Source organism: Microbacterium sp. MPR-TSA4 (assembly GCF_058792815.1).
This window is the reverse complement of record NZ_JBXAFF010000025.1, coordinates 1-45682: the sequence shown is the minus strand read 5'-3', so window position 1 is coordinate 45682 and position 45682 is coordinate 1. Positions and strand designations below refer to the sequence as shown.

General features: G+C 73.0%; 38 protein-coding genes. 15 read left to right on the top strand and 23 right to left on the bottom strand.

The features are described 5' to 3' along the window. Positions 1–96: 96 nt before the first annotated feature. Positions 97–738, bottom strand: a complete 642-nt coding sequence (locus tag AC1Q49_RS11210; RefSeq protein ID WP_061781893.1) for a 2-phosphosulfolactate phosphatase — start codon at positions 736–738, stop codon at positions 97–99. 39 nt (positions 739–777) lie between these two features. On the opposite strand from AC1Q49_RS11210, the gene AC1Q49_RS11205 reads away from it, so the two are divergent. Next, positions 778–1311 (top strand): hypothetical protein, encoded by a 534-nt coding sequence (locus tag AC1Q49_RS11205; protein WP_101306905.1) that lies wholly within the window; start codon positions 778–780, stop codon positions 1309–1311. Positions 1312–1352: 41 nt separating this feature from the next. On the opposite strand, the gene AC1Q49_RS11200 is transcribed toward AC1Q49_RS11205, so the two are convergent. The 5 genes from AC1Q49_RS11200 to AC1Q49_RS11180 all read right to left on the bottom strand — a co-directional run bounded on the left by AC1Q49_RS11200 (position 1353) and on the right by AC1Q49_RS11180 (position 6194). Further along, the gene (locus AC1Q49_RS11200) at positions 1353–2822 is read right to left on the bottom strand and encodes an ABC transporter permease (RefSeq protein ID WP_374198333.1); all 1470 of its coding nucleotides are present in this window, start codon (positions 2820–2822) and stop codon (positions 1353–1355) included. Beyond that, positions 2819–3580, bottom strand: coding sequence for an ABC transporter ATP-binding protein (locus AC1Q49_RS11195; protein ID WP_101306906.1), 762 nt, complete (start codon positions 3578–3580; stop codon positions 2819–2821). Before AC1Q49_RS11195 ends, AC1Q49_RS11200 begins: the two co-directional genes overlap by 4 nt. Before the next feature lie 128 nt (positions 3581–3708). Further along, positions 3709–4365 (bottom strand): response regulator, encoded by a 657-nt coding sequence (locus AC1Q49_RS11190; protein ID WP_060958385.1) that lies wholly within the window; start codon positions 4363–4365, stop codon positions 3709–3711. Next, a complete protein-coding gene (locus AC1Q49_RS11185) occupies positions 4362–5597 on the bottom strand; it encodes a sensor histidine kinase (protein ID WP_205283490.1) in 1236 nt (411 codons plus the stop codon). The genes AC1Q49_RS11190 and AC1Q49_RS11185 overlap by 4 nt, the downstream gene beginning before the upstream one ends. Before the next feature lie 144 nt (positions 5598–5741). Then, the gene (locus tag AC1Q49_RS11180; protein WP_101306908.1) at positions 5742–6194 is read right to left on the bottom strand and encodes an Lrp/AsnC family transcriptional regulator; all 453 of its coding nucleotides are present in this window, start codon (positions 6192–6194) and stop codon (positions 5742–5744) included. Positions 6195–6266: 72 nt separating this feature from the next. On the opposite strand from AC1Q49_RS11180, the gene AC1Q49_RS11175 reads away from it, so the two are divergent. The 3 genes from AC1Q49_RS11175 to AC1Q49_RS11165 all read left to right on the top strand — a co-directional run bounded on the left by AC1Q49_RS11175 (position 6267) and on the right by AC1Q49_RS11165 (position 9680). Then, entirely contained in the window at positions 6267–7751 is a 1485-nt protein-coding gene (locus tag AC1Q49_RS11175) for a DUF6421 family protein (protein ID WP_492492202.1), read from the top strand. Next, positions 7744–8415 carry an SDR family oxidoreductase gene (locus AC1Q49_RS11170; RefSeq protein WP_101306909.1) on the top strand — a complete coding sequence of 224 codons (672 nt, stop codon included), beginning with the start codon at positions 7744–7746 and terminating at the stop codon, positions 8413–8415. Before AC1Q49_RS11175 ends, AC1Q49_RS11170 begins: the two co-directional genes overlap by 8 nt. Positions 8416–8558: 143 nt before the next feature. Next, positions 8559–9680, top strand: a complete 1122-nt coding sequence (locus AC1Q49_RS11165) for a threonine aldolase family protein (RefSeq protein WP_101306910.1) — start codon at positions 8559–8561, stop codon at positions 9678–9680. A 42-nt stretch (positions 9681–9722) separates the two neighbouring features. Here AC1Q49_RS11165 and AC1Q49_RS11160 read toward each other — a convergent pair whose 3' ends face one another. The 3 genes from AC1Q49_RS11160 to AC1Q49_RS11150 form a co-directional block, all read right to left on the bottom strand. After that, a complete protein-coding gene (locus AC1Q49_RS11160; protein ID WP_492492199.1) occupies positions 9723–11660 on the bottom strand; it encodes a M3 family metallopeptidase in 1938 nt (645 codons plus the stop codon). A 62-nt stretch (positions 11661–11722) separates the two neighbouring features. Continuing rightward, positions 11723–12535, bottom strand: coding sequence for an AlbA family DNA-binding domain-containing protein (locus AC1Q49_RS11155; RefSeq protein WP_232783938.1), 813 nt, complete (start codon positions 12533–12535; stop codon positions 11723–11725). A 55-nt stretch (positions 12536–12590) separates the two neighbouring features. Then, positions 12591–13253 (bottom strand): NUDIX hydrolase family protein, encoded by a 663-nt coding sequence (locus tag AC1Q49_RS11150; RefSeq protein WP_492492196.1) that lies wholly within the window; start codon positions 13251–13253, stop codon positions 12591–12593. Between the two features lie 117 nt (positions 13254–13370). Here AC1Q49_RS11150 and AC1Q49_RS11145 point away from each other — a divergent pair, with 117 nt between their 5' ends. The 4 genes from AC1Q49_RS11145 (at position 13371) to AC1Q49_RS11130 (ending at position 21710) form a co-directional block, all read left to right on the top strand. Further along, positions 13371–14051: an alpha/beta hydrolase gene (locus AC1Q49_RS11145; protein ID WP_492492194.1), complete on the top strand. Its 681-nt coding sequence runs from the start codon at positions 13371–13373 to the stop codon at positions 14049–14051. A 231-nt stretch (positions 14052–14282) separates the two neighbouring features. Continuing rightward, positions 14283–15878 (top strand): ABC-F family ATP-binding cassette domain-containing protein, encoded by a 1596-nt coding sequence (locus tag AC1Q49_RS11140; RefSeq protein WP_101306913.1) that lies wholly within the window; start codon positions 14283–14285, stop codon positions 15876–15878. Between the two features lie 207 nt (positions 15879–16085). Beyond that, positions 16086–20888, top strand: a complete 4803-nt coding sequence (locus AC1Q49_RS11135; RefSeq protein ID WP_492492192.1) for an ATP-dependent helicase — start codon at positions 16086–16088, stop codon at positions 20886–20888. 48 nt (positions 20889–20936) lie between these two features. After that, positions 20937–21710 carry a DNA-formamidopyrimidine glycosylase family protein gene (locus AC1Q49_RS11130; RefSeq protein WP_492492190.1) on the top strand — a complete coding sequence of 258 codons (774 nt, stop codon included), beginning with the start codon at positions 20937–20939 and terminating at the stop codon, positions 21708–21710. A gap of 465 nt (positions 21711–22175) precedes the next feature. Here AC1Q49_RS11130 and AC1Q49_RS11125 read toward each other — a convergent pair whose 3' ends face one another. Beyond that, entirely contained in the window at positions 22176–22838 is a 663-nt protein-coding gene (locus AC1Q49_RS11125) for a YitT family protein (RefSeq protein ID WP_060958371.1), read from the bottom strand. A gap of 89 nt (positions 22839–22927) precedes the next feature. Between AC1Q49_RS11125 and AC1Q49_RS11120 the strand changes: the two genes are divergently transcribed. The 5 genes from AC1Q49_RS11120 to AC1Q49_RS11100 are packed head-to-tail and all read left to right on the top strand — an operon-like array spanning position 22928 to position 27069. Beyond that, positions 22928–23893 (top strand): phosphodiester glycosidase family protein, encoded by a 966-nt coding sequence (locus tag AC1Q49_RS11120; protein WP_060958370.1) that lies wholly within the window; start codon positions 22928–22930, stop codon positions 23891–23893. Positions 23894–23898: 5 nt separating this feature from the next. After that, positions 23899–25053 carry a glycosyltransferase gene (locus AC1Q49_RS11115; protein ID WP_492492187.1) on the top strand — a complete coding sequence of 385 codons (1155 nt, stop codon included), beginning with the start codon at positions 23899–23901 and terminating at the stop codon, positions 25051–25053. Between the two features lie 39 nt (positions 25054–25092). Next, positions 25093–25500, top strand: a complete 408-nt coding sequence (locus tag AC1Q49_RS11110) for a transferase (protein ID WP_061782438.1) — start codon at positions 25093–25095, stop codon at positions 25498–25500. A gap of 51 nt (positions 25501–25551) precedes the next feature. After that, complete coding sequence (locus AC1Q49_RS11105; protein ID WP_492492185.1) at positions 25552–26298, top strand: LysR substrate-binding domain-containing protein; 747 nt, start codon at positions 25552–25554, stop codon at positions 26296–26298. A 45-nt stretch (positions 26299–26343) separates the two neighbouring features. Beyond that, a complete protein-coding gene (locus AC1Q49_RS11100; RefSeq protein WP_060958367.1) occupies positions 26344–27069 on the top strand; it encodes a glutamine amidotransferase-related protein in 726 nt (241 codons plus the stop codon). 28 nt (positions 27070–27097) lie between these two features. On the opposite strand, the gene AC1Q49_RS11095 is transcribed toward AC1Q49_RS11100, so the two are convergent. Further along, positions 27098–27925, bottom strand: coding sequence for a TspO/MBR family protein (locus tag AC1Q49_RS11095; protein WP_492492183.1), 828 nt, complete (start codon positions 27923–27925; stop codon positions 27098–27100). Positions 27926–28039: 114 nt separating this feature from the next. Beyond that, positions 28040–29773 (bottom strand): malto-oligosyltrehalose trehalohydrolase, encoded by a 1734-nt coding sequence (treZ, locus tag AC1Q49_RS11090; RefSeq protein ID WP_492492181.1) that lies wholly within the window; start codon positions 29771–29773, stop codon positions 28040–28042. A gap of 82 nt (positions 29774–29855) precedes the next feature. Between treZ and AC1Q49_RS11085 the strand changes: the two genes are divergently transcribed. Further along, positions 29856–30683, top strand: coding sequence for a DUF4344 domain-containing metallopeptidase (locus tag AC1Q49_RS11085; RefSeq protein ID WP_492492179.1), 828 nt, complete (start codon positions 29856–29858; stop codon positions 30681–30683). Between the two features lie 70 nt (positions 30684–30753). On the opposite strand, the gene AC1Q49_RS11080 is transcribed toward AC1Q49_RS11085, so the two are convergent. From AC1Q49_RS11080 to AC1Q49_RS11040, 9 genes are read right to left on the bottom strand one after another with little or no spacing between them, the layout of a single operon-like run. Beyond that, positions 30754–31971, bottom strand: a complete 1218-nt coding sequence (locus AC1Q49_RS11080; protein WP_492492177.1) for an amidohydrolase — start codon at positions 31969–31971, stop codon at positions 30754–30756. Then, positions 31968–32615, bottom strand: coding sequence for a VOC family protein (locus tag AC1Q49_RS11075; protein WP_060958363.1), 648 nt, complete (start codon positions 32613–32615; stop codon positions 31968–31970). Before AC1Q49_RS11075 ends, AC1Q49_RS11080 begins: the two co-directional genes overlap by 4 nt. Positions 32616–32643: 28 nt before the next feature. Continuing rightward, positions 32644–33267, bottom strand: coding sequence for an alkylhydroperoxidase domain protein (locus AC1Q49_RS11070; RefSeq protein WP_061782443.1), 624 nt, complete (start codon positions 33265–33267; stop codon positions 32644–32646). 1 nt (position 33268) lies between these two features. After that, a complete protein-coding gene (locus AC1Q49_RS11065) occupies positions 33269–33898 on the bottom strand; it encodes a CMD domain protein (RefSeq protein ID WP_492492174.1) in 630 nt (209 codons plus the stop codon). Continuing rightward, the gene (locus tag AC1Q49_RS11060; protein WP_492492172.1) at positions 33895–34971 is read right to left on the bottom strand and encodes a putative FMN-dependent luciferase-like monooxygenase; all 1077 of its coding nucleotides are present in this window, start codon (positions 34969–34971) and stop codon (positions 33895–33897) included. Before AC1Q49_RS11060 ends, AC1Q49_RS11065 begins: the two co-directional genes overlap by 4 nt. Next, the gene (locus AC1Q49_RS11055) at positions 34968–36650 is read right to left on the bottom strand and encodes a dipeptide ABC transporter ATP-binding protein (RefSeq protein ID WP_492492170.1); all 1683 of its coding nucleotides are present in this window, start codon (positions 36648–36650) and stop codon (positions 34968–34970) included. Before AC1Q49_RS11055 ends, AC1Q49_RS11060 begins: the two co-directional genes overlap by 4 nt. Further along, positions 36647–37543: an ABC transporter permease gene (locus AC1Q49_RS11050; protein WP_061782447.1), complete on the bottom strand. Its 897-nt coding sequence runs from the start codon at positions 37541–37543 to the stop codon at positions 36647–36649. Before AC1Q49_RS11050 ends, AC1Q49_RS11055 begins: the two co-directional genes overlap by 4 nt. Further along, positions 37540–38589 carry an ABC transporter permease gene (locus AC1Q49_RS11045; protein ID WP_060958357.1) on the bottom strand — a complete coding sequence of 350 codons (1050 nt, stop codon included), beginning with the start codon at positions 38587–38589 and terminating at the stop codon, positions 37540–37542. The genes AC1Q49_RS11050 and AC1Q49_RS11045 overlap by 4 nt, the downstream gene beginning before the upstream one ends. Before the next feature lie 34 nt (positions 38590–38623). Next, positions 38624–40279, bottom strand: coding sequence for a TIGR04028 family ABC transporter substrate-binding protein (locus tag AC1Q49_RS11040; protein WP_060958402.1), 1656 nt, complete (start codon positions 40277–40279; stop codon positions 38624–38626). On the opposite strand from AC1Q49_RS11040, the gene AC1Q49_RS11035 reads away from it, so the two are divergent. Beyond that, a complete protein-coding gene (locus AC1Q49_RS11035) occupies positions 40278–40670 on the top strand; it encodes a hypothetical protein (protein WP_492492167.1) in 393 nt (130 codons plus the stop codon). The genes AC1Q49_RS11040 and AC1Q49_RS11035 overlap by 2 nt on opposite strands. Before the next feature lie 53 nt (positions 40671–40723). Here AC1Q49_RS11035 and treY read toward each other — a convergent pair whose 3' ends face one another. Then, positions 40724–43225: a malto-oligosyltrehalose synthase gene (treY, locus tag AC1Q49_RS11030; RefSeq protein WP_492492165.1), complete on the bottom strand. Its 2502-nt coding sequence runs from the start codon at positions 43223–43225 to the stop codon at positions 40724–40726. A gap of 2 nt (positions 43226–43227) precedes the next feature. Next, positions 43228–45438 carry a glycogen debranching protein GlgX gene (gene glgX / locus AC1Q49_RS11025; protein ID WP_101306927.1) on the bottom strand — a complete coding sequence of 737 codons (2211 nt, stop codon included), beginning with the start codon at positions 45436–45438 and terminating at the stop codon, positions 43228–43230. Between the last annotated feature and the right edge of the window lie 244 nt (positions 45439–45682).

Genomic DNA, 45682 nt, shown 5'->3' with positions numbered 1-45682 from the left:
CTCAACGACCGGAGGGGGTGGCGGGGCCCCGGTCGTTGAGCGAGCGCAGCGAGTCGAAACGCCCCGAGCCGAGCGGAAGCACCCCGAAGCGCCGGGTCAGGCGTAGGCCACGAACACGCCCGCGCGCAGGACGGGCGCGGATGCCGCGGCATCCACCTCTGCGGCCGCGAGCACCTCGTCACGCGCGTCACGTCCGATGAGCTCCTGTCCCGAGCCGCTCGCCGTGAGGAGGTGGCGCACGGCGGGCCGCAGCCCGCGGAAGGCCTCGCCCGCGGCGGCGGCTTCGGGCGACGTGTGGTCGATGCCGCGCGCACCCAGGGCGTCGATGACGGCTCCCGCGCCGAGCAGGTCCTCGACGGCGAACCGCAGCCGCGCATCGGACTCGCGGCCGGAGAGCTCACCGGCGGCGAGCACGAGGATGCTCGTGCGCGCGCCGCGGCGGCGCTGCTCCGCGAGGATCGCGTCGGCCACGGCGGCCGCATTCACGAGCGCACCGAGCAGCACGACGGCGCCGGTCGCGCCCGCACGCGCCGCGATCGCGGCACCGTTCACCGACGCGGCGTGCGCGGCGTCGTCCAGCGCCACCGCGTCTCCGGTCGCGACGCGGCGGGCGACCGTGCTGGAGAACCGCAGGACGTCGACGACGACCACGACGTCGGACGCCGCGACGCGATCGAGGCCGTCGGCACCCCATTCGAGGCGCACCTGGTACCGGGACTGATCGAACGGGGAGGCCATGTCTCCAGGCTACGGGGGCACCGGTGCGAGACTGGCGGTATGCGGATCATGCTCAAGCTCGTCCTCGACTGCGATGCGGATGCCGCGTGGCGCGCCCTGCACTCACCGCGTGCGGTCGCCGACCTCTACGGTCCGTTCCTCGACCTCGCGCCCCTCGCCGCCGAAGGCCTGCCGACCAGACTCGTGCCGGGCGCCGACGTCCCGGTGGCGATGAGCGTCGCCGGCGTCATCCCGCTCGGATCGCAGCTGATCCACGTCAGCGAGCGGCACACGGTCGACGCCCACGGCCCCGTGCGGATCTTCCGCGACAGCGGCATCCCGCTGACGGGACCGCTGGCCGCCCTCGACGTGTGGGACCACCAGATGGCGGTGGCGCCGGCGCCGGGCGACCCGTCGAAGACGCTGTGGCGCGACCGGCTCGTGATCGGCGGGGCCGCCGCGCCCGCGCTCTGGCCGGTGCTCTGGGCGACGTGGCAGTGGCGCGGCGCCCGCCTCGCCGCGCTCGCGCCGACCTGGGCCTTCGACCCCGACGCCCACCGCGACGAATCGCCGGCTGTCGCGGTCGAAGCCTGACCGCGACAGCCGGCACCGGACACCCCCAGGCATCCGGGTCCTCACTCGGCGAGCGCCTCCACGGCCGTCACCCGCGTCGCCAACCGCGTCGGGACGACCGTCGCGACGACGGTGAGGAGCGCAGTGGCCAGCACCACGACGAGCACCGGCATCCATGGCACGGCCGGGACCACCAGCGTCGGCGCGGAGAGCGCGGGCGGCACGGCCACCGAGCCGAGCAGCGACTGCGCGGCCACCCACCCGTAGGCGACGCCCAGCACGAGCCCGAAGGTGAGCGCCGTGATGGTGACGTGCACGGCCTCGAGCAGCACGACCCGTCGCACCTGGCGGGAGGAGAGGCCGAGGGCCCGCAGCAGTCCGAGCTCGCGACGTCGCTGGACGACGCCGATCGTCAGCAGGTTGACGAGGCCGACGGCGGCGATCACGGCCGAGACGGCGACCAGCCCCATCATGATGGCGGCGAAGGTGTCGAGCACGCGATCGAGCTCCGCGGGCGGCGTTCCCCCCGACGACGACGCGATCACGGCTTTGACCGACGCGCCGGCGACCGCGAACATCACGACGAGCGTCACGCCCATGACCACCCCGATCGCCATGCGGCTCGCCCGCTCGGGGTAGCGCAGGGCGTTCTCGGCCGCGAGTCGCGCCGGCGCCGACCGACCGAACAGGCGTCCGGTGAGGCGCAGCAGCGGCGGCATGACGATGACGGCGCCGAGGGTCAGGCCGGTGAAGGACAGGATGCCGCCGAAGAAGGCGACGATGACGCCGAGCGGCGACACGAGCCCGACGACGACGCCTCCGGCCAACAGCGCCGCCCCGGCGAACGACAGGATCACGGCCGCGACATCGCGCGCCGGCGAGCGGGTCTGCTCGTGCGTGCGCGGGGCCGATCCGGCGAGCGCCTGCAGCGGGGTGACGGTCAGCACCCGCCGCGATCCGCTCCATGCACCCGCCCACGTGGTCAGCGCGACGACGGCGGCGGGCAGCAGCAGCACCGGCTGCGCGACGGCGTAGCCGGCCATGATGCCCAGCAGCGCGTCGGCGAGGCGCACCAGGACGGCGGCGGCCGCGGTGCCCACCGCCAGACCGACGGCGGCACCGATGATCCCGACGCCGAGACCCTGGCGGCCGACCTCCTGGCGCTGGGCACGAGCGGACGCGCCGATGAGGCGCATCATGGCGATGTGACGGGTGCGCCCGGCGACGATCGTCGCGAAGGTGTTCGCCGTCACGATCGCGGCGACGTACACGGCGACACCGACGAGCAGGACGCTGAGGATGCCGAGCACGATCGCGACCGTCTCGCTGTTGCCGAGATACGGGTCGGCGCGCGCCCATGCCGCGATGTAGCCCGTCGCGGTGAGCAGCAGCACCCCGAACGCCGCGGAGATGGCGGCGACGAGCACGGTCGCGCCCATCCCCCGCTCGCGCACCCACGCGAGCCGCGACGCGCGGGACGTGATCGCCGCCGGCGCGCCGAGCGAGACCGGATCGGCCACGGCGGCGCTCACACCGCCACCTCGGACGCGAGCATGAACGCCGAGACCTGCTCCGCGCTCTGCCGGGGCTTGTCGGCGACGACCCGCCCGTCCCCGAGGAAGAGGACGCGATCGGCGTGGGCGGCCGCGATCGGATCGTGGGTGACCATCGCGATCGACTGCCCGTGCTCGCGGCTCGCGGTCCGCAGCAGCGCGAGCACCTCACGGCTGGAGCGCGAGTCGAGGTTGCCCGTCGGCTCGTCGGCGAACACCAGGTCGGGTGCGGTGGCGAGGGCGCGCGCGATCGCCACGCGCTGCTGCTGCCCGCCCGACAGCTCGTGGGGGCGGTGCCGCAGTCGATCGCGCACGCCGAGGGAGTCGATGAGGCTCTCGATGCGGGCGCGCTCCAGCGCCGTGGGCCGGCGCCCGTCGAGGTCGAACGGCAGCAGGATGTTGCTCAGCGCGTCGAGGGTCGGCACGAGGTTGAAGGACTGGAAGACGAAGCCGATGCGCCGGCGCCGCAGCAGGGTGAGCTCGAGGTCGGACAGCCCCGTGATCTCGGTGTCGCCGATCCAGGCACGGCCCGTCGTGGCGGCATCCAGTCCGGCCATGATGTGCATGAGCGTGGACTTGCCCGACCCGGAGGGCCCCATGATCGCGGTGAACTCCCCGCGACGGATGCCGACGGTCACGCCGTCGAGTGCGCGCACCCCCGTCTCGCCGGCTCCGTAGGTCTTCGTGACGCTCTGCACCCGGGCGGCGAGGCCCAGCTCGGTGGTCGTGATCTCCATGCCCCTCACGCTACGGACGCGACCACGGGCACCGCGTCGGCCTGCGGTCGCGAACGCGTACATCGCGAGGATGACGCACCCGGACGGTCGGGGGCGTCCCCGCCGCCGACCGGCGGGTCATCCGCGGGTCAGGCCAGCCCGTGCTCGAAGGCGAACACGACGAGCTGCACCCGGTCGCGGAGGGAGAGCTTGCCGAGGATGCGGCTGATGTGCGTCTTCACGGTCGCCTCGGAGAGGAACTCCCGTTGCGCGATCTCGGCGTTGGACAGTCCTCGGGCGGCGAGGGCGAAGATCTCGCGCTCGCGATCCGTCAGCTCGGTGAAGGTCTCGGGGATGGTGCGCGACGGCTCGGAGAACTGCGCGAACAGCTCGCGGGTCGCCGAGGCGGCGATGACCGCCGATCCCGACTGCACCGTCCGGATCGCGGCGAGCAGGAACTCCGGGTCGGCGTCCTTGAGGAGGAAGCCGCTGGCCCCCTGCCGGATCGCCCGCGCGGCCGCCTCGTCGAGGTCGAACGTCGTGAGCATGACGATGCGGGGCGGGTCGGCGGCCAGCGTCGGATCGGCGAGGAGCTCGGCCGTCGCGGCGAGGCCGTCCATCACCGGCATCCGGATGTCCATCAGCACGACGTCGGGCCGGGTCTGGCGCACGACGCGCACGCCCTCGGCGCCGTCGCCCGCCTCGCCGACGACCGCGAGGTCGGACTGCGAGTCGATCACCATGCGGATCCCCGCACGGAAGAGGGCCTGGTCGTCGACGAGGACGACCCTGATCGGGGCGCTCATGCCTGTCCCCCGGCGGCGGACGGCGCGATCGGCAGCCGCGCCCGCACGACGAACAGGGCGCCCTGCCGGCTCGCGTCGAGCTGGCCTCCGACCAGCTGCGCACGCTCGCGCATGCCGATCAGGCCGTGCCCGCGGTACTCCTCGGCGGATCGGTCGCCGGCGACGGAGCCGCCCGCGGTCTCGACGGGGGCGACGGGATTGCGCACGGTCAGTTCCACTCCCCCAGCGTGCCACGCGAGATCGACGCCCACGGCCGCATCGGCGCCGTGGCGGAGCGCGTTCGTGAGCGCCTCCTGCAGAATGCGGAACACCGCGAGCTGCACGGCCGCGGGCACCTCCCCGACCGGCGCCGGATCCACGTCGACCCGGAGCGTCACACCCGCCGCACGCACCTGCGCGTAGAGCTGCTCGAGGTCGGCGAGGGTCGGCTGCGGGCCCTCGGCCTGCGTGTGGCGCAGCTGGGTCAGCAGCATCCGGACGTCGGAGAGCGCGGCGCGGGCCGTCGTGGAGATGGTGCCGAGCGTCACGGCGGCGACGGCGGGGTCGGATGCCGCGGCGTACCGCGCCCCGTCGGCCTGGGCGATGACGACGGCCAGCGAGTGGGCGACGACGTCGTGCATGTCTCGCGCGATGCGGGTGCGCTCCGCCTCGGCGACGGCGGTGGCCTCGGCGAGCTCCTGCGCGCGACGGTTCTCGCGGGCGCGCAGGCTCGTTCTGACCAGGGCGCCGGCGGTCCAGGCGAGCAGGAGGGCGAAGGCGGCGGAGGCGAAGGTCGCCGCGGTGGCGAAGACGTAGGTGCCGATGCCGCTGGTGGTCCACTGACCGAGCACGAGCGGCATGACGATGATGTAGATCGCGATGGCCACCGCCCCCAGCAGCGACGACGCGAACCCGAACCAGAAGGTGCGCCGCGCGCCGTAGGCCGCGGTCGTGTAGAGCACCCCGAAGATGGCGATGTTCGCCGGCAGCGGCGGCAGGCCGGTGGCCATCTGGAGGACCGCGGCGGCCCAGCAGACCGCGAGGGCGAGCTCGGGTGCCAGGCGGCGGACCGCGGCGGCCCCGGAGAAGACGAGGGTGAGCGCGAGCGCGACGATCAGCGCGACCCGCGAGGGGACCATCGCCGACCCGATCCCGTCGGACGGCACGAGCGTCGCGAACAGTGCGAACAGCGCGAACAGGCCGGCCGCGACGATGTCGACGGTCAGCTGCATGCGGGTCAGCGTCCGAAACACGCTACGACGCTACGCGACCGCCGCGCGCGGCGGCATCCATCGAGCGATGTATCGCCGTCGGCGCGCGCCGGGCCGGATCGGACCGCTTGGTCCGCGCGGTCTGCTTGGCCCGCGCGGCCCGCCTGGTTCGCGCGGTCCGCGCCGTCAGCCCGACTGCGGCACCAGCGGTCGGTGCTCGTAGAAGGTCTGCAGCACGACGGTCGTGCGGGTGCGGACCGCGGCGGCGAGCCGGATCTCACGCACGAGGTCTTCGAGGGCGCGCGGCGACGCGACACGGGCGAAGAGCATGTAGCTGGCGTCACCGGCGATGGAGTGGCAGGCCTCGATCGCGTCGAGGTGCTCGAGGAGCTCGGGGGCGTTGTCGGGCTGAGCCGGGTCGAGCGGCGTGATCTCGATGAAGGCGGCCAGCGGGCGCCCGACCGCCTCGGCGTCGACGAGCGCGCGGTAGCCGGTGACGACACCGCGCGACTCCAGCCGCTTGAGGCGGGCCTGGACGGCGGAGATCGAGAGCCCGACCGCGGCGGACAGGTCGGCGAGCGTCATCCGGCCGTCTCGCGAGACCTCGGCCACGATCCGACGGTCGACATCATCTTCCATGCATGGAAGAATATCCGATGCAAGGCAGTCTTGCCGTAAATATTCCTGTCTCGACGAGCGGAGGTGCCCACCATGTCCCTTTACACGCCCACGAAGTCCGTCATCGGAGAGCCCGAGGTCGTCGAAGACGACCGACCGATGGTGCCGCTCGTCGAAGACGACCGACCCATGGTGCCGCTCGTCGAAGACGACCGACCGCTCGAGCAGCAGCCCGCCTGGCAGGCGCTGAAGGATGCCGTCGGCCGGCTGCAACCGCTGCAGGCGCAGGACGGCTCGGTTCCCGGCGACGCCGACCGCGCCGTCGCCGCCGACCTCATCGACACCATCGCCGCCGGCATCCGCACCCTCGCACCGCTGTTCCCGCACGACGCCGACTACCTCTCGACCTGCGTCGTCGACCTCCGCCGGTGGGCGGACGCCGACTTCCCCGTGCCGGACTTCCTCGACTCGCTGGTCGCCTTCCAGCCCCAGCGCGCCCGTGTGGATGGCCTCCGCCACCTCGTCGTGTTCCCGATGTACACGCAGAACGGGTCGCGCGACCGGCACCTCGAGGCCGTGCTCTGCGAGGTGATCTGGCCGGAGTTCATCGGCGAGCTGGAGCAGACCTACACCAACGGCCTGTTCGTCTCGCTGCGGCTGATCGACTTCACCTCGGGCTACGACACCAACTCCGCCGTGCTCTTCCCCGAGACGGTGGCGATGCGCGAGATCCCCTCGTTCACGTGGGGGGCGATCTTCCAGGACCGCGAGGCCGCACGCTTCCGGCGGGTGGTGGCCGCGGCATCCGAGATCACCAAGCTCGACGTGCCGGACGGCGTCGCCCGGATGCTCGCCGATCAGGGCCTCACCGAGCGGACGTTCGTCATGTGGGACCTCATCCACGACCGCAGCCACATGCGCGGCGACCTGCCGTTCGACCCGTTCATGATCAAGCAGCGCATGCCCTACTTCCTCTACACGCTCGAGGAGCTGCGCTGCGACCTCACGGCGTACCGGGAATGCGTGGGCATCGCCGCGCGACTGTCGGCACGCGCGGCGGACGGTCACCCGCTGACGGATGCCGAGACGGCCATGCTCGACCACGCGCGCCTGGTGCAGTACGCCGTGATCTTCGATCGGATCTTCCGGTTCGCGATCACCGGCTCGCGCGTGCGCAACTACGACGGCCTCGGCGGCCAGCTGCTGTTCGCCTGGCTGCATCGGCGCGGGGTGCTGCACTGGACCGACACCGCGCTCGCCTTCGACTGGGACGGGGTGCCGGACGCCGTCATCGCCCTCAGCGACGCGATCGACCGCCTGTACTGGGAGTCGATCGACCGCCCCAAGGTCGCCCACTGGCTCGCGGCCTACGACCTGGTGCGCAGCGTCGTGACCCCGCATCCGGCCTCGGCCTGGGCGCACGGCCTGCCCGACGACGTGCTCGCCGGCGCGCCGAAGGGGTACACCGACGCGGTGCTCGACGACGAGTTCCCGCTCTCGATGTTCTTCGAGGCGCTCGACAAGAAGATGCAGGGCGTCATCGCTTCGACGGCGGGCATCACGGGTCGCGATGGGTGACGGGGTCCGCGGGCGCACGGTCGTGATCGCGGGTGCCACGAGCGCGAGCGGGCGCGCGGCGGTGCACGCGCTCCGGAGCGCAGGGGCGGTCGCGATCGCCGTGGGCCGCGACGACGCGAAGCTCGGCGGGCTGCGCGATCTCGGCGCGCGGACCGCGGTGTGCGATCTGACCGACGAGGCCGAGGTGGGCGCGTTCGCGGCGGCGCTCCGCGCCGACGGGACGCCGGTGGACGGCATCCTGCACCTCGTCGGCGGATGGCGCGGCGGCGGCGGGCTGCCGGGCCAGAGCGACGCCGACTACCGCGCGCTCGAGGCCGGACTGACCGCCCAGCGGCACGTCACCCGCGCTTTCTGGGGCGACCTGATCGCCTCGGATGCCGCGCGGGTCGCGATCGTCTCCTCGACCGCGGTCGCGCGCCCGCTGGCGGGGGGCGCCAACTACGCCGCCGTCAAGGCGGCGGAGGAGGCGTGGGCGCGGGCGATGGCCCAGGGGTTCGCTGCGGATGCCCGCGGCGCGCACCGCGCGCCGGCGGCGGCATCCACGATCTTCCGGGTGCGCGCGCTCGAGGGCCTGGAGGAGGAGCTCGCGGCGGCGTTCCTCGGCCTCTGGGACCGGGGAGCGGACGAGGTCAACGACGCCGTCATCACCCTCGGCCCGGGCTGAACTCCTCCATCGCACGCCCCTGGCCGCCGGACGCGGCCCTGTCGCCCCATACGCCCGCCTCGATGGAGGAGTTCGGGCCAGGGGGCGGCGAGCCGCGGTCTGCGACGTCGCGGACTCGCGCCCCCGAACTAGATTGGATACCCGTGACCACTCTGCATGACACGACCGCCCGCGGCTTCGCCAGCGACAACTACTCCGGCGTCCACCCCGAGATCCTCGAGGCGATCGCCGCGGCGAACCACGGCCACCAGATCGCCTACGGCGAAGACGCCTACACGATCCGTCTGCAGGAGGTCTTCCGCCGCCACTTCGGCGAATCCGCCGAGGCGTTCCCCGTCTTCAACGGCACCGGGGCCAACGTGGTGGGCCTGCAGTCGATGCTCCCCCGCTGGGGCGCCGTGATCGCGGCATCCACCGCCCACATCAACGTCGACGAAGGCGGCGCGCCCGAGCGGGTGGCCGGGATCAAGATCCTGAACGTCCCCACCCGCGACGGCAAGCTCACCCCCGAGCTCGTCGACCGCGAGGCCTGGGGGTGGGGCGACGAGCACCGCGCCCAGCCGCTGGTGGTCTCCATCACCCAGTCGACCGAGCTCGGCACGCTGTACACCCCCGACGAGATCCGCGCCCTCGCCGACCACGCCCACGCCCACGGCATGCGCCTGCACCTCGACGGCGCCCGGATCTCCAACGCCGCCGCCGCCCTCGACGTCCCGCTGCGCGCCTTCACGACCGACGCCGGCGTGGACGTGCTGAGCTTCGGCGGCACGAAGAACGGCGCGCTCGGCGGCGAGGCGGTCGTCGTCCTGAACCCGGATGCCGCGGAGGGCCTGCTCTTCCTGCGCAAGCTCAACATGCAGCTCGCCTCGAAGATGCGCTTCATCTCCGCTCAGCTGGTCGCGCTGCTGGAGGGCGACCTGTACCTGCGCAACGCCCGGCACGCCAACGCGATGGCCCAGCGCCTGCGCGCCGGCGTCGAGGCGGGCATCGCGGACGGGTCGATCACCGGGGTGGGCTTCAGCCAGCCGACGCAGGCCAACGGGGTCTTCGCGACCCTGCCCGACGGCATCGCCGACGCGCTGCGCGAGAGCTTCCGCTTCTACGACTGGGGCCCCGCCGGCGGAGGCTCGACGGAGCGCGACGGCGATCCGTCGAGTGCCGGTGGGGAGGACGCGGCGAAGAACGAGGTCCGCTGGATGTGCTCGTTCGACACGTCGGAGGACGACGTCGACGCGTTCGTCGCGGAGCTCGCGCGCCTCACCTGATCCCGGCGCGGCCGGGCTCTCACCGCCGCATCCGCGGAGCGGTCACGCCCCGGCGAGCCACTCCCGGTACGCATCGAACGCGTACGGGCGCCCGAGGAAGGCCTCGACGAGCGCGGTCGCGTCGCGGCGTCCCCCGGGCTCGAGGATCTCGCGCCGATAGCGGGTCGCGGCCTCGGCATCCATCAGATCGCCCCCGAACCCCGAGAGCAGGTCGCGGGCGATCACGAGGCTCCACTGGTACGTGTAGTAGCAGGCGCCGTATCCCGTCAGATGGCCGAAGCCGGCGTACGGATGCCGGCCCCGCAGCGGCTGGACGGGACTCGTCGAGGCGTACCAGTGCTCCGTCGCGGCCTGCAGATCGGCCGGTCGATCGACGTGCAGGTGGTACGACACGTTGGCGTGACCGAGCTGGCACCGCACCTCCAGCGCACGGCCGAAGCCGTCGGCGACGCGCATCTTGGCGACCAGATCGGCCGGAATGGGCTGCCCGTGGGCGTCGGCGGTGAAAGAGGCGAGGACCTCGGCATCCCAGGCCCACTCCTCGAGGAGCTGGCTGGGTGCCTCGACGAAGTCCCACTCGGTCGCGACGCCGGAGAAGCGGACGAAACGCTGATCGCCGCCGAGGATGTCGTGCACGAGGTGGCCGAACTCGTGGAAGAAGGTGACGACCTCGTCGTGCGTCATCAGCCCGCGCGAGAAGTTGCACAGCAGCACGGCCTCGGGGAGCACCCGTCCGGTGACCCCCGGGGCGAGCGGGAAGCACGCGGCGTGGTTGTACTTGCCGTCGCGCGGATGCAGGTCGAGGTGGATGCGGCCGAGCCGCGCCCCGGCACGCACGACGTCGTAGGAGCGGACGTCGTGGTGCCAGGTCGGCACGTCGACCGGCACGTACTCGACGTCGAGCAGCCGCGACGTGGTCGCCAGGACGCCCGGCAGCACGCGGTCGAACGAGAAGTACGAGCGCACGAGCTGCGCATCGACGTCGTGCCGCTCGCGGCGCAGGGCGCTCAGCAGGTAGAAGAAGTCGGCGATGGTCACCTCGGTGGCGGCGGGGTCGTCGCGCTGGAGCCGCGCGAGGAGCACGGGATACTCCGCCGCGGCGGCCGCCGCCGAGGCCTCGTCGAGGCGCGCGAGGAACTCCGCGATGGCCGCGCTGCCGCCGTCCGGGCGACCTGCGCCGATCATCCGCGTCTCGGTCTCGAAGTCCGCCCAGTCGCCATACCCGAGCAGCTGCGCCCGCTCCGCCCGCACGGCGAGCAGCTCCGCGAGGACGGCGTCGTTCTCGGGCCAGGCGAGGTCGTTGTAGGCCTCGACGAGCGCGGTGCGCGTGGCCCGGTCCGTCGCGTATTCCCGTACGGGCATGAGGTCGGTGTACTCGGTGGTGAGCACGACGAGGCCGTCGTCGCCGACGGGGTGGTCGTCGATGAAGTCCTGCGGCAGGCCGGCGAGCCCCGCGGGCGGCACCCGGATCTCGCGCCGTCCGTCGCGCACGTTGCGCGAGAACTCCAGGCTGAGCTGCGTGTCGCGGTCGGTGAGCTCCCGCACGCGCTCCCGCTCCGCGTCGGGAAGGGCGACGCCGCCGCGCCGGAAGTCGCGTCGCAGGTGGTCGAGCAGCCGGCGCTGATCGGCGTCGAGACCGTCGTCCGGCAGGTCCGCGAACGCGGCGAAGAGGCGGTCGTCGAGCAGTCGCGCGGCCGACAGGGCCTCCAGCGCCTGCACCTGCTCCTCCGCGGCGGCGCGCACCGCGGCATCCGGATGCGCCTCGCTGAGCAGATACGCCTCGCTCGTGGCCTGCCGCAGGGCGAGGTCGGCGTCGTTCCACAGCTCCAGGCGTGTCGCGGCGTCGAGGTCGTCGTCCGCCGCGGCGAGGCGTGCGTCGAGGTCGGCGACGAGGGCGACGGCGGCGGCCGGGCGGGCGGACGCGAAGGCGCTCCAGCCCGGGGCGTCGGTCGGGAAGGCGAGGGGCTCGATCGCGGTCATGCTCCGAGCCTACGACGGCGCGCCGTTGGCGCACCGAGGGCTCGACGGCTACGACGGTCGGTTCAGCGGCGCCCGAACAGGGTGTCGGCCACGGTCGGACGGAAGTGCCGGGCGACGTAGGTGAGCGCCTCGTCCACACCGAAGGCGCGCGTCGAGTTGCCGACCCGCACCCAGAGCTCCTTCGCGGCGCCCTGGGTCACGAAGACGGGCTCGGCGGCGCGCGGACACCGCACGGCGCAGACCGTGCGCCCCTCGACCTCGGCGAAGCGGATGCGGGGCATGGCGGCGGCGTTCTTGCCGAGGCTCGCCGCCAGCATGTCGCGCAACCACAGCTCGAAGCGGTCGGCGTCGGGGGTGCGCAGCGTCGCGAAGTCGCGGTCGAGGCCGTGGACGCGGCCATCGTCGTCGACGCCGATCACGAGGGTGCCGCCGGCACTGTTCAGGAATGCGGCGACGGTCTTGGCCACGACCTGTTCCATGCGGGCGTCCTTCTTGTCATCACGGACGTTCCAGCGCGCCGTCTCCTTGAACTCGACCTGCTCGCTCTCGCCCTTCTCGAGCAGCGCGGCGACGTCGATGGCACCGTCGCGGCGCACGATCGCGGCGATGCCGGCGACGACGAAGGACAGTCCCAGGCTCGTTCCCGCGGCCAGCAGCAGCGACGTCGGCATCCACAGTCGCAGCCCGAAGAAGAACCAGCCCGCGAGGAACAGCCCGAGGCTCACCCCGAGCAGGGAGACGATCGTCATGACCGACAACGGCAGGGAGAGGCGGGCGCCGAAGATGCGGCGGAGCACCCACGCGATGACGAAGGAGAGCAGCAGCGCGAGCGGGAGGGCGCCGGCGAAGTCGACCAGCATCTCGCTGCGGGGCACGGTGATCACCTCTGAATCGGGGCGGGGGCGGGGTGAGGGTGAGACGGGCGGTGCGTCAGCGCAGAGCGCCGACGCTGGCCAGCGCCAGACGGATGAGGGTCGAGCGGCCGCCCTCCATCTCGGCGGCCAACGACTCCGACGACGCCTCTTCCGGGGTCATCCAGGTGACCTCCAGCGCGTCCTGACGCGGCTCGCAGGTGCCCGTCACGGGGATGACGAAGGCGAGGGAGACCGCATGCTGGCGATCGTCGTGGAAGGCGCTCACGCCCGGCAGCGGGAAGTACTCCGCCACCGTGAACGGCACGGGCTGCGGCGGAAGCTGCGGGAACGCCATGGGGCCGAGGTCGTTCTCGAGGTGGCGGAAGAGGGCGTCGCGCACCGTCTCGCCGTAGCGGACGCGCCCCGAGACGATTGAGCGGGTGATCTCCCCCAGCGGCGTCGCGCGCAGCAGCACGCCCACCTGCGTGACCGCACCGACGCCGTCGGTGCGCACCGGCACGGCCTCCACGTACAGGATCGGCAGTCGCCGACGCGCCTCGGCCAGCTCGATGTCGGTCAGCCACCCCGGGTTGGCGGCGCTGCCCGGCGTGGGCGAGCCGAACGAGCCGTCGCCCATCGGGTGGCCCGGACACCCGCCGCCGAAGCCGCGGAGCGGATCGCGGGGGGTCCCGTCGTCGTCGCGTTCGTTCGGATCGGGGTCGGGGGTTCGAACGGCCATGCCTCATGTATACCCGCACCTCCGGTCGCCCCGTGTCCGCGACGCCCGTCGGCGCCGGCGGTCGGGTGCCCCCGCGAGCACGGCCGCGGTGTCGGCGGGGACTGAGAGGATGTCGGTATGAGCGCGATCGCGATCGATGACGACGCCGTCCTGTGGTCGGCGCCCACCGCCGAGCGCGCGGGCCGACCGCTGCTGCTGCTCCTGCACGGGTACGGCTCCGACGAGCGCGACCTGTTCGGCCTGGTCCCGTTCCTGCCCGATGCGTATGTGTTCGCGGCCGTGCGCGCACCGCTGTCTCCGCCGTTTCCCGCGCCGGGCTGGTCCTGGTACCCCATCGAAGGTCTCGACGGCCGCTCGATCGGGGCGGTGACCGACGCCGCTGAGGCGCTGATCGCGTGGGTGGAGGCGGCGACGGATGCCGAGACCATCGGCATCCTCGGCTTCTCGCAGGGTGCGGCCGTCGCCCTGCAAGCCCTCCGGCTGCGGCCCGAGCGGTTCGCGTTCGCCGTCAATCTCGCGGGATACGTCGACCCGTCGCCGCTGCCCGCCGACGCACGGCTGGCCGAGCGGCGCCCCCCGGTCTTCTGGGGACGCGGCGCCCGCGACGAGGTGATCCCGCCCGCCGCCGTCGCCCACACCGTCCAGTGGCTCCCCGAGCACGTCGAGCTCAGCGGTCGGGTCTACGCGGGACTCACTCACAGCGTGTCGCAGGAGGAGCTCGACGACGTCCGCGTTTTCCTCCAGAAGCGCCTCGACGACGTCGCCGCCGGCCGCCCTGGCGAGGGCGCCGCGGGCTGAGGTAGGCTGTCCGGGTTCCTGTCCCGAGTGTGAGGAAGACCGTTGAAGGGTTTCGACGCCGCGCTGTGATCCCGCGCTGAGCCGTCGACCCTCCGTCCCTCCTCGGACACCGGGTTCTCCGACGCGTCGGCGCATCCTTCCGCGCCGGCCGTCGACCCTCCCGTCGTCCCGGGAACGGTGTCGTGCGCGCCTGCGCCCCGACATCGTTCACGACATCGACAGGAGGCTCCCATGCCCCACCCCTCACCCGCGGTCGTCCTCGACCGCCTCACCTTCGCCTGGCCCGACGGCACGATCGCCGTGGACGACGTCTCCGGCGCGTTCGGCACCGGCCGCACCGGGCTCATCGGGCGAAACGGCACCGGCAAGTCCACCCTGCTCGCGCTCATCGCGGGACGGCTCGTCCCGGCATCCGGCGCCGTCGTCCGCACCGGCGCCGTCGAGATGCTGGCCCAGCGGCTCGACCCCCGGACGCGCGTCGCGGACGTGCTCGGCGTGGCCGGCGCCCTCGACGCCGTCCGCGCGATCGGCGCCGGCGACGTCGATCAGCGTCACTTCGACACGGTCGGCGCCGATTGGGATGTCGAGGCGCGCGCCGTGGCCGCCCTCGCCGAGGCCGGCCTGCCGCCCGACGCGCTGGATCGTCGCGTGGGAGAGCTCTCCGGCGGCGAGGCGATGCTCGCGGCGATCGTCGGCATCCGACTGCGCGGCGCCCCGATCGCTCTGCTCGACGAGCCCACCAACAACCTCGACCGCGACGCCCGCGCCCGCGTCCACGAGCTGGTGCGGGGCTGGCGCGGGACACTCATCGTGGTCAGCCACGACACCGCGCTGCTGGATCTCATGGACGACACGGCGGAGCTCTACGACAACGAGCTGACGACGTTCGGTGGACCCTACTCGCACTGGCGCGCTGCGCACGAGGCGGAGCAGGCGGCGGCGCGGGAGGCCGAGGCGGCGGCGCGTCAGCACGTGCGGCGCGAGAAGCGCGACCGCATCCATCAGGAACAGGTGCTCGCGACGCGGGCCGCGGTCGGCAGGAAGGCGTCGATGGACAAACGCGCGCCGAAGATCGTCATGGGTGGGAAGAAGCGTGCCGCCCAGGTCTCGGCCGGCCGCCTCCGCGTGGAGGCGCGGGGGAAGGAGGAGGACGCCCGCGCCGCGCTCGACGTCGCGGAGCGTCGCGTCCGCGACGACGAGTCCGTGCACATCGACCTGCCCGACCCGCGGGTGGCCGCCGGCCGCCGCATCGCGACGATCCGCGATGCGGAGCGGTCGTGGACGGTGCAGGGGCCGGAGCGGGTGGCCCTGGTCGGTCCGAACGGCGCCGGCAAGACGACGCTGCTGGAGCGCCTCGTCGGCGACGGTCGTGGCACCCCGACCGATGTGGATGCCGTGGCCCACACCGACCGGATCGGCTACCTCTCGCAGCGCGTCGACGGCCTGGACGACGAGGCGTCGCCGCTGGTGAACCTGCGGCGCGCGGCGCCCGGGGTCGGCGACGTCGAGCTGCGCAACCGCCTCGCACGGTTCCTCCTGCGCGGCGACACGGTGCTGCGGCCCGTGTCGGCGCTGTCGGGCGGCGAACGGTTCCGGCTGGCGCTGGCCTGCCTGGTGATGGCCGACCCGCCGCCCCAGCTGCTGGTGCTCGACGAACCGACGAACAACCTCGACCTCGACACCGTCGATCAGCTCGTCGCGGCGCTGTCCGCGTTCCGCGGCGCCGTGCTGGTCGTCAGCCACGACGACGGCTTCCTGCGCCGCATCGAGCCCGACCTCGTCCTCGAACTGCGCGACGGCCGGCTCGCCGAGTCTGTGGTGGGCTGAGCGGGTGAGCTGGGGCCGCCCGGGTGGCACGGCTGGTCGAGCCGGCCGGTCGAGCCGGCACGGACGGCCGTATTCAGTCTCCCCGGGTGCCGCAGCGGCGCTGGACCGCCTGATTCCGGGCCCGCCACCGCCCGATGACGCCGCGGAGACTGAATACGGAACACGCGCCGCACCCCGCGTGTCGGCGGTCCGCGGGATGATGGATCGATGGCCGATGTGCTGGAGCGGTTCGGTCCTGCGACCCAGGACTGGTTCCGTGGCGCCTTCGCCCAGCCGACGACCGCGCAGACCGGGGCATGGGAGGCGATCTCGGCCGGCAAGCACGCCCTCGTGGTCGCCCCCACCGGCTCGGGCAAGACCCTGTCGGCGTTCCTGTGGGCCATCGACCGGGTGTTCCGGGAGAAGGCCGCCGCCCCGGCCGACGGTACGGCCCCCGCGGGCGTCGCGCCCGCCGGGGCGGCCAGGAAGCGGCCGCCGAAGAAGGATGCCGCGGGCACGCGCATCCTCTACATCTCGCCGCTGAAGGCCCTCGGCGTCGATGTGGAGCGCAATCTCCGCTCGCCGCTGGTGGGCATCGGCCAGGCCGCGCGCCGCCTCGGCATCCCGTTGCCGGAGGTGACCGTCGGCGTGCGCTCGGGCGACACACCCGCCGCCGACCGCCGCAAGCTCGTCACCGATCCGCCCGACATCCTCATCACGACACCCGAGTCGCTCTATCTGATGCTCACCTCCCAGGCGGCCGAGACCCTGCGCGACGTGCACACCGTGATCGTCGACGAGGTGCACGCCGTCGCGGCCACCAAGCGGGGCGCCCACCTGGCGGTGAGCCTCGAACGGCTCGACGCCCTGCGCCGCGGCGACGATCCGGATCGCCCTGCCGCGCAGCGGGTGGGACTGTCGGCGACGGTGCGCCCGATCGACGAGGTGGCGCGCTTCCTGGGCGGCTCCGCCCCGGTCGAGATCGTCGCTCCGCGTGCCACGAAGGCGTTCGATCTGCGCGTCGTCGTGCCGATGTCGGACATGCTCAACCCCCCGCCCCCGCCGCAGCACCGCCCGGATGACGACGCCGAGGGTGAGACGGCGGCGGATGCCGAGGGTGACGGCGACTGGTTCGCGCCGTCGCCGCCCACGGAGATCACCGGATCGGTGTGGCCCCATGTGGAGGAGGCGATCGTCGACCGGGTGCTCGCGCACCGCTCGACGATCGTGTTCGCGAACTCGCGGCGGCTCGCGGAACGACTGACCGGGCGCCTCAACGAGATCTACGCGGAACGCCTCGGCCTCGAGCTGCCCGATGCGACGGTTCCCGCTCAGACGATGGCGCAGGCGGGCGCGAGCGCCGGCGCCCCTCCGGAGCTCGCGAAGGCCCACCACGGCTCGGTGTCGAAGGAGCAGCGCGCGCAGGTCGAAGACGAGCTGAAGCGCGGCATCCTGCGCTGCGTTGTCGCGACGAGCTCGCTCGAGCTCGGCATCGACATGGGCGAGGTCGACCTCGTCATCCAGGTGGAGGCACCGCCGTCGGCGGCGTCCGGACTGCAGCGCGTCGGCCGCGCCGGACACCAGGTGGGCGAGGTGAGCCGCGCCGCGCTGTTCCCGAAGCACCGCGGCGACGTCCTGCACACCGCGGTGGTCACCGAGCGGATGCTGGCGGGGCAGATCGAGGCCATCGCCGTGCCGCAGAACCCGCTCGACATCCTCGCCCAGCAGACGATCGCGGCCTGCGCCGTCGGCCCGGTCGACGTCGAGGGCTGGTTCGAGACCGTGCGCCGTTCGGCGCCGTTTCGGACCCTCCCGCGCTCGGCATACGAGGCCACACTCGACCTGCTCGCGGGCAAGTACCCCTCCGACGAGTTCGCGGAGCTGCGCCCCCGCGTCGTCTGGGACCGCGATCACGGCACCCTGACGGCGCGCCCCGGTGCGCAACGCGTCGCCGTGACGAGCGGCGGCACCATCCCCGACCGGGGCCTGTTCGGGGTGTTCGTCGCCGGCGAGACCCGCAACGCACGCGTCGGCGAGCTCGACGAGGAGATGGTCTACGAGTCGCGGGTGGGCGACGTGTTCACCCTCGGCACCACGAGCTGGCGGATCGTCGAGATCACGCATGATCGCGTCAACGTGCTGCCCGCGTTCGGCCAGCCGGGCAAGCTGCCGTTCTGGCACGGCGACGGCCTCGGACGGCCCGCCGAGCTGGGCGAGGCGCTGGGGCGTTTCTCCCGCGAGGTCGCCGCCGCGGGCTCCGAGAAGGCCACCGCGCGTCTTCGCGACTCGGGGCTCGACGACAACGCCATCGGCAACCTGTTGGCCTATCTCGACGAGCAGAAGGAGGCGACGGGCAGCCTCCCCACCGACCGCACCCTGACGGTCGAGCGTTCCCGCGACGAGGTCGGCGACTGGCGCATCATCCTGCATTCCCCGTACGGCATGCACGTCCACGCGCCCTGGGCTCTCGCCGTCAACGCACGCATCCGGGAGCGGCTCGGCGTGGAGGGGTCGGCGGTCGCGAGCGACGACGGCATCATCGCGCGCGTGCCCGATGCCGAGAGCGAGCCGCCGGGAGCCGACCTGTTCGTCTTCGAACCCGACGAGCTGGAACGGCTCGTGACCGACGAGGTGGGCGGCTCGGCGCTGTTCGCCTCGCGCTTCCGCGAGTGCGCCGCCCGCGCCCTGCTGCTGCCCCGCCTCAACCCCCACAAGCGCTCGCCACTGTGGCAGCAGCGGCAGAAGTCCGCGCAGCTGCTGGAGGTCGCCAAGAACCACCCCACCTTCCCGATCATCCTGGAGACGCTGCGCGAGGTGCTCCAGGACGTCTATGACCTGCCCGCCCTGCTGCGCATCGCGCGGTCGATCGGCGACCGGCGCATCCGCCTCGTGGAGACCACGACCAGCCAGCCGTCGCCGTTCGCACGCGATCTGCTCTTCGGATATGTCGGCGCGTTCATGTACGAGGGAGACTCGCCGCTGGCCGAGCGCCGGGCCGCCGCGCTCTCGGTGGATCCCGCACTGCTCGGCGAACTGCTCGGCAAGGTCGAGATGCGGGAGCTCCTCGACCCCGCCGTGATCGCGCAGTTCGAGCGCGAGGCGCAGCGGCTCGATCCGTCGCGCCGCGTGCGCGGCGTGGAAGGGGTGGCCGACCTGCTGCGCCTGCTCGGGCCCCTGGATGCCGCGGAGGTCGCGGCCCGCCTCGAGGCCCCCGACGTCGCGCCGGCCGCCGCCGGGGACGAGACGGATCCGGCCGCGGACGCTGCTGCGACGGACGCGGCTGCGGCACAGACCGTGGCGGCGTCCCTGCTCGGGGAGCTGATCGACGCGCGTCGCGCGATCCGCGTCACGGTCGGCGGCGTCGAGCGCGTCGCCGCCATCGAGGATGCGGGCCGGCTCCGCGACGCTCTCGGAGCGGCGCTTCCGGTCGGCATCCCCCTCGCCTTCCTCGAGCCGGTCGCCGACCCGCTCGCCGACCTCGTCGCCCGCCACGCCCGCACCCATGGCCCGTTCCGGACGGCGGACGTCGCCGCGCGCCTCGGCGTCGGCACGGCGGTCGCACGGCAGACCCTGCAACGCCTGGAGTCGCAGGGGCGCGTGTCGGCGGGCTTCTTCCTGCCCGACGCCGCCGCCACCACCGACGGACGCGCCCCCGCGGACGACCTGGAGTGGTGCGACAGCGAGGTGCTGAGGCGCCTGCGGCTGCGGTCCTTGGCGGCGATCCGCGGCACGGTCGAGCCCGTCGCCCCGGAGTCGTACGCACGGTTCCTGCCCGCCTGGCAGCACGTGGCCGGGTCGGCCGGCGGCCGTCCGATGGAGGGCGTCGACGGAGTGCTCGCCGCGATCGAGCAGCTCGCGGGCGTCCCCCTCCCGGCGAGCGCGTGGGAGTCGCTCGTGCTGCCCGCGCGGGTCAGCGACTACACGCCCGCGATGCTCGACGAGCTCACCTCGACGGGCGAGGTCGTCTGGTCGGGGCACGGCTCGCTGCCGGGGCGCGACGGGTGGATCGCGTTGCACCCGATCGACGCCGTGCCGCTCACCCTCGCCCTGCCCGACGACCCCGAGCCGCCCACGGAACTGGAGCAGCGGATCCTCGACGCGCTCGGCGCGGGCGGCGCCTTCTTCGCCGGCCAGCTCGCCGGCATGACGTCCGCCCTCAGCGAGCAGGCGGTCGTCGAGGCGCTGTGGAACCTCACCTGGACCGGACGGGTGACGAACGACACCTTCGCGCCGGTGCGCGGCCTGCTCGCCGGCGGATCGCAGGCGCATCGCACGACGCGGCGCACGCCGCGGGCGCGGATGTTCCGGGGCACCTCGATCGCAGCGACCGTCACGGCACCGCGGGCGGCACCCCCGCGCCCTCCCCTCGTGGGCGGCCGGTGGTCGCTGCTGCCGCAGCCGTCCGCCGACGCCGCGCTTCGCGCCGCGGCATCCGCGAGCCTGCTGCTGGAGCGCTACGGCGTGGTCACGCGCGGGGCGGTGCAGGCGGAGGGGGTGCCCGGCGGCTTCGCGCAGACCTACCGTGTGCTGGCGGGTTTCGAGGATGCGGGCCACTGCCGTCGCGGATACTTCATCGAGAAGCTCGGGGCGGCTCAGTTCGCGGCATCCGCCACCGTCGACCGCCTGCGCGAGTACGCCGCGCTGCCCGATCCCGCGCCGCTGCGGGCGGTGACGCTCGCCGCGACCGATCCCGCCAACCCCTACGGCGCCGCGCTCGCTTGGCCGGCGCTGGAGGCGGTCGCGCACCGGCCGGGACGCAAGGCGGGAGGACTCGTGACGCTCGTCGACGGCGCCCTCGTGCTCTACCTCGAACGCGGCGGACGTTCAGCGCTCGTGTTCAGCGATGACGACGACGTGCTCGCCGCCGCCGCCGCCAGTCTCGTCGACACGGCGCGACGCCGGCACCTCGACACCCTGACCGTCGAGCAGGTGTCGGGCGCGTTCGTCTACGGCACGCCCGCCGGACGGGCGCTGCAGACCGCGGGCTTCGTCGAGTCCAGCCGTGGCCTGACCCTGCGGCGGCAGCGGTGACCCGCGGGGGCGGCGTGGTTCGCGGCCGCGCGATCCACGGAGCGGCGCATGCCTGAGGGCGACACCGTGTTCCGCACCGCCCGACGGCTGCACGAGGCGCTCGCGGGCGCCGAGGTGACCCGCTTCGACCTGCGCGTGCCGCGGTACGCCACGGCCGACTTGACGGGTGAGCTCGTGCACGAGGTCGTGCCGCGGGGCAAGCACCTGCTGATGCGCATCGGCGGCTTCACCCTGCACTCGCACCTCAAGATGGAGGGCCGCTGGCTCGTGTTCCGCCGCGGCGAGCGGTGGCGCTCCCCCGCCTTCCAGGCGCGCGCCATCGTCGGCACCGCGCAGGTGGATGCCGTGGGCTTCGAGATCGCGATGGTCGACCTCGTCCCCACCAGCGAGGAGGACGCCCTCGTCGGCCACCTCGGTCCCGACCTGCTCGGCCCCGACTGGGACCCGGCCGAAGCGGCGCGCCGCCTCTCCGCCGATGGGAGGCCCGTGCACGTGGCGGTCCTCGATCAGCGAAATCTCGCCGGGCTCGGCAACGAGTACGCCAACGAGCTGCTGTTCGTCCGCGGCATCCTGCCGACGACGCCGGCCGCCGACGTGGATGCCGCGGGTCTGGTGGACACCGCCGCGCGGATGATCACCGCCAACCGGGACCGACCATCGCGGACCTTCACCGGTGACACCCGACCGGGTCGGCAGAACTGGGTCTATCGGCGCGAGCGCAAGCCCTGCCGGCGGTGCGGCACGCCCATCCGCCGCACCGAGCTGGGCGCGACCGAGACGAGCGAGCGCATCGTCTTCTGGTGCCCCGTCTGCCAGACGTGACCGCGGCGTCCACCGAGGACGCCGCAGAATCGGAGCGTCGCACCGCATTCGGATGCCGCGGCATCCCCCGACCGCATCCGTGATCACTCTCTGCATGTACTGCAGCCGCGCGGGAGCACGCCCGGCGCCACCACCAGAATCGGACCACGGTCACAGAATCGGATGCCACGGCCCCCACCCTCCGCATCCGCGACCACTCTCCGCATCTACTTCAGCCACGCGCGAGCACGCCCCACGCCACCACCAGAATCGGACCACGATCACAGAATCGGATGCCACGGCCCCCACCCTCCGCATCCGCGACCACCCTCCGCATCCGCTGCAGCCACGCGCGAGCACACCCCGCGCCACCACCAGAATCGGACCACGATCACAGAATCGGATGCCGCGGCCCCCACCCTCCGCATCCGTGATCACTCTCCGCATCTGCTGCAGCGCGGCGACGGCGACACGCCGGCGCGCGGGTCAGCGACCGAGGTAGCGGCCGGGACGGTGGTTCAGGGCCAGCACCAGGTTGAGGAGCACCGCGCCGGCGGCGCTCATCAGCACGTTCTGCCACGGGACGACCAGCAGCGCGAGCGCGACGATCAGCACGTCGAAGATCATCATCGTCCAGCCCGCCCGGAAGCCCGTGCGGTCCTGGATCTCCAGCCCGATGATGTTGATGCCGCCGACGCTCGCGCGATGGCGGAAGAGGATGAGCACCCCCACGCCCGCCAGCAGGTTGCCGGCGAGGGTGCCGTAGAGCGGCTGCAACCCCTCGATGGGGAAGAGGGCGTCGTGCAGCGGCGCGAACGCCGACACGAGCGCGATGGAGATCACCGTGCGGATCGTGAAGTCCCAGCCCCGACGCCAGACCGCCAGCAGGGCGAAGGGCAGGTTGACCGCGGCGAAGAGCACCCAGAACGGCCAGCCGGTCGCGTAACCGAGGAGCAGCGAGAGGCCGGCCGTGCCGCCGGTCACCGCCTGTGCGGCGTGCAGCAGGTGCAGTCCCGACGAGACGAGGAAGGTCCCGGTGAGCAGGCCGAGGATGTCTTCGCCGACCGAGTGATCCTGCGCCTTGGTGTCGAAGACGAGCGTCGGACCCGTGGTCGGGTCGTCATCTGCGGGAGCGGTCACGGCATCCATCTTCGCAACATCCGCGGGGCGCGACGTTCATAGCCGCCGCGTAGCCGCCGCCAAGGGGGCGCCTACCGCGACCGCCGAGGGTGGTCCTCATGAAAAAGCGTGTCAAGCACTCCCTCATCGCCGGTGGGGTCGCGGTCCTGCTCGCCGCGGGGGGCGGGACGGCCTGGGCACTCGACCGGTTCGTCGTCCCCCACGTCGTCGTCTCGGACGTCGCCGCCTACGAGGCGGCGCAGAACGGGACGGCCTCGGCATCCCCCACGGCATCGGCGTCCGCCGACGCGACGAGCACGGCCTCGACGCCCGTCGTCACCGCCACCACCTACACCTCCGACGACGCGGCGATCTCGATCAGCACGCACACCCAGGGCACCGGGGACGCCACGGTCACGTACTACGTCGCCGACATCACGCTGAGCGACGCGACCGCGCTGCGCAGCGCCTTCGCGAACAACCAGTTCGGCGAGAACATCACGGCCCTCGTGAGCGAGACGGCGACCGCCAACGGGGCGGTGTTCGCCGTCAACGGCGACTACTACGGCTTCCGCGACTCGGGGATCGTCATCCGCAACGGCGTCGTCTTCCGCGACGACGGCGCACGCGAGGGCCTCGTCTTCTACAAGGACGGCACGGCGGCGGTGTACGACGAGACGCAGACCTCGGCCGCGGAGCTGCTCGCCGACGGGGCGTGGAACACGTTGAGCTTCGGTCCCGCGCTGGTGGAGGACGGCGCGGTCGTCTCCGGCATCGACGACGTCGAGATCGACACCAACATCGGCAACCATTCGATCCAGGGGGAGCAGCCCCGCACGGCGATCGGCGTCATCGACGAGAACCACATCGTGATCGTGGTGGTCGACGGGCGCAGTCCGGGCTACAGCGCGGGCGTCACGATGAGCGGACTCGCCGACATCATGGTCTCGCTGGGCGCCACCACGGCGTACAACCTCGACGGAGGCGGGTCGAGCGAGATGTGGTTCAACGGCACGGTCGTCAACAAGCCCTCCAACGGGGGCGAGCGCGCGACGAGCGACATCCTCTACATCGCGGCGGGGTGATCGCGATGCACATCGTCCTCATCCCCGCGTACGAGCCCAACGGCCGTCTCGTCGACGTGATCGCCGCCCTCACCGCCGCGGCGCCCGAGACGCCCGTCCTGGTCGTCGACGACGGCTCGGGTGAGCGGTTCGCCCCGGTGTTCGCGGCCGCCGCGGCGGCGGGCGCCGTCGTGCTCCGGCACGGACGCAACCGCGGAAAGGGCGCGGCGCTGCGCACCGGGTTCGCTCACGCCGCGCGGGCATGGCCGGGCGCGGCGGTGGTGACGGCGGATGCCGACGGCCAGCACACCCCGGCGGACATCCGCCGCGTCGCCGACGCGGTCGATCCCGACGGCGTGCGGCGTCCGCGGGAACTCGTCGGCCAGTCCGCCGGCTCCACCTCCGGCCCGCGGGCCGGCGCCCCCGCAGCGACGCCGACGGCGACGGCACCGACGGCGGACGACGCGGCCCGCGCACGCACGATCGTGCTCGGGGCCCGCGCCTTCTCCGGGGAGGTGCCGCTGCGCAGCCGCGTCGGCAACGGCACCACCCGCTGGGCCTTCCGTCTGGCGACCGGGCAGCGGCTGCGCGACACCCAGACGGGGCTGCGGGGGTATCCGGCCGCGACGCTGCCGTGGCTGCAACAGGTTCCCGGCGACCGGTTCGAGTACGAGCTGGCGATGCTGCTGCGCGCCCGCGGCGCCGGGATCGCGCTCGCGGAGGTGCCGATCGAGACCGTCTACCTCGACGGCAACCGCTCCAGCCACTTCCGGCCGGTGGCGGACTCGGTGCGCGTGTACGGCCCGCTGCTGAGGTTCACGGCCTCGGCGCTGCTCGCCTTCGCCATCGACACCGCCGCGCTGCTCGTGCTGGACACGTTGACCGGGTGGCTGCTCTTCTCGGTGGTCTTCGCACGTCTGTTGAGCGCCAGCGTGAACTTCGCCGTCAACCGCTCGTTCGTGTTCGGTCGCGCCCGGTCGCTTCCCACGCGCACGACGGCGCTGCGCTACTTCTCGCTCGCGGGGCTGCTGCTGGCGGCGAACTACGGCATCCTCAGCGCCCTGACGGACGCCGGCATCCCCGTCCTGCTCGCGAAGATCGCGACCGAGACGACCCTCTTCGTGGTCAGCTACGGCGTGCAGCGGACGGTCGTGTTCGCCCCGACGCCCGGCCGGGAATGATTCCCGCCCCGACGCCGTTGCGATCACCAGGAGGGATTCGTGGGTAAGAACTACATCGACATCGAAGACGATCGCGGGCAGACGCTCCGCTATCGAAAGCACGTCAACGGCCGCGGCCTGGTCGCGAACGGCGCCAAGGTGCACGCCTCCGCGCTCGTCGAAGCGGGCGCGTATGTCGAACCGGGCGCGCAGATCGCCGCGGGCGCCCACATCGGCCGCGGCGTCTGGATCGAGCCCGACGCGGTCATCGGCCCCGACGCGGAGATCGCCCCGCACGCGCACATCGGATCCGGCGCGGCCATCGGCCCGCGCGCGAAGATCGGTGTCCGCACCGTCGTCGGCGCGCACGCGCGCGTCGCGGGCGGATCGCTCATCGGCGACGACGAGCAGATCGCCGACGGCGAGCGCGTCGCGACCGACCGCCGCGGATTGCGCCTGGCCGCCTGACACCCGCCCGTCCCGTGTCGTCCGCCGGCCCACCCGGCTACGCTGGCCTGCATGGCAGGCAGTGGTGCGGGACGCGCGAACCGGCGCGGGGGCAGACCCGCCCGCCCGGGTTCGGGGCGCACGTCCGGAGCTCCCGCGGGCGCGGCCAAGAAGCCGCCGCAGAAGAGGCCCGCACCGCCCCCGCCGCCCGTCGAGCCGCACGGCACGTTCCGACTCGGCGCGATCGAGGGCGCGACGCCGGGCACCTGGATCGACCGCTGGCGTGAGCGGATGCCGCGTGTCGCGGTCGACCTGGTACCCCTGGGCATCGCCGATCAGCGTGAGGCGGTCGCCTCGGCATCCGTCGACGCCGCCCTCGTCCGCCTCCCGCTGGATCGCGCAGGGCTGCACGTCATCGAGCTGTACGACGAGGTGCCGGTGGTGGTGTGCGCCGCCGACTCGCATCTGACGGCGGCCGACGAGCTCACGCTCGACGACCTCGACGGCGAGGTCGTCATCGCGCCGCAGCATCCGCCCGTCGAGATCGCGGTGCCCGGAGCGCTCGTTCCCCGGTTCGCGGCGCCCGAGAGCGTCGGCGAGGCGATCGCGATCGCCGCGTCGGGGGTCGGCGTCGTGATCGTGCCGATGTCGCTCGCGCGGCTGCACCACCGCAAGGACGCCACGTTCCGCCCCCTCGTCGGCGGACCGGTGTCGATCGTGGCCCTCGCGTGGCCCGTGTCGGCCGACGGCGACAACGGAGCGCTCGTCGACGCGTTCATCGGGATCGTGCGCGGACGCACCGCCAACTCGTCGCGCTGACGTCACACGCGGCCGCGTCGCGGCGTCGCCGCCTAGACTCTCCGCATGGCTCCGCTCGTCTACGTGTGTGCGCGCCCCCAGCAGGGCGCGGCGGCCGCCGAGTACGAATCGTTCCGTCTCGCCATGCACCTCGACGAAGGCGATCTGCAACGGTGGGACCTCGTCCGCGACCCGTGGCCGGCCGATGCCGCCGTCCGGTGGCGCGGCGCCGTCGTCGGGGGAAGCCCGTTCAACGTGACCGACCCCGAATCGGCGAAGACCGCGGCGCAGCGACGTCTCGAAGCCGACCTGGCGCGCCTGGCGGAGGCGGCGGCGGCCGGGGAGACCGCGGCCCTCTTCACGTGTTACGGCATCGGCGTCGCGACCCGCACACTCGGCGGGGAGGTCACGCGCGCCTACCCCGAAGACACCGGACCGACGGTCGTGAACCTGACGGACGAGGCCCGCCGCGACAGCCTGTTCGGCGCCCTCGCGCCCACCTTCTCGGCGCTCACCGCGCACAAGGAGGGAACGGGGCGGATGCCGGAGGGTGCGGTGCTGCTCGCGACCAACGAGGCCTGCCCCGTGCAGGCCTATCGCCTGGGCGACACGCTCTACGCGACCCAGTTCCACCCCGAGCCCACCGGTCGCGCCTTCACGGAGCGCATGGCGGTCTACCGCGACGACGGCTATTTCGCGGCCCACGACTACGACCGCATCGCCGGGCTGGTGCTCGCCGCCACGCTCACCGAGCCGATGCGCATCCTCCGCGCCTTCTCGCAGACGTTCTGACGCGCGACCCTCGTCGCCGGAGCGCCCGTCAGTCCCCGATGGTCGCGGCGACCGCGCGTCGGCGACCTGCCGCCGCGATCGCCGAGACCAGCACGACGCCGGCCACGACGAAGGCCGCGGTCGCGACCGCGGGGGCGTGCGGCTCGCCGCTCGTGCGCGCGATCCCGATCCACACGAGGCCCCACGACATCGCGAGCGCCGGGGCGATGCGTCCGCCCGATCCGAACGCGACCGCGACACCGACGAGGGCGACGACCACCAGGACGATCACGCCCCACAGCTGCTGACTGTCGGCATCCATCGCGGGCACGACGTCCGCGGCCAGCCAGGCCGTGATGTTGGCGACCGTCGCGAGGCTCACCCAGCCGAGGTGGATGCCGACGGTGCCGTCCATGAGCAGTCGATCGGCCCACGTCTCCGGAGGCGTCCGCACGAGAGCCCGCAGCGTCGCCCCCAGGGCGACGAGGAGCACGATGATCGCGATCACCGTGGCCGGCAGCGTGAGGAACTGCGCCGCGAGGAGCCAGCCGCCGTTGAGGACGGCGGTGAGCGCGATCCACCACCCCGCGCGCCGCTGGCGCTCCCGCCCGCGCTGTGCGGGCAGGGCCTGCCAGACGGCGTAGGCGACCATGAGGACGTAGACGACGGACCAGATCGAGAACGCCGGCGTCGCCGGCGCGAGCACGGTCGCATCGGCATCCAGTGCGCCGCCCTGCAGGTCGCGGACGTTCGTGCCGCCGAACAGTCCGGTCCCCACCATCGCGGCGATGATCATGAAGACCACCGCGGAGATGACGACGATCTGACGCGCGAGGTCGGCGCCCGTGGGGCTCTGCGTGCCGCGAGAAGTGTCCATGCCATTCACGGTATGGAGGGATGCCGCCGTGCGCCAGGCCCTTGACAGGCACCGCGACGGCGCCCGGCGCACCGGCGATCAGCGAGACACCGGCGGTCAGCGAGACACAGGCGGTCAGCGAGACACGGGGCCGACGACCGCGGCGGTGTCCGCCGGGAGCGCGAGGGCGCCGGCGTCCGCAGCGCCCGCGGGGGCGCCGGACGTGGCGAGCCACACCTCGCGCCCGTCGAGGTCGATGCTCCACGGCTCGGGCGAGAGGTTGACGTAGACGGCCGCGGCGTCGCGGCGGAGCACCCACCGTCCGGGGCCGGCGCTCTCGGCCCCGTGCCCGCGGCGATCCGGATCGGTCAGCTCGGGGCGGGCTCGCCGCAGCCGCGACAGCGCCCGGTACAGCTCCAGCAGTCGCGCGTGCACGCCGGCGCCGGGCTCCGCCCAGTCCAGCTTCGACCGCTCGAACGTCGCGGGATCGTTCGGGTCGGGCACGAGCGCCTCGTCCCAGCCCATCCGCGCGAACTCCGCCGTGCGGCCCGCGCGGGTCGCGGCGGCGAGCTCGGGCTCGGGATGCGAGGTGAAGAACTGCCAGGGCGTCGAGGCCCCCCACTCCTCCCCCATGAACAGCATCGGCGTGCCGGGGGCGGTCATCGTCAGCACCGCCGCCACCTCGAGGCGCTCCGCCGACAGCGACTGGCTGAGCCGGTCGCCGGCGGCGCGGTTGCCGATCTGGTCGTGATCCTGCGCGAAGGTCACCAGGCGCCATGACGGCACCGCGGCGGGGATCGGCGCCCCCCAGTCGCGATCCCGGAACGAGGAGAACGTGCCGTCGTGGTAGAAGCCGCCGGTCCACGTCTTCGGCAGCGCCTGCGGGTCGGCGAAGTCGGCGTAGTACCCCTCCGTCTCCCCGGTGAGGGCGACGTGCACCGCGTGATGCCAGTCATCGACCCACTGCGCGGTGAGCCCGTAGCCGCCGGCCTCGCGCGGAAGGATCATCACCGGGTCGTTGAGGTCGCTCTCCGCGATGAGCGTCAGCGGCGGGCCGAGGTGGGCCGACAGCGCGTCGACCCGCTCGGCGATCTCCCGCAGGATGTGCACGGGGCTTGCGGCCGACTCGTGCAGGGCGTGCACGGCGTCCAGGCGCAGACCGTCGACGTGCATGTCCCCGAGCCACATCAGCGCGTTGTCGATGATGTGGTCGCGCACCGCGCGCTGGTCGAGGTCGACGCTCGATCCCCACGTCGTGCTCTGCCCGTCACGCAGGTACGGCCCGAACTCGGGCAGGTAGTTTCCCGAGGGGCCGAGGTGGTTGTAGACGACGTCCTGCACGACCGCGAGGCCCGCCGCGTGCGCCGCGTCGACGAAGCGGCGGTACGCCTCCGGCCCGCCGTAGTCCTCCTGCACCGTGTACCAGAGCACGCCGTCGTAGCCCCAGTTGTGCGTGCCGTTGAAGCCGTTCACCGGCAGCAGCTCGACGTGCGTGACGCCCAGGTCGACGAGGTGCGGCAGGCGCCCGATCGCGGCATCCAGCGTGCCCTCGTGTGTAAAGGTGCCGACGTGCAGCTCGTAGACGAGTCCCCCGGCGAGCTGACGGCCGGTCCAGGCCGCATCGGTCCAGGCGAAGGATGCCGGGTCGTCCCAGGCCGAGAGCTCGTGCACGCCCCGCGGCTGACGCCGCGAGCGCGGGTCGGGGCGCACGGCGCCGTCGTCGAGCACGAAACCGTACTCGTCGCCGGACGCCAGCGTCAGCGGAGCCGTCCACCAGCCGGCCTCCCCCGCGGTCAGCTCGACGTCGTCGAGCCCCGGTCGCCGCAGTCGCACCCGCGCCGCGCGCGGCGCCCACACCTCGATCGTCATGCGACCATCCTGCCGGTCGCGACGAGATCGCCGTGACCCCTTGACCTCGCCCCACGAGCGGTCCTCTGCGAGGATGCTCCCCGTGCACCCTCGTCTCCTCTCCCGCCGCGCCCGCATCGTGAGTGTCCTCGCCGCCGCGACGGCCCTGCTGGCCGGATGCACGGCGCCGGACCCCGGCGCCGCGGCGAGCGGGGCAGCGTCTGCCGGCCACGTCGTCGTCGACTACGCGGCGACGACGACACCGGAGAACGAGACCGAACGACGCCTCTTGCAGGATGCCGGGCTCCTCGAAGCCTTCGCCGCGTGGATGGAGGAGACGGTGCGCCTGCCGAAGGACATCACCCTCGTCGCGAAGGAGTGCCAGGACGCCAACGCGTTCTACACGGCGCAGGACTCGACGATCACCGTGTGCTACGAACTGCCCGCGAGCGAGCGCGTCTCACTGCGCGCCGACGGCACCGCCGACGCGGACATCGACACGCAGCTGCTGGAGAGCGCTCGCGAGGTCCTCTTCCACGAGGGCGGCCACGCCCTGCTGGCCGAGCTGGACCTCGCATTCACGGGCCGGGAGGAGGACGTGGCCGACCAGTTCTCCGTCTACGCGCTCACCGGCACCGAGGCCGACACCGACTCGCTGATCACGGTGGCGAAGCTCTACTACCTGCGGGCGCAGGCGGTCACGACCATCGACGAGCTCCCGTTCTCCGACACGCACGGACTCGACGCGCAGAGGTCGGCGAACTTCCTCTGCTACGTCTACGGGGCCGCCCCGGACCGCTACGACTACCTCGTCACCGACGGCGTCCTCGACGGCGACCGCGCCGCCGGGTGTCCGGAGGAGTACGCCCAGCTGACCGCGGGCTGGAGCGCCCTGCTCGCGCCGTTCCGGACCACCTCCGCGACCTCCTGACTCCGACACCGGGCCCCGCACCACGGGGCCCGGTGTCGTCGCTTCGCGTGTCCGTGTCCGCGCAGCGCGCTCAGTCCGCCCAGCGGGAGGGGCCGCCGGATGCCGCGAACTCCGCCGCCGCCGCGGCGCGCAGCTCGGGGTCGGCCGCGTAGGCGACGGCCGTCGCGGCGAGGGCGGCCGCGGCATCCACGAGCGCGTCGGTCGCGGCCGGCAGCACCGTGAGGTCGGCGAAGGCCGCGTTGTGCGGGAAGACGTCGTCGGGTCCGCCGAGGCCGAGCGACGGGTGGATCGACGGCACGAGCCGGCTGACGTTTCCCATGTCGGTCGACGGTCCGCCCTGCGGCGGCTCGGCCGGCGGCGGGACCTCGTGCCCGCGTGCGGCGAACTCATCCACCCAGCGCGAGGTGAGGGCGGTGTTCGTCTGCAGCGGCAGGTACGGCGGGACCGGGTCGACGTCGATCTCGGCGCGCGTTCCCGTGGCGAGCGCAGCACCCTCCAGCACCGCGACGACGCGGTCGGTCAGCTCGCGGAGCGCGGCGACGTCGGCCGACCGCACGTAGAACAGCGCCGAGGCGCGTTCGGGCACGATGTTGGGCGCGGCGCCGCCGTCGGTGATGATGCCGTGGAGGCGGTCGGTCGGCAGGATGTGCTGGCGCAGTTGCGCGATGCTCTGGTACGCCGTCACGACGCCGTCGAGCGCATTGCGGCCGAGCCACGGCGCCCCCGCGGCGTGCGCGGCGCGGCCGTGATAGGTCACGGCGACCCGCCGCACCCCGGTGGTGCGCTGGCCGAGCACCGAGCTGGTGCCCGATCCGCTCGAGGGGTGCACCATGCCCGCGGCATCGACGTCGTCGAAGCCGCCGGCGCGGATGATGAGCTCCTTGCCGCCGCCGTTCTCCTCGGCGGGGGTGCCGATGAGCGACAACCGCCCGCCGAGGCCGGCGACCACCGGCGCCGCCGCGAGGTACGCGCCCACGGCGACGGCCGCGATCACGTTGTGCCCGCAGGCGTGGCCGATGCCCGGCAGGGCGTCGTACTCGGCGATGATCGCGAAGTGCGGGCCGGATGCCGCGGCCGCCGCGGCCGTACTCGCGCGCAGGGCGGTGTCGAGGCCGAAGGCGCCGACCTCGACATCCACACCGTGTGCCGCCAGCAGCGACGCGATGCGGGCGACCGACGCGTGCTCCTCGAAGCCGATCTCGGGCTCGTCGTAGAGCTCGCGCGCGAGCCGCTCCAGCTCGGGGCGGAGCCGCTCGACGGCGTCCGCGATCTCCGCGTCGGCGCTCACAGCTCGACGAGCTCGCCGTCGGCGCGGCGCAGCGTGAGCCGGAACCCCGACTCCTCGCCCGCCACGACCTCCGCGACGCCGTCGCCCAGGCCGTACGCGCCCAGGATCGCCTGCAGCGGCGCCGGGTCGGGCTCGGTGCGCACGAGCGAGACCAGCTCGATGGTGGGAATGTCGCTGAGGCCCGGCTGCGGGGTCGTGCCCCAGTCGATGAGGAACGGCACGTCGATGCGACGGTTCTCCCCGCGGGTGAGCCGCCACTCCAGCAGCGTTCCGTCGGGCGTGCGCCGCGAGAGGTCGCTGACGTCACCCGGGTCGTAGCCACCGGCGCGGGCGGTGGCGACCGTCGCCTCGATGTCGGACGGGTGCACCGCGTAGGCCTGCACGCGGGGCGCGGCGAGGGTGGCGATGCCGAAGGTCTCCGGCAGTTCCGGCTCGGGTCGTGCCGGGTTCGGGCCGATCAGCTCGATGTACTGCGGGCCGCGGCTGCCGTCGACGGTGAGCGCGACGAGCGCGTTGGCGGTGCCGGTCGGATGCGCGCCGCCGGGCGCGGCGACGACACCGGTGCGCTCGGCGAACCAGTCGACCAGGGCGGCCAGGTCGGGGCCGGCGATGACGACGTGGTCGAGAAGGGTGGGGATGCTCATGGATGTCCTCGCTATCGGGGTGGAACGTCTATCGGGTCGCGGCGCGTCGCGCGGGCACTTCGGGCTCGCCGAGCGACAGCATGAGGCGGTTCGCCCAGTTGAAGAACGCGGCGCCGCCGATGACGTCGACGATCTCGGCGTCGTCGAGGCCCGCATCCCGCAGGCGCGCGATGTCGGCCTCGCCGAACGCGAGCGGGGTGTCGGCGAGCGCCACGGATGCCGCGACCACCGCGTTCCACGTCTCGTCGCCGAGGTCGGCCTCCACGCCCTCGTCGAGCAGGCGCTGCACGTCGGCCTCGCGACCGGACTCGCGGGTGGCGGAGGCGGCGTGCACGGAGGCGCAGAAGACGCAGCCGTTGTGTCGCGAGGTGGCCGCGGCGGCCAGCTCCCGCTCGGCGCGCCCGATGCCGCCGGAGACGTTGTAGAAGATGTCGAGGTCGGTGAGCGTGCGGGCGCGCAGCGCCTCGGGGTCGCGTGCGAGCAGTCGGAAGTACGGCATCTTCGCGCGCGCGGGCTCGATGAGCGCGTCGCGCTGCGCGTCGGTCAGCTCGTCCTCGGCCACCGGCAGCAGCCACGGCACCCAGCCGAGCCCCTGCTGCGTGAAGGCGTCGGGGCGGGCGAGGTCGGGGTACGTGGTGACGGTGTCGGTCATGTCAGGCTCCTTCGGACACGGCGGCGGGAACGGCGACGGAGGCCGCGGCGAGCGTGCGCAGCCCCCACGCGACCCGCAACTGGAACGTGAGGAACGCGACGAGCTGCGACAGCGACACGATGTCGTCGGGGCTCCATCCGGCATCCACGAGGGCCTGGATCGCCTCGGCGCGGGCCTCGCGCGGACGGAAGACGAGCAGGTGCGTGTGCGTGAAGGCGGCCGCCAGTCGCGTCTGGAGCGCCTCCGCGGTCGCCGCGTCGGGTGTCCAGCGCGCGCCGTCGGTGGACTCCCCCTGCAGACGCGGCTCGCGGTAGGCGCCGAACGGCCCGGTCGCGGCGGCGGAGGCCGCGGCCGCCGCGACGACGGAGGTCAGCGCGGGGGCCTCGTCGCCGAGGAGGTCGCCGTAGAACGCCGTCGCCTCGGCGAACCCGTGCAGCTGCGAGACGAAGGAGGCCACCGCGTACCGCTCGGCGAGCGGGAAGGTGCCCGGGTCGGCGGGCTCGAGGAGCGCCTCGAAGCTGCGCTGCGCGTTCTCCCGCGCCTGCGCGCGCTGATCGCGCACGGCGGCGAGTGCGTCGCCCGGCGCGATGCCGGCCAGCAGGTCGATGATGTCGGCGGTGGGCGTGCTCATGCGATTCCTTCCGTGGGGGTGCCGGCGAGGGCGAGCGGCCGGTGCGCGCGATGGAGGTCGGCGGCGGCGTCGGGGCCGACGGTGAAGCCGAGGCGCGGAGCGACCTCGTCGGCGAGCAGCTGCAGCGAGCGGAGCGTGAGCTCGTGGGTCGCCGCGATCGAGTGCACCTGGAACGACACGTCGCTGGCCGCCGGCAGCGTCCGGTCGGCCGACAGCGACGCCACGACCTCGTCGACCGTGCCCACATGGGTGTCGGTGATCCGGACGAGCTCGTCGAGCGAGACCCCGTCGGTGTCGATGCCGAACATCGTGCGGGCGAGGTGGCGCAGGCCGTCGCCGGCCAGTTCGAGGGCGCGCGTGCGGTCCTCGGGATCGACGACGAGCGCGGTCCGCGACGCGAGGATGCGCACGGGCGCACCCTCGGGCAGGGCGGCGCGGTACGCCTCGATGATCGGCAGCTGCAGCTCGTGCAGCGGCGCGTCGGGAGCCTCCGGCGTGCGCGGCTGCGTGCGCGACAGCAGCAGGCCGTCGCCCCGCTCGCCCGCGCGGCGGCCGCCGTCGACCGAGAAGGTCGCCTGCCAGATGCGCGCCGACAGGTCGCCCGCGGAGGGGTAGATGTGCGAGTCGGTGCCGCGGACGCCGCGGCCCTCGAGTGCGTCGAGGAGCACGTCGAGGTGGTCGGCGAAGATCTCCCGCCGCCGGTCGGACTCCCGCCCGAACGCCGCGAACGACGACGGCGTGCCGCCGGTGGCCAGACCCAGCTGCACGCGCCCGCCGCTCAGCTGATCGAGCACGGTGGCGTCCTCCGCGACCCGCAGCGGGTCGTCGAGGGGCAGCGTGACGACGCCGGTCGCCAGCGCGATGCGGCTCGTGCGCTCCGCCGCGGCGGCCAGCAGCACGAACGGCGAGGGCAGCCCGCCCTCGTGCTCGCCGAAGTGGTGCTGCGCGACCCAGGCCGACGCGAAGCCGCTGCGCTCGGCCTGGGCGATCTGCTCGATCGCGAACCGGTAGCGGTCGGCGGCGGACGCCTCTTCGAGCACGCGGCTGAAGAAGCCGAGACGGGGGCCGCTCATGCGGGTACCTCTTCCTTGCGGGGGGCGGTCGGGTCGGGGGGCGTCGCCGTCTCCTCGCGCAGTGATGCGCCCGGGATCGCGGCGAGCAGCTCGCGGGTGTACTCGTGCCGCGGACGGTCGAAGACGGTCGCGGCGGCGCCGTGCTCGACCTGGCGGCCGCGGCGCAGCACCGAGACGGTGTCGGCGATCTGGCGGACGACGGCGAGGTCGTGCGAGATGAACACGTAGGTGAGGCCGAGCTCGCTCTGCAGCCGCGCGAGCAGCCGCAGGATCTGCGCCTGCACCGTCACGTCGAGCGCCGAGACCGCCTCGTCGAGCACGACCAGCTCGGGTTCGACGATCAGCGCCCGGGCGATCGCGACGCGCTGGCGCTGCCCTCCGGAGAGCTCCCGCGGATGCCGCGCCCCGATCTCGGGCGCGAGCGCGACGAGCTCGAGGTGGTGCGCCACGCGGTCGGCGCGGTCGGCGCGCGAGCCGATGCCGAAGTTGCGCAGGGGCTCGGCGAGGATGTCGGCGATGCTCTGGCGCGGATCGAGCGACGCGTACGGGTTCTGGTACACGAGCTGGGTGGTGCGGTGGAACGCGCGCCGCGCGCGCCCGCCCGACAGCGCCGTGACCTCCGTGCCGCCGACGCGGATGGTCCCGCGCGTCGGGCTGTTGAAGCCCGCGATCGAGCGTCCCGTGGTGGTTTTGCCCGAGCCCGACTCCCCGACGAGCGCGTGGGTCGTGCCGCGGGCGACGGTGAACGACACGTCGTCGACCGCCCGCAGCGGCGAGCGTCCCGCGCGGCGGAACTCCTGCGTGAGCGCGGAGACCTCCACGAGCGTGTCAGCGCCGGCCGCGGCATCCGGGGCGACCCGGTCGACGACGCGCGCGAGCGACGGCGCATCGGCGAGGAGGGTGCGGGTGTACGCGGATGCGGGCGCCGCGAGGACCGCGGCCGTCGCTCCGGCCTCCTGCACCTGACCGGCGCGCATCACCACGAGCGCATCCGAACGATCGGCCGCGACGGCGAGGTCGTGCGTGATGAAGAGGATGCCGGTGCCCGTCTCGGCCCGGAGCTCATCGAGCAGGTCGAGGACCGTCCGCTGCACCGTCACGTCGAGCGCGCTGGTGGGCTCGTCGGCGATGATCAGCTCGGGCTGCAGCGCGAGAGCCGCCGCGATGAGGACGCGCTGGCGCATCCCGCCCGACAGCTCGTGCGGGTACTGGCGCGCGCGGGTCTCGGGGTCGTCGATGCCGACGCGCTCGAGCAGGTCGATGACGCGCGTCTGAATCTTGGCGCGATCCTTCCAGCCGTGGATGCGCAGCGCCTCCGCGACGCTCCAGCCGATCGTCGCGACCGGGTTCAGCGAGTTGCCCGGGTCCTGCGGAATGAGCGCGATGCAGCGTCCGCGCAGGTGCCGCCACCGCCGCTCCGACAGTCCCACGAGCTCGGTGGGTCCGTCCGTGCGCTCGGACAGGCGGATGCTGCCGCCGGCCACGCGGCCGTTGCCGGCCAGGAGGCCGATGACCGCCTGCGCCACGGTGGTCTTGCCCGAGCCCGACTCGCCGACGAGCGCCGTGACCGACCCCGCCTCGACATCGAACGAGACGCCGCGCACGGCGTCGACGGGGCCCCGGCGGGTGCGGTACTGCACGGCCAGGTCGCGGATGGACAGCAGCGGCTGCGCGCTCACGCGGCATCCCCTCCTCTGAGGGCCTGGCTGAGGCGGTTGGTGGCCAGCACGACGAACACGACGATGAGACCCGGAAGCACGGTCAGCCACCAGGCCGTCGCGACGTAGTTGCGCCCCTCGGCGATGAGCAGACCCCACTCGGGCGTGGGCGGCGGAGCGCCGTAGCCGAGGAAGCCGAGGGTGGAGATCTGCAGGATCGCCGAGCCGAACTGCAGAGCGGCCAGGGCGATCACCGGGGTCAGCGAGTTGGGGAGGATGTGCCGCCAGAGCACGCCGAAGAAGGTGCCGCCGGAGCCGTAGGCGGCCTCGACGAAATCGGTGACGCGCACGCTGACCACGCGGGAGCGCGCGAGACGCGCGAACACGGCGATCGACGTCACACCGACTGCCACCGCGGCGCTGGTGGTGCCGAAGCCGAGCAGGATGACCACGCTCAGCGACAGCAGCAGGGCCGGGATCGCGAGGAGCACGTCGACCACGCGCATGAGCACCTCGTCGACGGGCCCGCCGAGGGCGCCGGCCGCCAGTCCGATGGCCGTTCCCACGATGAGTCCGACGAGCACGGCGACGAGCGCGCCGATGATCGACTGCGACGCGCCGTAGACGACGCGGGCGTAGAGGTCGCGGCCCGTGGCGTCGGTGCCGAACCAGTGCTCGGCGCTCGGCGCCTGCAGCGCGGGCGCGACGGTCTCCGTCGGGTTCTGGCTCGTGAACAGGCTCGGGAACAGCGCCCACAGCAGGGCGACGACGATCACGAGGGCCGGGACGACGAAGCCGGCGCGCGAGAGGAGGCTCCGCCAGCGGAGGCGGCGATCGGCGGCGGGAGCGCCGGGGCCGGAGCCGCCGGGTGCCGTGTCGCCGGCGAGGCCGGCGGTGGTGGCGAGCGCGGTCATCGGGTCTCTCCTCGGGTTGCGGCGCCGACCGGTTCGCCGACCTCGGCATCCAGGCGCTCGTCGACGGCGCGCTCCGCGGCATCCGTCTCATCGGCCGCGCTCGCGCCGCCGCGGGTGCGGCCGGCGGTGCGCAGCCGCGCGTCGAGCACGGGGTAGAGCAGATCGACGATCAGGTTGATGACGACGAAGGCGACGGTGGAGATCACGACCACGGCCAGCAGCACCGGGGTGTCGCGGTTCGCGACGGCCTGGGCGGTGAGCTGGCCGATGCCGGCCCGCGCGAACACCGTCTCGGTGACGACGGCGCCGCCGACGAGCTCGCCGAACAGCAGGCCCGCCATCGTGAGCGTCGGCAGGAGGGCGTTGCGGGCGACGTTGCGCCACAGCAACCACGGCGTGCTCGCGCCGCGGGCGCGGACGACCGCGACGAACGGCTGCTCGCGCACCTCGTCGATCGAGCGCATGAGCACCTGCGCCAGCGGAGCGGCGATCGGGATCGCGAGCGTGATGACGGGCAGGATGAGCGCCTGCACCGGGTCGGCCCCGATCACCGGGACGAGCCCGAGGCGGAACGAGAAGACCTGGATCAGGATGATGCCGATCCAGAAGACCGGCAGCGAGACGAACAGCGGGGGGATGCTGCGGAAGACGCGCCGCAGCGCCCGCCCGGCGCCGTACGTCGCGGTGAACGCGATCGTCACCGCCAGGAAGACCGCGAGCGCGAGGCCGAGCACGGCCAGCGTGAGCGTCGGCGGCAACGCGGTGGCGACCAGGTCGGAGACGGCCGCGCCGCTGGCCACCGAGTAGCCGAAGTCTCCCGTCAGGAAGCCCGCGATCGAGCGGAAGTACTGGACGATGAGCGGCTGATCGGCACCCAGCGACTGGCGGATCGCCTCGATCTGCTCGGGGGTGAGCCCCAGCTCGGGGCTCCCGTACCGGGCGATGACGGCATCGCCCGGGAGGGCCGCCAGCAGCAGATAGGCCGCCGTGTAGGCCAGAGCGAGGACGAGCACCGCCTGGCCCACACGACGAAGGACGTACGACATGGATTCTCCGTGAACCGGTCCGGGAACCGGGTTCTCAGCCTGCGAGCCAGGTCGAGTAGAACGTCGGGCGACCGACCGACTCCGTCTCGAAGCCCTGCACCTTGGCGGTCAGGCCGAACACCTGCGGCTCCTCGAAGATCGGCAGGATGTACGCGTTCTCGGCGAGGTACTTCTGCGCCGCCTCGGACGCCGCCTGACGCTCGGCCGTCGTGGGCTCGGACGCGATCGCCTGCAGCAGCGTGTCCAGCTCCGGGTCGCCGACGGTGCCGTCGGCCGGGTTGAGGTTGAGCAGCGTGTTGCGGTTCTTGGAGAAGTACTGCGACTTCAGCACATCGAAGTCCGCGCGGCCGACCATCGAGTGGTACACCTGGATCGTGCTCTGATCGGTCGACGCCTTGGTCTGCGCGGCCATGTCGCCCGCGAACAGCGACACCTGGATGCCGAGCTTGCCCAGCTGCTCCTGGATGAGGGTCACGACCTCCTTGGAGCGCGGCTGCGGCAGCGCCTCGTTGAAGGAGAGCGTCAGCTTCTCGCCGTCCTTCGCTCGGATGCCGTCGGAGCCGAGCGTCCAGCCGGCCTCGTCGAGCAGGGTGGCCGCCTTCTCCGGGTCGTACGTGTAGTACGACGAGGTGTCGACGTAGCCGAGGGCGGTCGTGGCGAGCGCACCGGTGGCGAGGGGGTAGTTCTTCGTGAACAGGGTGTCGACGATCTTCTGACGGTCGATGCCGGCGATGATCGCCTGGCGCACCCGCACGTCGGCCAGACGCGGCTCGCGGAAGCGGAAGCTCAGGCCGTTGTTGACGCCGTTGGTCGCGGCGGCGTGCAGCGACAGGCCGCCGGCCGCGAACTGGGCCTCGTCGGGCGCGGGGATGTTGCGGGCGATGTCGGCCTGGCCGGCGACGACCGTTCCGACGCGCACGCTGTTCTCGGCGGCGACGACGTAGTCGATGCCGTCGAGGTAGGCGGCGCCCTGGTGCTTCAGCGACGGCGGCGCCCAGTTGTAGTCCTTGCGCGCGGTCACGCTGGTCTGCGTGCCGATCTGCTCGTCGGAGATGACGAACGGGCCGCTGCCGATGATCTTGGTGGCGTTGCCGGGGCCGAACTGCTCGCTCGTGCGGTCGAGCGTCGCGTCGGAGAGCAGCCCCGAGTTGATGGTCGAGACGGCCTGGGCGAATCCGGGCGACGGCGCCGTGAAGTGGAAGACGACCGTGTGCTCGCCGGTGACCTCACCGTGGTCGTAGTTGTTGATCGCCTCGGACACGGTCAGGGCGCGACCCTTGTCGCCCTTGCCGTAGAGGTCGATGTTCTTGACGACGTTGGCCGCGGTCAGCGGCGTGCCGTCGGAGTAGGTGACGTCGGTGCGCAGATCGAACGTGTACTCGGTCGCATCGTCGTTGACCTTGTAGTCGGTCGCGATCCACGGCTCGAGCTCGAGCGTCTCGGGGTTCTGGTAGAGCAGACGGTCGGTGATGTTGTTGACGATGCCGCCGTTGGGGTAGAAGCCCGCGGACGGCGGATACAGCGTCGTCCAGGTCTGCGGCTCGAGGTAGGTCAGGGTGCCGCCGGTCTTCGGCTCGCCGCTGCCGTCCGAGGCGGACGGAGCGGAGGCGCCGGAGGCGCAGCCGGCGAGGAGGGCGACCACGGCGACGGTGGATGCCGCCGCGAGGGCCGTGCGGGTGAATCGGGACATGGTGGTCTCCTGGGATGCGCCGGATGGCGCTGCGGTGTTCGGGATGATCCAGCCCACCATGCGACCCGAGGGCGGAGCCAGTCGCCGGTCACGGGGCGTAAGCGTTCGTCACGAAACGTCATACGCGCTGCGTTTCGACTCGCTGCGCTCGCTCAACGACCGGCGGGGAGCGCTGCGTTTCGACTCGCTGCGCTCGCTCAACGACCGGCGGGGAGCGCTGCGTTTCGACTCGCTGCGCTCGCTCGACGACCGGCGGGGAGCGCTGCGTTTCGACTCGCTGCGCTCGCTCAACGACCGGCGGGAGCAACCCTCCGCGCTCGCTCAACGACCGGCGGGAACAACCCTCCGCGCTCGCTCGACGACCGGCGCCCGCCTCAGCCCCGGTCGTTGAGCGAGCGGCGCAGCCGCGAGTCGAAACGCCCCGGCCCCGTCCGCGCCGAGCGGTCAGTCGCCCGCGACCAGCAGCGCGACCGGCAGGTCGGCGAGCACGGCGGCCAGGGGCGCGGCCCCGCCGGCGAGCTCGCGGCCCGTGAACGCATCGCGCCAGCGCCCCGCGGGCAGCAGCACCGCGGTGTCGCCCCAGCCGCCGCGCGCCGCGAGCCCGACGGGCAGACGCGTCGCCACCGCGATCGCACCGCCCCGGTCGAACGCGACGGCGTGCGCGGATGCCGCGCCGACGACGGGCAGCGGCGTGTACCGCGTGAACAGGTCGGGCCGGTCGCGGCGCAGCCGCAGGGTCCGCGACACGACGAGGAGCTTGGCGCCGCCGGTGCCGTCGAGCGGCGGCATCCACCCGTCGTCGAGCCGTGCGAGCAACGCGCGGCGGCCGGCGAAGTCGACGGGGCGGCGGTTGTCGGGGTCGACGAGCGAGAGGTCCCACAGCTCCGTGCCCTGGTAGACGTCGGGCACGCCGGGTCCGGCCAGCTGCAGCAGCTTCGCCGACAGGGAGTTCGATCGGCCCGCCTCCACCGCTTCGGCGACGAGCGCCTCGACCGTCGGCCGCGCGGACGCGAACGCGGCATCCACGAGCCCGTGGACCCGCGCCTCGAAGGCCTCGTCGGGGTCTGTCCAGCTCGTACCCACCCCGCCCTCGCGGGCCGCCTTCTCGGCGTAGCCGTGCAGGCGCTCGGGCAGGGCGGGGTCGTCCGACCACGCGCCGATCACCGCCTGCCACAGGAGCGCATCGAGGGGGCCGTCGCCGGTGGATGCCGTCGCACGGAGCGCGTCCAGCGCCTCGGCCCAGCGACCGGGGATCTCCGCGAGCACCGAGAGGCGCGCCCGCACGTCCTCGGAGCGCTTCGTGTCGTGCGTCGTCAGGGCCGTCAGGGTGTGCGGCCACGAGGCCTGGCGACGCGCGAACGCGGCGTGGAGTCCGGCGACGTCGAGCGCGAACCGTGACGGATCGCCGCCGACCTCGGTGAGCGACGTCAGCCGCGTGTACCGGTAGAACGCGCGGTCCTCCACGCCCTTGGCGGTCACCGGGCCGGTGGTCTGCATGAAGCGCCGCGACAGCTCGGCGTCCGCATCGGCGACGACCTCCGCCAGCGCGACGAGGGCATCGGCGAGGTCGGGCCGGCGCGCGGATGCCGTGGCCACGGCATCCGCCAGCAGCTCGCGGCCGGCCGGGAGGTACGCGCGGTAGACGGGGAAGGCGGCGAGCAGCTCCGCGAACGCGTCACGCGCACGGGCGTCGCCGAGGTCGGCGCGCACGGCGTCCGGCAGGCAGCGGATGAGGCGACCGACCTCGGCGGCCTGCGACGTGTCGGCGATCTCGCGTTTGGTGCCGGCGATCATGTCGTGCCAGTCCCCCGGCCCGCCGCGCAAGCGCTCGTCGAGCGCGGTCAGCGCCGGCGCACCGGCGGGGTCGACGAGCACCCGGTCGATCTCGCCGAGGGCGTCGTAGCCGGTGGTGCCGTCGGTGGCCCACCAGCCGGGCAGCTCCTCCCCCGGCTCGAGGATCTTCTCGACGTAGACGGGGATGCGCTTCGACGCGGCGCTGCGCGCCTCGCTCAACGACCGGGAAGCAGCCTCCTCCCCCGCCGAGCGGGAGGCGCCCACGTGTCGGTCGTCGAGCACGCGCAGCGCATCGGAACGCGCCTCCCGCGCGTCCGCGACCGCCGCGGCGAGCGCGTCGAGGTAGCCGCCCGGATCGGCGAGGCCGTCGGGGTGGTCGATGCGCAGCCCGTCGACGAGCCCCTCGCGCACCCACCGCAGGATCTCCCCGTGCGACGCGGCGAAGACCTCGGGCAGCTCCACCCGTACCCCCGCGAGCGAGGTGACGGTGAAGAAGCGCCGGTAGTTCAGCTCCTCGGCATCCCGCCGCCACGACGTCACCCGCCAGTGCTGCCGCTCCAGCACGTCGCGCACCGCGAGGCGGTCGGTCGTCGCGTGCAGCGGCGCGGTGCCGGGGGCCAGCGGCAGCACGAGCTCGTAGTAGCGCGCCGTGCCGAAACCGTCGTCGTCGCCTGCCGGCGGTGCCACCTCGATCTCGCCGCGACCGAGCACCTCGTCGAGCGTCCCGCCGAGCACCGGCAGCACGACGCGCTCGGCGCCGTGCTCCCAGTCGATGTCGAACGCGGCCGCGTGGGCCGAGCGGCGCCCGTGGGTGAGCACGTCCCACCACCACGGGTTCTCGGTCGGGTCGGCGACGCCCTGATGGTTCGGCACGATGTCCACGAGGATGCCGAGACCGGCGTCACGTGCCGCCGCGACGAAACGCGACAGCCCGCCCGGACCGCCGCGGTCGGCGTCCACGCGCGTGGGGTCGACGACGTCGTAGCCGTGGTCGGAGCCGGCCGCCGCCTGCAGGATCGGTGACAGGTAGGCCCACTCGACGCCGAGGTCGCGCAGATAGCCGGTGACGGTGGCCGCGGCATCCAGGTCGAACGACGCCCGCACCTGGAGGCGGTAGGTCGAGGCGGGGCGGGGCGCCGTGGCATCCGACATGATCAGTGCGGCAGCTCGGCCTGCGGCGCGGGAGAGCGGACGATGTCGATCGGCACCGTGAGGGCCGCGAGCGACGCGGCGACCGAATGGTCGACGTCGGGCTTCTCCTCCTGATAGTCGCGCAGGACGATCAGCGAGCGCCCCGCCAGCTCGATGGCCTCTCCGCCGTTGCGCGGGTACGTGTCGGTGAGCTGGCCGGTCGTGTCGACCACGATCTCCCACTTCGGGCTGAACTCGGCGCGCGGGATCGTGAACTCGAGCCCTTCGTCACCCGCGTTGAACAGGATGAAGAAGTGGCGGTCCTCGATCTGCTCGCCGCGCCGGTCGCGCTCACGGATGCCGGCGCCGTTGAGGAACACGCCGACGGCGCGCCCGAAGCCCGACTCCCAGTCCTCCGGCTGCATCTCGGTGCCGTCGGGACGCAGCCACGCGATGTCCGGCAGCGGAGCCCCCTCTTCGCGGCGGACGGGGCGCCCGTCGAAGAAGCGGCTGCGCCGGAAGGTCGGGTGCTCGCGGCGCAGGCGCGCGAGCGCCGCCGTGAACTCGACCAGCGGCTGATCGACGTGGCTCCAGTCGATCCACGTGATCTCGTTGTCCTGCGCGTAGCCGTTGTTGTTGCCGCCCTGCGTGCGTCCGAGCTCGTCGCCGTGCGAGATCATCGGCACGCCCTGGCTCAGCAGCAGGGTCGCGAGGAAGTTGCGCTGCTGGCGGGCGCGCAGCGTGAGAACGCCCTGGTCGTCGGTGGGGCCCTCGACGCCGCAGTTCCAGGACCGGTTGTGCGATTCGCCGTCGTTGTTGTCCTCGCCGTTGGCCTCGTTGTGCTTCTCGTTGTACGACACGAGGTCGCGGAGCGTGAAGCCGTCGTGGGCGGTGACGAAGTTGATGGATGCCACGGGTCGCCGCCCCGAGTTCTCGTAGAGGTCCGCCGAGCCGGTCAGGCGCGACGCGAACTCGCCGAGGGTGGCCGGCTCGCCGCGCCACAGGTCGCGGACGGTGTCGCGGTACTTGCCGTTCCACTCCGTCCACTGCGGCGGGAAGTTGCCCACCTGATAGCCGCCGGGGCCGATGTCCCACGGCTCGGCGATGAGCTTGACCTGCGAGATCACCGGATCCTGCTGCACGATCTCGAAGAAGGCCGCGAGCCGGTCGACCTCGTAGAACTCGCGGGCGAGGGTCGCGGCGAGGTCGAACCGGAAGCCGTCGACGTGCATCTCGAGCACCCAGTAGCGCAGCGAGTCCATGATCAGCTGCAGCGTGTGCGGGTTGCCCACGTTCATGCTGTTGCCGGTGCCGGTGTAGTCGGTGTAGTACCGCTTGTCGTCGGCCTCGAGGCGGTAATACGCCTCGTTGTCGATGCCGCGCATGGAGAGGGTCGGGCCCAGGTGGTTGCCCTCCGCGGTGTGGTTGTAGACCACGTCGAGGATGACCTCGATGCCGGCGGCGTGCAGCGCCTTCACCATGCTCTTGAACTCCTGCACCTGCTGGCCGCGCTGGCCGGTCGAGGCGTAGGTGTTCTGCGGGGCGAGGAAGGCGATCGTGTTGTAGCCCCAGTAGTTGCTGAGACCCTTCTCCTGCAGCGTGGAGTCGTTGACGAACTGGTGCACCGGCATGAGCTCGATGGCCGTGACGCCGATGTGCTTGAGGTGCTCGATGATCGCCGGGTGCGCGATCGCGCTGTAGGTGCCGCGGATCTCCTCGGGGATCTCCGGGTGCAGCTCGGTGAGGCCCTTCACGTGGGCCTCGTAGATGACGGTCTCGGCATACGGCGTCTTCGGCTGCCGGTCGCCGGCCCAGTCGAAGAACGGGTTGACGACGACGCCCTTCATCATCGCGTGCGCCGAATCCTCGTCGTTGCGGGAGTCGGGGTCGCCGAAGTCGTAGCCGAACACCTCCTGGCCCCACTGCACCTGACCCTCGACGGCCTTCGCGTAGGGGTCGAGCAGCAGCTTGTTCGGGTTGAAGCGCTGGCCGTTCGCCGGGTCGTTCGGCCCGTGGACGCGGTAGCCGTAGCGCTGGCCCGGCTGCACGGTCGGCAGGTAGACGTGCCAGACGAACGCGTCGACGTCGCGCATCTCGATGCGCGTCTCCTTGCCCCGGTCACCGAACAGGCAGAGCTCGACCCGCTCCGCGCCCTCGCTGAAGAGGGCGAAGTTGGTTCCGCTGCCGTCGAAGGTCGCCCCGAGCGGGTACGCGGATCCTGGCCATGACTGCATGTGCGACTCCCTGTTCGATGACATCGCTCGGTGACATCGCTGCCACACCGTGACGAGACCGCCCCGTGACGAGATCAGCCTAGGGGGCGGATCCTCGCACCGGGGTGTCGGGCGGTGGGTCTGGACGGGGGCGCGCGGAGTTGCTATGCACCCGCGGCATCCCCGCGAGAAACCAGCCCCGACGCGAGAAAGACGTGCAGAGGTGATGTCTCGCGTCGGGGATGGTTTCTCGACGGCTGCCGGA

Bases quoted from the DNA above. Each gene is read 5' to 3' on its own strand.
- AC1Q49_RS11135 (WP_492492192.1), top strand. From the start codon at position 16,086: ATGGCCGATGTGCTGGAGCGGTTCGGTCCTGCGACCCAGGACTGGTTC.
- AC1Q49_RS11150 (WP_492492196.1), bottom strand. From the start codon at position 13,253: ATGGCCGTTCGAACCCCCGACCCCGATCCGAACGAACGCGACGACGAC.
- AC1Q49_RS11045 (WP_060958357.1), bottom strand. From the start codon at position 38,589: ATGTCGTACGTCCTTCGTCGTGTGGGCCAGGCGGTGCTCGTCCTCGCT.
- AC1Q49_RS11070 (WP_061782443.1), bottom strand. From the start codon at position 33,267: ATGACCGACACCGTCACCACGTACCCCGACCTCGCCCGCCCCGACGCC.
- AC1Q49_RS11205 (WP_101306905.1), top strand. From the start codon at position 778: ATGCGGATCATGCTCAAGCTCGTCCTCGACTGCGATGCGGATGCCGCG.
- AC1Q49_RS11175 (WP_492492202.1), top strand. From the start codon at position 6,267: ATGTCCCTTTACACGCCCACGAAGTCCGTCATCGGAGAGCCCGAGGTC.
- AC1Q49_RS11095 (WP_492492183.1), bottom strand. From the start codon at position 27,925: ATGGACACTTCTCGCGGCACGCAGAGCCCCACGGGCGCCGACCTCGCG.
- AC1Q49_RS11065 (WP_492492174.1), bottom strand. From the start codon at position 33,898: ATGAGCACGCCCACCGCCGACATCATCGACCTGCTGGCCGGCATCGCG.
- AC1Q49_RS11075 (WP_060958363.1), bottom strand. From the start codon at position 32,615: ATGAGCATCCCCACCCTTCTCGACCACGTCGTCATCGCCGGCCCCGAC.
- treY (WP_492492165.1), bottom strand. From the start codon at position 43,225: ATGTCGGATGCCACGGCGCCCCGCCCCGCCTCGACCTACCGCCTCCAG.
- treZ (WP_492492181.1), bottom strand. From the start codon at position 29,773: ATGACGATCGAGGTGTGGGCGCCGCGCGCGGCGCGGGTGCGACTGCGG.
- AC1Q49_RS11105 (WP_492492185.1), top strand. From the start codon at position 25,552: ATGGCAGGCAGTGGTGCGGGACGCGCGAACCGGCGCGGGGGCAGACCC.
- AC1Q49_RS11190 (WP_060958385.1), bottom strand. From the start codon at position 4,365: ATGAGCGCCCCGATCAGGGTCGTCCTCGTCGACGACCAGGCCCTCTTC.
- AC1Q49_RS11035 (WP_492492167.1), top strand. From the start codon at position 40,278: ATGGTGGTCTCCTGGGATGCGCCGGATGGCGCTGCGGTGTTCGGGATG.
- AC1Q49_RS11195 (WP_101306906.1), bottom strand. From the start codon at position 3,580: ATGGAGATCACGACCACCGAGCTGGGCCTCGCCGCCCGGGTGCAGAGC.
- AC1Q49_RS11040 (WP_060958402.1), bottom strand. From the start codon at position 40,279: ATGTCCCGATTCACCCGCACGGCCCTCGCGGCGGCATCCACCGTCGCC.
- AC1Q49_RS11160 (WP_492492199.1), bottom strand. From the start codon at position 11,660: ATGACCGCGATCGAGCCCCTCGCCTTCCCGACCGACGCCCCGGGCTGG.
- AC1Q49_RS11130 (WP_492492190.1), top strand. From the start codon at position 20,937: ATGCCTGAGGGCGACACCGTGTTCCGCACCGCCCGACGGCTGCACGAG.
- AC1Q49_RS11125 (WP_060958371.1), bottom strand. From the start codon at position 22,838: ATGGATGCCGTGACCGCTCCCGCAGATGACGACCCGACCACGGGTCCG.
- AC1Q49_RS11140 (WP_101306913.1), top strand. From the start codon at position 14,283: ATGCCCCACCCCTCACCCGCGGTCGTCCTCGACCGCCTCACCTTCGCC.
- AC1Q49_RS11145 (WP_492492194.1), top strand. From the start codon at position 13,371: ATGAGCGCGATCGCGATCGATGACGACGCCGTCCTGTGGTCGGCGCCC.
- AC1Q49_RS11210 (WP_061781893.1), bottom strand. From the start codon at position 738: ATGGCCTCCCCGTTCGATCAGTCCCGGTACCAGGTGCGCCTCGAATGG.
- AC1Q49_RS11120 (WP_060958370.1), top strand. From the start codon at position 22,928: ATGAAAAAGCGTGTCAAGCACTCCCTCATCGCCGGTGGGGTCGCGGTC.
- AC1Q49_RS11100 (WP_060958367.1), top strand. From the start codon at position 26,344: ATGGCTCCGCTCGTCTACGTGTGTGCGCGCCCCCAGCAGGGCGCGGCG.
- AC1Q49_RS11050 (WP_061782447.1), bottom strand. From the start codon at position 37,543: ATGACCGCGCTCGCCACCACCGCCGGCCTCGCCGGCGACACGGCACCC.
- AC1Q49_RS11060 (WP_492492172.1), bottom strand. From the start codon at position 34,971: ATGAGCGGCCCCCGTCTCGGCTTCTTCAGCCGCGTGCTCGAAGAGGCG.
- glgX (WP_101306927.1), bottom strand. From the start codon at position 45,438: ATGCAGTCATGGCCAGGATCCGCGTACCCGCTCGGGGCGACCTTCGAC.
- AC1Q49_RS11180 (WP_101306908.1), bottom strand. From the start codon at position 6,194: ATGGAAGATGATGTCGACCGTCGGATCGTGGCCGAGGTCTCGCGAGAC.
- AC1Q49_RS11115 (WP_492492187.1), top strand. From the start codon at position 23,899: ATGCACATCGTCCTCATCCCCGCGTACGAGCCCAACGGCCGTCTCGTC.
- AC1Q49_RS11170 (WP_101306909.1), top strand. From the start codon at position 7,744: ATGGGTGACGGGGTCCGCGGGCGCACGGTCGTGATCGCGGGTGCCACG.